This is a genomic window from Microbacterium sp. Y547, from assembly GCF_057669785.1.
Window position 1 is genome coordinate 55,768 of the sequence record NZ_JBYHFN010000002.1, and the last position, 57,527, is coordinate 113,294.

A 57,527-nucleotide genomic window follows, 5' to 3' on the forward strand; every position below is an offset into this window, starting at 1 on the left:
TCTTCCTGCTGTCGCCTGAGAACGTCGCCGTGTCGGGTGACGGCGCGGTTGCGCACGCCGACACGGAGTCCGTGCCCTTCTCCCAGCAGTAAGCCGTGGAGCTCGTCAGCCTCGCCGCGGCCATTCTGAACGGCGCGCTCGTCCTGTTCGTGCTCGTGCTGCTGGTGCGACTCGTCTTGGAATGGGTGCCGATCTTCAACCGCGAATGGCGCCCCAAGGGGCTCGGACTCGTCGCCGCGGAGCTCGTCTACACCGTGACCGATCCGCCCATCCGGTTCTTTCGACGCCTGATTCCTCCGCTGCGCGTCGGGGCCATCGCGATCGACTTCGGTTTCGCGATAACGATGCTGCTGTGTTTCGTGCTGCTCTCGATCACGAGAGCCTTCATGTCTGTTTGACCGATCACCGACCGACACCACACACGTCGACGCCGCGGCTATGCTTGGCAGGTACGGCTTGCCAGTCGGCGGGTCCGCCCCAGACCGTTGCCACCGACCTGAGCGCTCGAAAGAGGAATCACCATGGCATTGACCCCGGATGACGTCGTCACCAAGCAGTTCCAGCACGTCCGCTTCAAGGAGGGCTTCGACCCCGACGAGGTCGATGACTTCCTCGACGAGATCGTCGTCGAGTGGCGCAAGACGCTCGCTGAGAACGAAGAACTGAAGGCCAAGCTCGCCGCGTACGAGTCCGGCGAGGCCCAGGTCTCCGAGACCATCGAGTCGGTCGAGGTCATCGAAGAGGTCTCCGCCCCCGCTGCCGAAGCCGCACCGCAGGCCACGCCCGCGCCCGTGTCGGCGTCTGCCGGCCTCATCGAGCTCGCTCAGCGCGTGCACGACGAGCACGTCGCCGAGGGTGAAGCCCAGCGCGACAAGCTCATCGCCGACGCCAAGGCGCAGGCCGCAGCCATCATCTCGGATGCCGAGACCCGTGGTCGCGAAGAGATCGAGCGCCTCGACCGCGAGCGCGTCTCGCTCGAGGGTCGTATTTCGGATCTGCGTCAGTTCGAGCGCGACTACCGCACGCAGCTGCGCAGCTACATCGAGAGCCACCTCCGCGATCTGGAGACGACCGGCACGGCATCGGGTTCGGCCCCGGTCTCTGCAGTCGGCCTCTGAACCTCTCCTTTTGACACGCCCGCACAAGAGCGCGTCGAAGCTTCGTCCGGCGGCGGCCGGCATCACCATCGCAATCCTCGCGGGGCTGGTGCTGGCCGCTGACCAGTTCACGAAGTATCTCGCCCTCGAGAACCTGCCCCTGCAGCAGACGGTCCCCGTGCTCGGGGACTTCCTGAGCTTCTACCTCGTGAAGAACCCCGGAGCGGCCTTCTCGCTCGGCGAGGGGGTCACCTGGATCTTCACGATCGCTCTGGCGGTCGTCGCGGTCGTCATCGGATGGCTCGCTGTCACCCGCGTGCGTTCGCGCCTGTGGGCGGTCGTGCTCGGCCTGCTGCTCGGCGGCGTGCTGGGCAACCTGACCGATCGCATCTTCCGCGAGCCCGGCTTCGCGATCGGGCATGTGATCGACTTCATCAACACGCCCTGGATGTGGTTCTTCCCGGGTATGTCGCCGGCGATCTATAACGTCGCCGACATCTTCATCGTGTGCGACATGATCCTTGTCGCCCTGTTGATCATCCTGGGGGTTCACTTGGACGGAACACGGGACTCGCGGCGCGACGCCGAGAGCGAGACGATTCTCGGCGAGGGCGACGAAGTGCCGCCCGGTGGTGCGGTGTCGGGCTTCGGTGACGAGTTTCCCGTCGCCGATCCTGACGCCGGCGTGCCGGCCGACGAGCGCGGGCTGCCGCCTCTGACCGAGCGAGAGCAGCGCGAGGTCGAACGCGAGGCGGACCAGCAGGCGGACGAGCGCCGCCTCGACCGCTGACATGCCCGCGCGGATGCTGCCCGTCCCTGAAGGGCTCGAGGGCACGCGGGTCGATCAGGCTCTCGCGAAGATGCTCGGTTTCTCGCGGACCTTCGCGGCCGAGGTCGCCGAAGCCGGCGGCGTGCTGCTCGACGGACAGGTCGTGGGCAAGTCCGACCGCGTCTCGGCCGGAAGCGTGCTCGATATCACGTGGACCGATCGCCAGGAGCCGGTCGTCGTACCGCTCGCGGTGCCGGACCTCGGAATCGTGCATCAGGATGACGACATCGTCGTGGTCGACAAGCCCGTCGGCGTCGCTGCACACCCCTCGGTCGGTTGGGAGGGGCCTACGGTGCTCGGCGCCCTCGCGGCCGGCGGCATCGCCGTGGCGACGACGGGCGCGGCCGAGCGTCAGGGCATCGTCCACCGGCTCGACGTCGGAACGAGCGGCCTCATGGTCGTCGCGAAGTCCGAGCGCGCCTACACGGCACTCAAAAGCGCCTTCAAGGAGCGCGAGGTCGAGAAGATCTATCACGCGGTCGTGCAAGGGCATCCCGACCCCCTCGTCGGCACGATCGACGCGCCGATCGGGCGACACGCGACGCACTCCTGGAAGTTCGCGGTGACGCCCGACGGCAAGGACTCCGTGACGCACTACGAGACGATCGAAGCATTCCGCGGTGCCTCACTGCTCGAGATCCATCTTGAGACGGGCCGGACGCACCAGATCAGGGTGCACATGGCTGCCCACCGGCATCCGTGTGTCGGCGATCCGCTGTACGGCGCCGATCCGACCCTTTCCGCCAAGCTCGGGCTCACTCGCCAGTGGCTGCACGCGCACCAGCTCGCGTTCGCGCACCCCGCGACGGGAGAGTGGGCCACCTTCACCTCGGAGTATCCCGACGACCTCGCTCACGCGCTCGAGGTCCTGCGCGGAGACTGAGCCGGCGAAGAAGAGGTCGCGACGCCGGCACGGGATGACATCCCCCACGGACCTCCTCATGCCGGCGTCGCACGTCGACGTTAGGCGGGTGTGCGCCGCCGCGAGGGCGGATCGCGCGCGGTGCCGTGCTAGCCGTGCCGGTTGCCGTGGGGGGCACGTGCGCTTGCGTGCTGCCGGCGGCGGCTCTGCGTGCTCAATCGCGTCGATGGTGCGCGGCAGACGGGGCGGGTGCACCGGCTCGCACCCGAGGTCCGTGCCCCGATGTCCGAGCCCGCTCGTAGACTCGATGGGTGGCATCCGACTCCTTCGTACACCTGCACGTGCACAGCGAATACTCGATGCTCGACGGGGCGGCACGCATCGGGTCAATGGTGCAAGAGGCGGCCCGGCTCGAGATGCCGGCGATCGCCGTCACCGACCACGGCAACACCTTCGCGGCCTTCGAGTTCTACAAGACGGCGAAGGATGCCGGCATCAAGCCGATCATCGGGATCGAGGCCTACGTCACACCCGGGACGCACCGCGGTGACCGCTCGCGAGTGCGGTGGGGCACTCCCGAGCAGTCCGACGACGATGTGTCGGGCTCGGGTGCCTACACCCACATGACGCTGCTGTCCGAGACGACAGAGGGCATGCACAACCTGTTCCGGCTCTCGTCGCGGTCGAGCCTCGAGGGCTACTACTTCAAGCCCCGCATGGACCGCGAACTGCTGCAGACCTATTCGAAGGGTCTCATCGCCACGACAGGGTGCCCCTCTGGCGAGATCCAGACGCGTCTGCGGCTCGGCCAGTACGACGCGGCGCGTGCGGCCGCAGCCGAGTTCCAAGACATCTTCGGCAAAGACAACTACTTCACCGAGATCATGGACCACGGTCTGTCGATCGAGCGGCGCGTCATCGGCGACCTGCTGAAGATCTCGAAAGACCTCGACATCCCGCTGGTCGCGACGAACGACCTGCACTACACCCACCAGCACGATGCAAAGAGTCATGCGGCCCTGCTGTGCGTGCAGTCCGGCTCGACCCTCGACGATCCGAAGCGGTTCAAGTTCGACGGCGACGGGTACTACGTCAAGACGGCGGCCGAGATGCGCCAGGTCTTCCGCGAGCATCCCGAGGCGTGCGACACGACGCTGCTGATCGCCGAACGGTGCGACGTCGAGTTCAACACCTCGGCGAACTACATGCCCCGGTTCCCCGTGCCTGACGGCGAGACCGAAGAGTCGTGGTTCATCAAAGAGGTCGAACAGGGGCTGAACGTCCGGTATCCCGCCGGCATCCCCGATGATGTGCGCAAGCAGGCCGAGTACGAGACGGGCGTCATCGTCCAGATGGGCTTTCCCGGCTACTTCCTCGTCGTCGCCGACTTCATCAACTGGGCCAAGCGCAACGGCATTCGCGTCGGCCCGGGTCGCGGGTCGGGCGCCGGCTCGATGGCGGCGTACGCGATGGGCATCACCGACCTCGACCCGCTGCAGCACGGACTCATCTTCGAGCGGTTCCTCAACCCCGACCGTGTCTCAATGCCCGACTTCGACGTCGACTTCGACGACCGCCGCCGTGGCGAGGTCATCCAGTACGTCACCGAGAAGTACGGTGACGAGCGCGTCGCCCAGATCGTCACCTACGGAACCATCAAGGCGAAGCAGGCGCTGAAAGACGCCGGGCGTGTGCTCGGGTTCCCGTTCAGCATGGGCGAGAAGCTGACCAAGGCCATGCCCCCCGCCGTCATGGGCAAGGACATGCCGCTCGAGGGCATGTTCGACACGAAGCATCCGCGGTTCAAAGAGGCCTCTGAGTTCCGTGCTCTGATCGAGACCGATCCCGAGGCGAAGACGGTGTTCGACACCGCGGTCGGGCTCGAGAACCTCAAGCGTCAGTGGGGCGTGCACGCCGCCGGCGTCATCATGTCCAGCGAGCCGCTGATCGACATCATCCCGATCATGAAGCGCGAGCAGGACGGCCAGATCGTCACGCAGTTCGACTACCCCGCGTGCGAATCGCTCGGTCTCATCAAGATGGACTTCCTGGGGCTGCGCAACCTCACGATCATCAACGATGCGCTCGACAACATCGAGGCCAACCGCGGTCATCCGCTCGTGCTCGAAGACCTCACGCTCGACGACCCGGCGTCGTACGAACTGCTCTCGCGCGGTGACACGCTGGGGGTGTTCCAGCTCGACGGCGGGCCGATGCGCTCGCTGCTGAGGCTGCTCAAGCCCGACAACTTCGAGGACATCTCGGCCGTCATCGCGCTGTATCGCCCCGGGCCGATGGGGGCGAACTCGCATATCAACTACGCCCTGCGCAAGAACGGGCAGCAGGAGATCACGCCCATCCACGAGGAGTTCACCGACTCGCTGTCGGACATCCTCGACACGAGCTACGGCCTCATCATCTACCAGGAGCAGGTGATGGCGATCGCCCAGCGCGTCGCCGGGTTCAGCCTGGGTCAGGCCGACATCCTGCGTCGCGCGATGGGCAAGAAGAAGAAGTCCGAGCTCGACAAGCAGTTCGAGGGCTTCCAGGCCGGCATGCACGCCAACGGCTATACGGATCCGGCGATCCAGAAGCTGTGGGAGATCCTGCTGCCGTTCTCGGATTACGCCTTCAACAAGGCACACTCGGCCGCGTACGGACTGGTCTCGTATTGGACGGCGTACCTCAAGGCGCACTATCCGGCCGAGTACATGGCTGCCCTGCTCACGAGCGTCGGTGACGCGAAGGACAAGCTCGCGATCTACCTCAACGAGTGCCGCCGGATGGGCATCAAGGTGCTCCCGCCCGACGTCGGTCAGTCGATCCGCTACTTCGCCGCCGTCGGCGAAGACATCCGCTTCGGGCTCGGCGCCGTCCGCAACGTCGGCACGAACGTCGTCGACGCGATCGTCGCGGCCCGAGAAGAGCCGTTCACGTCGTTCCACGACTTCCTCGCGAAGGTGCCCGTGCACGTCGCGAACAAGCGCACCGTCGAGTCGCTCATCAAGGCGGGCGCGTTCGATTCGCTCGGCGACACCCGGCGCGCGCTGATGGAGATCCATGAGGACGCTGCCGAGGCGGCGGTGCTCGACAAGCGTCGCGAGGCCAACGGCGAGGTCGGGTTCGACTTCGATTCGCTGTGGGGCGACGACGAGCCGCAGAAGGCCGCGAAGGTGCCCGATCGCCCCGAGTGGACAAAGAAGGACAAGCTCGCGTTCGAACGCGAGATGCTCGGCCTGTATGTCTCCGACCACCCGCTCGCGGGCCTCGAGATACCGCTCGCGAAGCACGCGTCCATCAGCATCCACGATCTGCTCGCGAGCGAGGTGCTCGACGACGGCGACCAGGTCACGATCGCGGGGCTCGTGACGAGCGTGCAGCATCGCGTCGCGAAGCAGAGCGGCAATCCCTACGGCATGATCACCGTCGAGGACTTCAACGGTGAGATCACCGTCATGTTCATGGGCAAGACCTACACCGAGTTCTCGTCGATGCTGCAGGCCGATTCGATCCTCGTCGTGCGCGGCCGGGTGTCCCGCCGCGACGACGGAATGAATCTGCACGCGCAGGCCGTCTTCTCGCCGGATCTCGGCACGATGGATGCTGCGGGCCCACTCACCCTGACGATGCCTGAGCATCGCGCTACCGAAGGCACCATCGGCGACCTCGCTGGGGTGCTCGGACGTCATCGCGGCGACACCGAGGTGACCCTCAAGCTGCACAAGGGCGGCACCGCCAAAGTGTTCGAGGTTCCGCTGACCGTCACCGTGACCGCCGACCTGTTCGGCGAACTCAAAGGACTGCTCGGACCCCAGTGCCTCGGGTGATGCGCCGGTAGGATCAGGGGACCCCTTGCTCGGAACCGGAAGGACCATCGTGACCGACCACCAGGACGAGATCAACGTCGTCGAGACGGACATCACGGTCGACGAGACCGACAAGACGGTCAACGAACCCGCGGTCGCGGATGAGCGACCCCAGTACGGGGTCGGACCGTTCACCATCCGCGAGGTCGCGCTCACGGGGATCTGGCTCGCGGCGTTCGTCGTGTCGTTCTTCCCCGTCGCCGCGATCATCGGGGGCCCTCGCGAGAGCCTCCTGTTCGGCTTCGGCTCGGTATGGACCACGGGTCTGGGCTGGGTGCTCACGATCGGCCTGCCGACGATCGCCGTCTTCCTGCTGGTGCTGCGGCGGCTTTCGCCCGAGGGCATCCGTCGCTTCGGCTCTCTCGGCATCGACCAGTTCGCCTCGGTCGCCTTCTCGGTGTCGGCGATCATCTGGCTGCAGCTCGTCTGGGAGACCATCGCATTCTCGCTCGCGGGCGGCGCATGGTTCCGCTCGTGGGTGATCTGGGTCGAGCTGTTCCTCATGCTCGGTGGCGTGCTGCTGACGGTGTTCGCTCCGCTCGTCCCGCCGTTCTCCGAAGACTTCCAGGGTCGGCGTGAGGTCCCCGCGCACCGCAACGCACGGCCCGTCCGTGCCGTCTCGCCGCGTCCGGCCCGGCCCAAGCCGGAGCCGGCTCCGCACGCGTTCGCCGGAGAGGACTCGGCGCCCAGCCCGTACGCACCGGTCGCCGAGGGCAACGCCTACGAGGCCGGTCCGATCGACGAGCCGGCCTACGGCACCGAGCCCGCCGACGCTGACGTCGTCTGGGAATCCGATCACGCGAGCGAGGCCCACGAACCCGCCGCCCAGGCAGATGTCGCCGAAGCCGCACCCGTGCGCTACCAGGCCTTCTGGGCCCTCGTGCCCGAAGAGCGCGACGTCGTCGACGAGAACGGCGTGCCGCTGTTCCGCATCGGACCGACCGCATGGGCACTCGTCATCGAGGATCACGGCGACCGCTTCATCGTGCGCCACGAGGACGGCCGCGTCGGGCACCTGCACGACGTCACGGGCGTGACGCGCGGCTGATGCCCGCAGCCGCGCTAGCGTAGACGGATGCTTCGCACGATCGACCTTCGCGGACGCTCGCTTTCACCCGCCGAGCTCCTCTCCGCCGTTCCGCGCGCTGTGGCGGCCCGCGATGAGGCGCTTTCGGCCGCCGCGCAGATCGTCGCCGACGTCGCCGCGCGCGGCGAAGACGCGCTGCGTGAGCAGGCCGAGCGTTTCGACGGCGTTACCGGTCACGCCATCCGGGTGCCCGCCGATCATCTCGACGAGGCCCTCGCCGCCGTCGACCCGGCGGTGCGCGCGGCCCTGGAAGAGGCGATCGAACGCGTGCGCACGGCATCGGTCGCGCAGGTTCCGGCGCCCGTCGTCACCGAGCTCGCACCGGGCGCCCGTGTCGCCCAGCGCTGGCAGCCGGTTCGGCGCGTCGGGTTATACGTGCCCGGCGGCAAGGCGGTGTACCCGTCGAGCGTCGTCATGAACGTCGTGCCGGCGCAGGTCGCGGGTGTCCAGCGCATCGCCCTCGCCTCGCCTCCGCAGCGGGACGCCGACGGACGCGTGCACCCCGTCATCCTCGCCGCAGCCCGCCTGCTGGGGGTCGACGAGGTCTACGCAATGGGTGGCGCGGGCGCCATCGCGGCCTTCGCACATGGTGTCGCGTCCCTCGGACTCGGCCCCGTCGACGTCGTGACGGGGCCGGGCAACAACTTCGTCGCTGCCGCCAAGCGCGCCGTTGCCGGACGTGTGGGGACCGACTCCGAGGCGGGGGCAACCGAGATCCTCATCGTCGCCGACGAGACGGCCGACCCACGGCTCGTCTCGGCCGATCTCATCAGCCAGGCCGAGCACGACGAGCAGGCCTCGGCCGTGCTCGTGACGCACTCACCGACTCTCGCTGCCGAGGTGCTGGCCGACCTCGAAGAGCGCGCTCCCCGCACTCGGCACGCCGACCGCGTCGCGACGGCGCTGGCCGGGCCGCAGTCGGCCATCGTGCTCGTCGACGATCTCGCGGCGGCGACGGCGTTCAGCAACGCGTACGCGCCGGAGCACCTCGAACTGCACCTCGCCGATCCCCGCCCCGAAGAGTTCGTGCACGCCGGCGCCGTATTCGTCGGTCCCCACTCGCCCGTGAGTCTCGGTGACTACCTCGCCGGTTCCAACCACGTGCTGCCGACCGGGGGCCAGGCGCGTTACGCCGCCGGCCTGTCTGCGGCGACGTTCCTTCGCCCGCAGCAGGTCATCGAGTACGACCGGGATGCCCTGGCGGGCGTGCGCGAGGCGATCGTGACTCTTGCCCAAGCCGAGCACCTGCCCGCGCACGGAGAAGCCGTCGACGTGCGGTTCGACGCGTAGGCTGGGGCCCGACATGCACTGCCCGTTCTGCCGCCACTCCGATTCGCGCGTCATCGATTCGCGCACGAGCGATGACGGGCTCAGCATCCGCCGACGTCGCCAGTGCCCCGAGTGCGGCGGCCGCTTCACGACCGTCGAGACGGCGAGCCTGAGCGTCATCAAGCGATCCGGAGTCGTCGAGCCATTCAGCCGCGAGAAGGTCGTGTCCGGCGTACGCAAGGCATGTCAGGGTCGGCCCGTCACCGATGCGGATCTGGCGATGCTTGCGCAGAAGGTCGAGGAGTCGATCCGTCAGACCGGATCGTCGCAGCTCGACGCCAATGAGATCGGGCTGGCGATCCTCGGACCCCTGCGCGAACTCGACGAGGTGGCCTACCTGCGGTTCGCGAGCGTCTATCAGGCGTTCGAGTCGCTCGAGGATTTCGAATCGGCGATCGACCGGTTGCGTGCCGACCGGCAGCCGCAGGCCGCCGCCGTCGACGAGTGACCGCGCGCCGCCCGATAGCCTGAACCCTGATGTATCCGTTTTTCTTTCGCACCGTCCTGTCGCGCTTCGACCCCGAATCGGCCCACCACCTCGCGATGAGGGTGATCCGGGTGCTGGGGCATCCTGTGCTCGCCTGGGCTCCGCGTGCCGTCACCCGGCCGCACGATGAGCTCGCCACCGAAGCGCTCGGGCTGCGCTTCGATTCGCCGTTCGGCGTCGCGGCGGGCTTCGACAAAGACGTCATCGGTGCACGCGGGCTGTGGGCGCTCGGCTTCGGCCACGTCGAGGTGGGCACCGTCACAGCGATCCCGCAGCCGGGAAATCCTCGTCCGCGGCTGTTCCGGCTGGTTCCCGACCGCGCGGTGATCAACCGTATGGGCTTCAACAACGGGGGCGCCGCGGCCGCGTCGGTCCGGCTCGAGAAGCTGCGGCGACGCCGGCGGCGACCCGTCGTCGGGGTCAACATCGGAAAGAGCCGCGTGGTCGACGTCGCCGACGCGACCGCCGACTATGTCCGCAGCGCGACGCTGCTCGCCCCGCTGGCCGATTACCTCGTCGTCAACGTCTCCTCACCGAACACGCCGGGGCTGCGCAGCATGCAGGCGGTCGAAACGCTGCGTCCGCTGCTCGACGCCGTGCGGGCCGCCGCAGGCTCCACGCCGCTGCTCGTCAAGATCGCGCCCGACCTGTCCGATGACGAGGTCGAGGTGATCGCGCGCCTCGCCGTGGACGCCGACCTTGCGGGGATCATCGCCACCAACACCACGATCTCGCGCGAGGGGCTGCGCACGCCGGCCGCCGTCGTCGAGGCCGCGGGCGCGGGTGGCCTGTCCGGCGCGCCGCTGAAAGCACGGTCACTGGACGTGCTGCGCATCGTGCGCGCCGTCGTTCCGGCGCAGTTCTGCGTCATCTCGGTCGGGGGAGTCGAGACGGCCGCCGACGTGCAGGAGCGACTCGACGCCGGTGCGACCCTCGTGCAGGGCTATACGGCGTTTCTCTACCGCGGTCCGTTGTGGGCGCGCCAGATCAACAAGGGACTCAGACGGGGCGCCCGCCGCGCTTGACCTGAGGCTTGGGCAGACGCAGGAACCGCATCTGGATGGTGCGCATCGCGGCGTACCAGCCGAGGCCCTTCTCCATGCGGTCGCCCCATTTCGCCGCCGCGGCCTTCTTCACGCGGATCGACGTGATGATCATGTCGCCGATGACGAAGAGGATGAAGACCCACAGGGCGATGAACGAGTAGTACTGGATTCCGGCGACGGGGATGAACGTCGCGACGATGACGAGCACCATGGCGGGCATGACGGCCTCACCCAGGTGCCACCCGGCGTCGACGAAGTCGCGTACCCACCGGCGCTGCGGACCCTTGTCTCGCGGAGTCAGATAACGATCGTCGCCGGCGGCCATGCCGGCGCGCGCCTTCTCGCGCTGTGAGGCCATGTCGGCTTTCGCGCGAGCCTTCGCTTCTTTCGTGTCGGGCACGAGCGGGCGCTTGCGGGCTGCTTCGCGCTCAGCGCGCGTCGGGGTGGGGCGACCCTTCCCTGTGGGGGTGCCGTTGAGCACGGTGCCCTCGGACGGCGCGTCACTGGACGCGGAGGCTGCGGGGGTCTTGGCCACGATGGATCCTCGGTTCGGCGGGAACGGGTGCCGGTTAAGATTACCCGCATGACCTCAGAGCTCTCCCGCCAGAACGCCGTCGCGGATGCCGCGAGCGCCGGCATCCCGTCGGCACTTGCCGATCTCGGCACTCTCGTGCGCATTCCCTCGATCGCTTTTCCCGGTTTCGACCCTGCTGAAGTGCGTCGCAGCGCGGAAGCGGTGGCGTCCCTCGCCGAAGACCTCGGCATCTTCGACCGGGTCGAGATCCGCGACGCGCAGATCCCGGGGACCTCCGAGCGGGGGATGCCCGCCGTGCTGGCCACGCGCCCCGCGCGCAACGGCCGACCGACGATTCTGCTCTACGCGCACCATGACGTGCAGCCGGTCGGAGATGAGACTTTGTGGGAGTCGGCGCCGTTCGAGCCCACGGTGCGCGACGGACGCCTCTACGGTCGCGGCGCCGCCGACGACAAGGCCGGCGTCATGGTTCACATCGGCGCGCTGCGCGCACTCACAGAGGTCCTGGGAACGGATTTCGACCTCGGGGTGGCACTTTTCATCGAGGGCGAGGAAGAGGCGGGATCGCGCTCGTTCGCGCAGTTCCTCTCCGACAACGCCGACGCACTTCGCGCCGATGTCATCGTGGTCGCCGACTCGGGCAACTGGGATGACAAGACCCCGGCACTCACGGTGTCGCTGCGCGGCAACGCGCGCTTCACGATGTCGGTGCGCACGCTCGAGCACGCGTCGCACTCCGGCATGTTCGGCGGTGCCGTGCCCGACGCCATGATGGCCACGGTTACGCTGCTCGCGACGCTGTGGGACCAGAACGGCTCCGTCGCCGTCGAGGGTCTGCAGGCCCGGGATGCAGCCACGCCGGAGTACACCGAAGAGACCCTGCGGGCCGAGGCCGGGCTGCCCGCCGGCGTCAGCCCCATAGGCGACGGCACGATCTTGAGCCGCATCTGGAACAAGCCGTCGATCACCGTGACCGGGATCGACGCGCCGAGCGTCGTCAACGCGTCGAACACGCTCACGCCCGAGGTGTCGGTCGTCGTGAGCGCCCGCGTCGCCCCCGGCCAGTCCGCCCGCGATGCGTACGAGGCGATCGAAGCGCACCTGCGCGCGCACGCCCCGTTCGGTGCGCAGTTGACGTTCCGCGACGTCGATTTCGGTGACGGGTTCCTCGTGGACTCGTCCGGATGGGGCGTGGCGACGGCGCGTGAAGCGCTCAGCGAGGGCTACGGCGTGCCATCGGTCGATCTCGGTATCGGCGGCTCGATCCCGTTCATCTCCGACCTGATGCGCGAGTTCCCGGGCGCCCAGATCCTCGTGACGGGTGTCGAGGATCCGCACGCGCGGGCGCACAGCCCCAACGAGTCGCTGCACCTCGAGACATTCCGCAACGCGCTCGTGTCCGAAGCCCTTCTGCTCGCGAAACTCGACGCGCGCCAGAACTGAGCCGAAACGCCGCGCGCGGAGCCGTTATCGCCCGCGCGGCGTAGAATCGTGGCATCCGGCTGCACCGATCTCGGAGGATCACATGACCGACACCGCCCTGTCTACAGACCAGGAAGCCCGCGCGCACAACGTGTCCATCACCGATGCGGCCGCGCTCAAGGTCAAGAGCCTGCTAGACCAGGAGGGGCGCGACGATCTGCGTCTGCGGGTCGCGGTTCAGCCGGGCGGCTGCAGCGGCCTGATCTACCAGCTCTACTTCGATGAACGCTTCCTCGAGGGCGATCAGGCCGTCGAGTTCGAGGGCGTCGAGGTCATCGTCGACGAGATGAGCGTCCCGTATCTCGACGGCGCCACGATCGACTTCAAAGACACGATCTCGGAGCAGGGATTCACGATCGACAACCCCAACGCGGGCGGCAGCTGCGCCTGCGGAGACAGCTTCCACTGATCGAACGGCATTTTCACGAAACCCGGTGCGTCACGACGCGCCGGGTTTCGTCGTTTCCGGACCCAGATCGAACGCGGCAAGCTGGACAGATGGCCTGAAGTGCCTGAGCGGTTGCTCTAGACTGGCGGAAGTCACATTCGCGACTTGGAAAGGTGCACCGTGCCCTCGAAACGCCGCCTCCGCTGGGCCCTCCTCCCCGTTGGGATCGCAACGGCCGCCGTCTTGGCTGGATGCACCCCGACGGAGCTCAACGGATATCTGCCGGGCTTCGTCGAGGACGGTCCCGCTGCAACCAACCACACCGAGATGGTGTCCGGTCTCTGGGTCAACTCCTGGATCGTGCTGCTCGCCGTCGGTGTCATCACGTGGGGGCTGACGCTCTGGGCCGCCATCGTCTACCGGCGTCGCCGCGGACAGACCGCTCTGCCCGTGCAGCTTCGCTACAACATGCCGATCGAGATCTTCTACACGATCGTCCCGGTCATCCTCGTGCTCGGCTTCTTCGCCTTCACCGCGCGTGACCAGGCGATCCTCGAGGACTACGACGAGGACCCCGACATCTCGATCACGGCGATCGGCAAGCAGTGGGCCTGGGACTTCCAGTACAACGGCGACACCGAGGACGACACCGTCTGGTCGATGGGCGTTCAGGCGCAGACCGACGAAGCCGGCAACATCATCAACGATCTGCCGACGCTCTACCTGCCGGTCGACAAGTCCGTCACCATCAACCTGCAGTCGCGCGATGTCATCCACTCCTTCTGGATCATCGACTTCCTGTACAAGAAGGACATGTACATCGGCCGCGACAACCTGTGGTCGTTCACCCCGACCCGCGAGGGCGAGTACGCGGGCAAGTGCGCCGAGCTCTGCGGCGAATACCACTCGATGATGCTCTTCAACGTCAAGGTCGTCAGCGAGGCCGAGTACGAGGACTACCTCGACTCGCTGGAGGCCGCCGGTCAGACCGGTGACATCAACGACGAATACAACCGACTCCAGAACCTTCCGGGCACCGGCGGGATCGCACCGGAGGGACAAGACTGACCATGGCGACGACACTTCCCCTCAATGAACCGACGCAGGGGCGTCCGACGACCCTGCCTCCTCGCCAGGCCGCTCTGCTCAGCGCATCTCGCGTAGAGCAGAAGGGCAACATCATCGTCAAGTGGATCACCTCCACCGACCACAAGACGATCGGCTACATGTACCTGATCGCCTCGGTGATCTTCTTCATGCTGGGCGGCGTCATGGCGCTCATCATCCGCGCCGAGCTCTTCGAACCGGGCATGCAGATCGTCCCGACGAAGGAGCAGTACAACCAGCTGTTCACGATGCACGGCACGATCATGCTGCTGATGTTCGCGACGCCGCTGTTCGCGGGCTTCGCGAACGCGATCCTGCCGCTGCAGATCGGTGCCCCCGACGTCGCCTTCCCGCGTCTGAACGCTTTCGCCTTCTGGCTCTTCTCGTTCGGTTCGCTCATCGCCGTCGCCGGCTTCCTCACGCCTCAGGGTGCGGCATCCTTCGGATGGTTCGCCTATCAGCCACTGGCAAGCACGACGTTCTCACCAGGCGTCGGCGGAAACCTGTGGATGCTCGGACTCGGCATGAGCGGGTTCGGCACGATCCTCGGTGCCGTGAACTTCATCACCACGATCATCACCATGCGCGCTCCCGGCATGACGATGTGGCGCATGCCGATCTTCTCGTGGAACACGCTGGTCACCAGCATCCTGATCCTGATGGCGTTCCCGGTTCTCGCTGCGGCTATCCTCGCCGCCGCGGCCGACCGTGTTCTCGGCGCTCACATCTTCGATCCGCAGAACGGCGGCGTCCTGCTCTGGCAGCACCTGTTCTGGTTCTTCGGACACCCAGAGGTGTACATCATCGCACTGCCGTTCTTCGGCATCATCTCCGAGATCCTGCCGGTCTTCAGCCGTAAGCCGATCTTCGGGTACAAGACGCTCGTCTACGCCACGATCGCCATCGCTGCGCTTTCGATCGCGGTCTGGGCGCACCACATGTACGTCACGGGAGCCGTGCTCCTGCCCTTCTTCGCGCTCATGACGATGCTGATCGCGGTGCCGACGGGCGTGAAGATCTTCAACTGGATCGGAACGATGTGGCGAGGGTCGGTGACGTTCGAAACACCGATGGTGTTCTCGCTCGGGTTCCTCATCTCGTTCGTCTTCGGTGGCCTGACCGGTGTGATCCTCGCCTCGCCGCCGCTGGACTTCCACCTCTCCGACTCGTACTTCGTCGTCGCCCACTTCCACTACGTCGTCTTCGGAACCGTGGTCTTCGCGATGTTCGCCGGGTTCTACTTCTGGTGGCCCAAGTGGACCGGTCGCATGCTCAACGAGCGACTCGGCATGGTGCACTTCTGGCTGCTGTTCATCGGCTTCCACATGACGTTCCTCGTCCAGCACTGGCTGGGTGTCGATGGCATGGTCCGCCGCTATGCCGACTACTCGGCAGCTGACGGCTGGACATGGCAGAACCAGGTCTCGACGGTCGGTGCGATGCTCCTCGGAGCCTCGATGATCCCGTTCCTGTTCAACGTGTGGATCACGGCGCGCAAGGCACCCAAGGTCACGGTCAACGACCCGTGGGGTTACGGCGCTTCGCTCGAGTGGGCAACCTCCTGCCCGCCGCCGCGGCACAACTTCACGTCGATCCCGCGGATCCGCAGCGAGCGTCCCGCCTTCGATCTGAACCACCCCGAGGCCGGCGTCCCCGTCGGAGTCGGTCCAGCCAAGGATGCGCCCGACGCCCCGGTTGTCGATGCGGCCGAGAGAGAGGTCAAGTAGATGCGCACCAATACGGTCCTCTGGTGGATCCTCACCGTCTTCTTCGTCTTCGTCTTCGCCGTGTACACGGCGTGGAACCTGATCACGCACTGGGACACCAACTTCACCGGAAGCGAATCGGTGTGGGGAACGGTCACTCTGTCGATCGAGTGGGTCGGTAGCATCGCGCTGCTGTTCACCGCCTTCATGACCGCTCTCATCGGGTTCTACACCGGTCGCGTTCACAAGGCTCAGGGCGGCGAGCTGCCCGAGGACATCCTGACGTCCGACATCGATGACGGTGACCCCGAGGTCGGCGAGTTCAGCCCCTGGTCCTGGTGGCCCATCGTGCTGGCCGGCTCGGCCGCGGTCGCCATCCTCGGACTCGCGGTGGGTGTCTGGATGTTCCCGATCGGCATCGCACTGTTCGTCGTCGCCATTGTCGGCTGGGTCTTCGAGTACTACCGCGGTTACTTCGCCCGCTGAGCTTCGCCCGCGGCTTACAAGCGGCCGGGATCCTGGACTTCGGTCCGGATGCCGGCCGCTTTGCTTTATAGGCCCGTGCTGCGGCGTCTGTGCCAGTCTCGTGGGTTGCGCTGCGGTGAGGGCCCCCCTTGGGTCACCGTGGCCACTCGCCCGCAGGTAAGGCGTATGGCGCCGCCGCGAGGAACGTCGGGACCGGCGTGACGCCGGCTCGCTGGAAGACCCACCGGCTGCGCGCGATACGAGTCGCGCCCGGAGAGCAACGGTGCCACGGTCGGTACGTATGGGCCGTCGTCGGCTGCCGAGAGGGGGGCATCGTCGGCGCTGTGTGTCGTTGCTTCTGTGGCGCAAGGCCGTCGGCCAGGCGGCGATGACGAGGGTGCTCGCGGCGCTTCGCTCACGTCGTCAGTGGTGATCTCGAGCTCGTCGATCTGCAGCACTCGTGGTTGCCGTAGCCGCTCATCAATACAGACCCCAAGGCGGGTTTGCCGACGGGCGTTCTCGCGTGTGAGTGGGCCAGGGGTGAGGAGCACGGATGGCGCATAGACCAGAGCGCGTGATGGGTGCGCGGCTGCGTCGTGCTCGGTGTCAGACGCAACCTCCTCGTATGGTGAGGCCATGACTTTCGCGAATGTCGGCACCCTCGGAGTGAAGCCCGGCAAACGAGACGAGGTGGTCGCAATCTTGACGCGCCGCAACCGGCAGCTGGCAGGCGCCGGGTGCCTGATGTACGAGGTCGGCACCAACGACGATGAGCCGGATACGGTGTACGTCGCCGAACTCTGGACCTCAGCGCAAGCTCATCAGGCGTCGTTGACGCTGGACACGGTGCGCGCGGCTATCGCTGAGGCGATGCCTCTGCTGTCGGGACAGATGGGCGGCGACCGCTTCGTGGTCGCCGGTTCGCCCTTGCGTGATTGAGAAGGCTGGGTCGCGCCGCTACGGTTCGTGAGGCCGGTGCAGGAACGAAGAAGCCCCCGGCTGCGTGATGCAGCCCGGGGCTTCTTCAGTGACACGGGGCGCTACTTGTCGCGGGCCTCTTCGTCGGGGATGATCACGTTCGACGGGCGGTTTGCCGTCTCGGAGTTGTGTCCGTCGTCGATCGGCACGTGGGGGGCATCCGGGACTCCGGCGCGCTCGTGCGCACCCTGGATCTCAGCGTCTTCCTCTTCCGCGATGTGGTCGAGCTCGTGATGCTGGTGGGCATCGGCTGCATCGAGCTCGGTCTGCGTCATGGGGGAGAGGCGGTCCTCGAAGAACCAGCGCGAGATGCTCGCACGCAGGTTCTCGTGCCACGGGATGCGGCCCTGTGCATTGGGGCGCACGACGAGCGGCTCGTACGTCTCGAAATCGACGAGCTTGAAGCGCTCGTACTCGTCGACGGGCTGGTGCACCTCGATGTACTCGCCACCGGGGAGCCGCACGATGCGTCCGGACTCGTAGCCGTGCAGCACGATCTCGCGATCCTTGCGCTGCAGTGCGATGCAGATCCGCTTCGTGACGAAGTAGGCGATGATCGGACCCAGGATCAGCAAGGCCTGCAGACCGTGGATCACACCTTCCATCGTGAGCCAGAAGTGCGTCGCAATGATGTCGGACGAGGCCGCCGCCCAGAGCACGGCGTAGAACGTGACGCCGGCTGCACCGATGGCCGTGCGGGTCGCTGCGTTACGGGGACGCTGCGCGATGTGGTGCTCGCGCTTGTCACCCGTGACCCACGACTCGATGAACGGGTAGATCGCGACGAGCAGGATGAACACGGCGAGCACGCCGAGCGGGATCAGGATGTTCCACGACCACGTGCGGTCCAGGAACACGGTCTCCAGATGCGGCGGCACGAGGCGAAGCGCGCCGTCGGCGAAGCCGATGTACCAGTCAGGCTGGGTTCCCGCCGAGACGGGGGACGGGTCGTACGGCCCGTACGCCCAGATGGCGTTGATCGAGAACAACGAGGCGATCAGGACGATGAAGCCGAAGACCACGAAGAAGAAGCCGCCCATCTTCGACATGTACACCGGCATCATCGGGTAGCCCACGACATTGTCGTTCGTGCGGCCGGGGCCGGCGAACTGCGTGTGCTTGTTGATGATCATGAGCATGAGGTGCAGCGCGAGGAGCGCCACGAGGATCGCCGGCAGCAGAAGGATGTGCAGCGCGTACAGGCGTCCGACGATCTCGGTGCCGGGGAACTCGCCGCCGAAGAGCAGGAACGAGGTCCACGTGCCGATCAGCGGGATGCCCTTGATCATGCCGTCGATGATGCGCAGGCCGTTGCCCGAGAGCACGTCGTCAGGGAGCGAGTAGCCGGTGAAGCCTTCGCCCATCGCCAGGACGAACAGCACGAAGCCGATGACCCAGTTCAGCTCACGGGGCTTGCGGAACGCACCCGTGAAGAAGACGCGCAGCATGTGCACGCCGATGCCGGCCACGAAGACGAGAGCCGCCCAGTGGTGCATCTGGCGAACGAGCAGGCCGCCGCGGATGTCGAACGAGATCTCGAGCGTCGAGGCCATGGCCGCCGACATCTCGAGGCCTCGCATCGGCAGGTAAGCGCCGTGGTAGTGAACCGGCGACATCGACGCATCGAAGAAGAAGGTCAGGAATGTGCCCGAGAGGAGCACGACGACGAAGCTCCACAGCGCGATCTCGCCGAGCATGAACGACCAGTGGTCGGGGAAGACCTTGCGGCCCAGCTCTTTGACGATGCCCGAAATGCTCGTGCGCTCGTCGAGATAGTTCGCCGTGGCGCCGACGAAGCGGCCCCCGAGCGGCTTATCGCGCTCTTGGGTCTTCTCGGTGACGGTTGCGGTGCTCAATGACGCTCCCAGAAGCTCGGGCCGACGGGTTCGGTGAAGTCGCTGCGTGCGACGAGGTAGCCCTCGTCGTCGACCATGATCGGCAGCTGAGGCAGTGCGCGGGCGGCGGGGCCGAAGATGACCTTGGCCTCATCCGTCACGTCGAACTGCGACTGGTGGCACGGGCACAGCAGGTGGTGTGTCTGCTGTTCGTAGAGGGCGACGGGGCATCCGACGTGCGTGCAGACCTTGGAGTACGCGACGATGCCGTCATACGACCAGTCCTTGCGCTCCTCGGACTCGATGAGCTGCTCGGGGAGCAGACGCATCAGCAGCACGATGGCCTTTGCCTTCTCTTCGAGGTAGCCGTCGTGGTGAGAGAGATCAGCGAGCGGTTCGGGGATGACGTGCACGGCAGAACCGAGTGTCAGGTCCGAGGCGCGGATGGGTTCACCCGAGGGGTCGTGCGCAAGACGCATGCCCTTTTTCCACATGGTGTGCTCGAGCAGGTGAACCGGGTCGCCCGCGAAGGGGTGCTCTTCGGAGCTGTGCGGCGCGAGACCGCGGAACAGCACGATTCCCGGTGCCACCGAGGCGACGACCGCTGCGATCAGCGAGTTGCGGATCATCGTGCGGCGACCGAAACCGGACTCCTCGTTCGCGTCGGCGAAGACCTGAATGGCCGCTTCGCGCGTCTCGTCGCGTCCACGCGTGGCGTGACGAGGCTCGGTGAACTCCTTGTCGGACATGATCGCCTTGGACCAGTGGATCGCCGCGATGCCGATCGCCAGGAGTGCAAGCGCGATGCCCAGACCGATGAAGAGGTTGTTGTGCCGGATATCAATGAACCGGCCACTCTCGATCGGGAAGATCATGTACGCCGCGACCGCCCAGATGCTCGCGGCGACCGAGATGTAGAAGAGCGTGTACACCGTCCGTACCGCACGCTTCATCGCGGCGGGATCCTTGTCGGTCACCCGCGCGCGATGCGGCGGGAGCCCCGGGTTGCGCACCGGATCGGTGACCGCGACGGCGAGCCCGGGGGAGGGCTGCCAAGAAGCCCTCTCCAGCTCGAGCGGGTCGTCCTCGTGTGCCATGCTGCTCCTCGTTAGTGCCTGAATGTCGTCGTCTGGTCGATCAGTTGGACTTCGCCGTGATCCACACGGTTATGGCGATGAGGCCGCCGATCCCGAAGATCCAGATGAAGAGTCCCTCTGAGACGGGACCGAGTGAACCGAGCGTGAAGCCGCCGACCGACTCGCTCTGCTGCAGATACAGCAGGTACGAGATGACGTCGCGCTTCTCTTCGGCCGTAAGCGTCATGTCGTTGAAGACCGGCATCGCCTGCGGGCCGGTGACCATCGCCGCATACATGTTGAGCGCCGAGGTCCCGTGCAGAGCAGGTGCGTACTTGCCCTCGGTGAGGGCGCCGCCGGCGCCCGCGACGTTGTGGCACATGGCGCAGTTGATGCGGAACAGATCGCCGCCCTCGGACAGGTTGCCCTCGCCGTCGAGCACCCGGTCGCTCGGGAAGCCAGGTCCCGGTGCGATGGACTGGATGTAGGAGCCGATCGCTTCGATCTGGGCATCGGTGAACTGCACGGGCTTCTGCGGAGCCTGCGGCCCCTGCATCTGCAGCGGCATGCGACCGGTGCTCATCTGGAAGTGCACGGCGAGCTCGCCGACGCCGTACAGCGACGGTCCGTCGGACGTGCCCTGCACGTCGAGGCCGTGGCAGGTCGCGCAGTTGGCGTCGAACAGCTTCTTGCCGTCGTCGACGGTCAGGACGGTCGTGGTCTGCGTGTCATCGGTCGCGGCCATCGCCGCAGATGCACCCGCATACAGGCCACCGGTCAGCAGCAGTCCGATTCCGACGACTGCGGCCGCAGCCAAGGGGCTGCGACGACCGTTCGAGCGGCGCGTCTTGTCTCGTGCCATGGGGGATTCAGCTCCGCTCTATTTCAGGAAGTAGATGACGAGGAACAGGGCGATCCAGACGACGTCGACGAAGTGCCAGTAGTACGACACGACGATCGAGGTGGTCATCTCCTTGCGCCCGAAGTTCTTGACGGCGTAGGCGCGTCCGATGACGAGGAGGAATGCGATGAGTCCTCCCGTCACGTGCAGGGCGTGGAAGCCCGTCGTGAGGTAGAAGGCCGAAGCGTAGGCGTCGGAGGCGATCGGCATGCCTTCGTACACGAGCTGCGCGTACTCCCACACCTGACCTGACACGAAGATCGCGCCCAGGATGAAGGTCAGCCAGAACCACTCGACCATGCCCCAGCCGAGCCAGCCGCGCTTCTTGTTCGAGTAAGGCTGGAACCGCTCGGCAGCGAACACCCCCATCTGGCACGTGACCGATGAGAGCACGAGGATGATCGTGTTCACGGTCGCGTAGGGGATATTCAGCAGATCGGAGCGTTCGGCCCACAATTCGGGCGAAGTGCTGCGAAGGGTGAAGTAGATCGCGAAAAGGCCCGCGAAGAACATCACCTCGCTGCCGAGCCACACGATGGTGCCGACGGCGACCGGATCGGGTCGCTTAACGGACCTCATCGCCTGAGAGTACGTAGCTGGGGTGGTCGTCACGCTCCCCATTATTGCTGAAACTGCGCCGAGATTTTCCCACTCAGGTGGTTATCGCCACCCGAGTGCGGACTTAGGGGCGCCTAAGAGAACGCCGAGAGCGCGCTGTGAAGTGAATGAGGATGCGACCGGACGCCGCGCAGTCATGCGGCTGGCGCGGTGGGTAGGCTCTTTTCCCATGGTGGATCTGTACGCGTGGCCCGGCATTCTGACCTCGCTTCTCGAGCGACGTGACCTCAGCGTGTCGGAATCGACGTGGGCGATGCGACGCATCATGAACGGCGAGGCGACGCCGTCGCAGATCGCCGGCTTCCTGCTCGCGCTGCGAGCCAAGGGCGAGACGGTCGACGAGATCGTGGGCTTCCGCGACGCGATCCTCGAGGCCGCGCTGCCGCTCCCGGTCGACCCTGGCGTTCTGGACATCGTGGGCACGGGCGGCGACCGTTTCGGCACGGTGAACGTCTCGACGATGGCAGCGATCGTCGCCGCGGCATCCGGTGTTCCCGTGGTCAAGCACGGCAATCGTGCCGCGAGCTCGTCGTCGGGCTCCTCCGACGTGCTGGGTGCGCTGGGGATCGAGATCACCCTCAACCCCGACGCCGTCGCGCAGACGCTGGCGCGTGCCGGCATCGCGTTCGTGTACGCCTCGGCGTTTCACCCCGGCTTCCGGCACGCGGGAACGACGCGTGCCGAACTCGGTGTGCCGACGGTCTTCAACTTCTTGGGCCCCCTGTGCAACCCCGCGCGTGCCGAGGCCAACGCGGTGGGCGTCGCGCAGCTGGACCGGGTGCCGCTCATCACCGGCGTCTTCCGCACGCGCGGCGCGACGGCACTCGTCTTCCGCGGCGACGACGGACTGGATGAGCTGACCACGACCGGCCACAGCCGGTTGTGGGAGGTCAGCCGCGGCGACATTCACGAGCACGACGTCGACCCGCGCGACCTGGACATCCCCCTTGCCGAGATCGGCGATCTGCTCGGGGGCGATCCCGCGCACAACGCCGCGGTCGTGCGCCGCGTCATCGGCGGTGAGACGGGTGCGGTCCGTGACATCGTCCTGCTGAATGCGGCGGCGGGAATCGTCTCGTACCGGCTCTTCCGCGATCCCGCCCAGGTGCAGCGGTCCATGCTCGAGCGCCTCGCTGAGGCCCGCGACGAGGCGGCCGCGGCGATCGACAGCGGCGCCGCGCAGACGAAGCTCGACCAGTGGATCGAGGCGACACGCGCATTGGCCGCGGGCGCGAGTGCTCTTCCGCAGGGGGGCTGACCGGGGCTAGCGTGAAAGCGGCAGCAACGACCTGAGGAGAACGCAATGAGCGATGCACCAGCAGCAGTCGAAGCCCCCGCCCGGAACCTCGGTGCAGTGAAGGTGGTGGGCACGCTCGGGATCGTGGGCGGCATCGTCCTCATCGTCGTCGGTGTCATCGTGTGGATCATGGTGTCGTCGCAGCTCCGTGCCGAGAACATCACGATCCCCGACGATGCGGCGGCATTCCAGGGACAGATCGTGCAGGGGCCGTTGACGGCCTATGTGCAGGCCGACATCATCCAGCACCACGCCCTGGAGGCCTCGGGCGGCAAGACGTATGCCGAACTGCCGCAGGACGACCCCGTGCGCGCGACGATGATGAACGCCTCGTTCCTGCGTGCCTCGCTGTTCACCTCGGTCGTCTCGTTCGGCGTCGCGGCGTTCGCGATGGGGATGGGCGTGCTGTCGATCCTGTTCGGCTGGGGTCTCAACCGAATAGCCGCGGCTCCTGTCGTCGTCAAGACCTCGAGGTTCGCCGCCGGAGCGTGAGGGCGTGAGGCCACACGACGCCCTCGCCGAGATCGCGACCCTCCTCGAGCGCGAGCGGTCGTCGCGCTACAAATCCAAAGCCTTCCGCGCGGCAGCCGACACCATCGCGCCGCTCACCGAGGACGAGCTGCGGGATGCCGCATCCTTGCGGCGACGAAAAGGCATCGGGGAATCCACGTTCGCGGTCATCCGGCAGGCTCTCGCCGGCGAGGTGCCCGAGTACCTCGTCGAGCTCCGTGAGCGCGCGGGCATCGAGCGCTCCTCGGCGCTGCGTGCGCTCCTGCGCGGCGACCTGCACGCGCACAGCGACTGGTCCGACGGGCTCACCTCGATCGACCTGATGGTCGATGCGGCCCGCCGATTGGGGCACGAGTACCTCGCACTGACCGACCACTCGCCACGGCTTCGCGTCGCGAACGGCCTGTCGCCCGAGCGGCTGCGCGCGCAGCTCGAGATCGTCGCGGGATTGAGCGACAACGGCTTCACGCTGCTGTCGGGTATCGAGGTCGACATCCTCGACGACGGTGCCCTCGACCAGGAACCAGGCCTGCTCGACGAACTCGACATCGTCGTGGCATCCGTGCACTCGAAGCTGCGGATGCAGCGCCGCCCGATGACGCGGCGCATCGTCGCGGCCGTGTCGAATCCGCGGGTCGACGTGCTCGGCCATGTCACGGGTCGCCTGGTCGAAGGGTCGCGGGGCACGCGGCCGCCATCGGATCTCGACGCGCGCGCCGTGTTCGCCGCATGCGCCGAGCGCGGTGTCGCCGTCGAGATCAACTCGCGCCCGGAACGCCAGGACCCGCCCGACGAGCTGATCGCGGTCGCGCTCGACGAAGGCTGCCTGTTCTCGATCGACTCGGATGCTCACGCGCCCGGCCAGCTGTCCCTGCTCGACTACGGCGCCGAGAGGGCAGAGCGAGCCGGCGTGCCCCCGGAGCGGATCGTGACGACCTGGCCGCTCGAGCGTCTGCGCGCGTGGACGCAGCGTCGCCGGTGACCGGGGATAGGCTCGCCGGATGAGCTCGTTCCCCGTTGCCGGAGGCGCGCGGCGGGGCATCCCCTGGCTTGTCGTGGCCGGTGTGCTCGTCGCCGCGCTGAGCCTTCGCGGACCCATCATCGCGCCGACCCCCGTGCTGCGCGAGATCGAGCACGACTACGGCGTCGGGTCCGTCGCGGCCGGGCTGCTCACGTCGCTGCCCGTGCTGATGTTCGCCGTGCTCACCCCGGTCGCGGCGATCATCATCCGGCGCACGGGCGCCGAGATCGCCCTCTTCACGTCGCTCGCGGGTGTGCTCGTCGGCACGTTCGTGCGCGCCATCCCGGGGTTCGGGTGGATGCTCGCGGGCATGGTCGTGATCGGAGCCTCGATCACGATCGGCAACATCGTCATCCCCGTGATCATCCGGCGAGACGTTCCGCCCGAACGGGTCGCGACGGTCACCGCGGCGTACGCGGCGGCGACGAACGTCGGCTCACTCGTGACGGCGCTGTTCACGGTGCCGCTGGCTGACCTCGTGGGCTGGTCCTGGGCGCTGCTGATGTGGTCGGGTCTCACGCTCGGCGGGCTGGCGCTGTGGACCGTTCACGCGCGTCGGCAATGGCACGCAGGGGCAGAGGACCGTCTGTCGGGCGAACCGGCGGCGCATCGGGGCCCGCCGCGCTCGGCGGAAGAGCAGCGCACAGTGGAACTGGCCGAGACGATCACCGGCCCGCTGCCTGTCGTGGGGAGCCGCCGGGACGAACAAGGCATCCTGCGGCGGCCCATCGCGTGGCTGCTCGTGGGCGCGTTCGGTGCGCAATGCCTCATCTACTACGGGTTGACGACGTGGCTCCCGGCGCTCACGGCCGATGAGCTGGGCCTCGGTGCGTCGGCGGCCGGCGCGCTGTCGTCGCTCTACCAGGGAGCCGGCATCGCGGGCGCCTTCATCGTGCCGCTGCTGGCCCGCTACGCGCCGCGCTACGTGCCCGCCCTGACGATCTGCGCGTCCTGGCTCATTCTCACGGTGGGACTCGTCTTCGCGCCCGAGATGCTGTGGCTGTGGCTCATGATCGGCGCGGTCGGCCACGCGGGAGGCTTCGTCGTCGTCTTCACGGCGCTCATCGGCGTCTCGCGGTCCGACCGCGAAGCGGCGGGCATGTCGGCGTTCGTGCAGGGCGGTGGATATGCGCTCGGCGCCGCCGGCGGCCCGTTCATCGGATGGCTGCACGACGTCTCGGGCGGATGGAACACGCCGCTGGTCGTGTGCGTCGCACTGTCGGTGGTCTACTGCGGGCTGCTTCTGGCGGCGACGGCTCGCTCGACGCCGCTGCGCTGAGGATCAGACGCGGTCGAGCGCCAGGATGAGGCGGTTCATCGACGTGCCGAGACCGCGGCGTTCGGCCAGGGCCGTGGCATCCGTCTTCTGCTGATCGTCGAGCGGCCGCAGGCGGGCGTCGACATCGGGCAGGTCGAGGTCTCGCACGACGCCGACGACCGTGGGGGCGACCTCGAGGTACGGCAGAGCCGCCTCGATCTTGGCTCGGAGTCCCGCGGACATCCCCTCGCCCGCAGCGGCTGCGGCGATGACGCCGGCGATATCGCCGTGGGCCTGCAGCAGCTTCGCGGCGGTCTTGTCGCCGACGCCCGCGACGCCCGGCAGCCCGTCAGAGGCGTCGCCGCGCAGCGTCGCGAAGTCGGCGTACTGGTCGGGCCGCACGCCGTATCTGGTCATGACGACGTCGTCCGTCACGACGTCGAGATTGCTCATACCGCGCGCCGTGTAAATGACTCGCACGCCGCGCGCGTCGTCGACGACCTGAAAGAGATCGCGGTCGCCCGTCACGACATCGACGGGCATCTCGGCACGCGTTGCGAGTGTGCCGATGACGTCGTCGGCTTCGTGTTCGGCGGCCCCGACGACGACGATGCCGACCGCGGCGAGCGCTTCGCGGATCACCGGGACCTGCACTTCGAGCGGATCCGGGACCTCTTCGACATCGGGTGCGCCCGCGATGACCTCAGCGACGCGGTGGGTCTTGTACGAGGGGATGAGGTCCACGCGCCACTGCGGGCGCCAATCGTCGTCCCAGCAGGCGACGACGTGCGTCGGCTCGTACGTCGTCACGAGCTTCGTGATGATGTCGAGAAACCCGCGCACGGCGTTGACGGGCTGCCCATCGGGCGCCCGGACGGTGTCGGGTACGCCGAAGAACGCGCGGAAGTACAGCGACGCGGAGTCGAGCAGAAGCAGTTTCTGTGGACGGTGGGACACATCGACAGGGTACTGTCCGCCGAATCGCGAGGGGCAGTGGCGGTCGACGCGGTGGCTGTGGACGCGGTCGCCGTCGCGTCGACGCCGTCAGCAGCCGGGGCCGGGGGCTCCTTCACGGCACGTGCGGTCGACGAGGGCTGTCGACGCCTCGACGACGCGCACGCCGTAGCCCGCGCTCGTCGCGACGACGTGCCCGGGAACAGGGCGCCACGAGCCCGTGCCGAAGTCGATGGATGCCGCATAGCGAACCCTCGCGGTCACGGTGTGCTCGCCGCGCTCGCGGTAGACATGGCTCGTTTCAGTCGGCGCGAACTGTGACGCTCCGGTCGCCGCCCACGTCGTGCCGCCCGTCGTCGACGGATGCGATGTGCCGTCTCCGTAGTCGAAGACGAAGCCGACGGGCACGAACCGCACCGTGACATCCCACCCGAGGAGTTCACCTGCGATGCGCTGCTCGGATGCCGTCGCCACGAAGTTCGCCGGCAGCCCGGCGACCGCGAATCCGATCGGCTCACCCGCGAGCGAGGGTGCCGCCGGGCGGAACGACGCGAGATCGTCGATCGTGACGTCGGGGACCATGACGACGGAGTAGGTCGGGCGGCATCCCAGCGGCCCGCACGTCTCCGGGGCGGTGGGCAGGGCGGGTTCGGGAGCGGGCCGGTCGCTGCTGGGCGTGCTGGGCCCGGCGGAGCCGCCCGGCCGCATCGTGGATGCGCCGATCTCAACGGACGTGCCTGAGTTTGCGACAGACCCGCATAACCCGGTTGCGGCGAGGTCGGGGGTGCAAGGCGGATCGGTGGGCCCAGCGCCGAGTGCTAAACCAAGCGCGAACGTGACAAGCCAAGTGGTCAGCATCCGTCGCCATCCACGGTCGAGCTGTCCGAAATCAGGAGAGTTTCCCCAGAGGCCACCAGAGTGACTTCCATGAGCACGTGTGTCGCGCGACCGGGGGGAGTCACATCATCTCCCACCGAGTCCATCACCCGGGTCTCAGCGGAATTCAAACAAACCGAGATAACGACAGATGCGAAGTCGTCAGAAGCGCGGGTCGGCTCAATGCTCGTGACTCTGCTTGCACCGGTGATGGCTAAACCATCCTGTTCGAGCTCTCGCTTCGTAGCGAGGTCAACCTCAAGCGCATCGGCGATCAGGAATTCACGGGGATCCGCGTCCGCTTGCAAACCTTCCCTGGTTTGGTTCAGCGCATCGACGTATGCGCGGTAGGTCTCTTCTGCGGCGGCGAATGCGTCGGCCTCGGAAGAGAAGGCGGGTGAGGGCTCGGTGAGGTCGGAAGACGTGGCGCAGCCACCCAGCGCGAGCGCGAGGGCGCACGCGGCGGTGACGGAGCGAAGGCGGCTGAACACGCGACCACCGTAATCCGCAGCGCCGGTGCCGATGAGCACTTATCCACAGCCGGTGTTCCCGATCTCGCCCTGGCGCCGAGGCATCCGCACCGTCAGGCTGACCATATGAAGTTCACTCGCTTCGCCGCCGTCTGTGTGCTCGCCGTCTCGGCTCTCGCACTCACCTCGTGTTCCGGATCCGTCGAAGGAGACGTCATCGCTCCCGTCACGAAGGGGGCGGGCGAGCTCGAAGGCACGACGGTCGACCTCGTCGTCGGGCAGGTGCTCAACATCGACACGGGCGACCTCGCCGTCGACAGCTATACCGCGACGATCGCCGACCCCGCCGTCGCCGAGTTCGTGGAGGGATACGCAGACGCCACGGCGACGTTCAATCCCGGCATCACGGCGCTCGCCGAGGGCGAGACCGAAGTGACGCTCGAGAACTCCGACGGCGGCATCCCAGACGTCGTCTTCACGGTGCGCGTCACCGAGTAGGTTCCGCCGGCGCGCTCAACGTCTCATGGATGCGGCGGAGGTCCTCGAGCAGGGATCCGATCAGCATCCAGTGGGAGGAGTCCGGCATGTGCACCGTCAGCGGTGACGTGAGTGCCGGCTCGCGGTCGTCGACGGGCAGGTGCTCCGGATCGACGGCCACGAGCTGCACGTCGTGCGCTGCGCGCCGCAGTTGCTGCGCGATGTCGTGCACGACGGGCTCGTCGTGCACCGATGGGTCGTAGTGGTCCGCGAAGGCGCGCGTCATGCCGATCGTCTGCGTCACGATGGGCGCGAAGCGGTCCAGCTGCGCCTGCGCCTCGGCGAGGTCAGCGCGGTGCCGCGTGCCGCGCGGGTTGAGCGTAAGGGAGTCGCCGGCCTCGGCGAGCGCGGAGCTGGCCTTGTCGCGCATGGGGCGCATCAGTCGCGCGGTGAGGAGCAGTTCCTGCACCTGTTCCGGCGTCTGCGGCTGCTCGAGTGCGACCGCGAGGCGGTCGAGCGACGCGGCGAGCTCGGCGGCGAGCGCCTCGACGGCGTGACGGGCGGGCACGACGGCGACGGGCGGCACGAGGGCGAGGCTGATGATGATCCCGACGACGGCGCCCAGCAGCGTCTCGACGATCCGGTCGACGGCGTATCCTGGGCTGCTGCCGCCGAGCGCGAGCACGAGCAGAGCGCTGATGGCCACCTGGTTGGCCGTGCCCGCCGTCATCCGGAGCCCCCACGCCAACAGCAAGGCGATGACGGTCGCGAGCAGGATCACCCACGTCGAACCGCCGAGCAGGATCCCGAGCGCCAACGCGACGGCGACGCCGGCGATCACGCCGATAGACCGCTCGACCGCCTTGGCGAGCGACTGGTTGACGCTCGGCTGCACGACCAGGAGCGCGGCGATCGCGGCGAAGACCGGCGGCGGGCCGGGAACGAGCCAGCCCGCGATGAGCCACGCGGCGATGGTCGCCAGAGCAGACTTGGCCACCTGCAGGGCCGGCGTGCGCCGGGGAGCGCGGAAGGCGGCGGTCATGCGCATGGCCCGAGCGTAGGCCGCGGCACCCCGCCGCGAAACCCGGCGTAGCATCGTCCCCATGCGCGCCACTGTCATCCACGCTGCCCGCGACATCCGCGTCGAGGAGGTGCCCGACCCCGAACTCTCGACGGGACGCGATGCGATCGTGCGCGTCCTCGCTGCGTGCGTCTGCGGCTCCGACCTGTGGCCGTATCGCGGCGTCACGGCGACCGATGAACCGCGGCGGATCGGCCATGAGTTCGTCGGCGTCGTCGAGGCGGTCGGTCCCGAGGTCGAGAACGTGCGCCCCGGCGATTTCGTCATCGCACCGTTCTATGTGTGCGACGGCACGTGCGTGAACTGCCGCAACGGCGTGAGCACGTCGTGCCTCGCGGGCGGCTGGTGGGGTCGCGACGACCGCTTCGGCGGATTCGCCGACGGCGGCCAGGGTGAGCGCGTGCGCGTTCCCCTCGCCGACGGCACGCTCGCGGTCGTGCCCGGCCCGATCGCCGACGAAGAGATCCCGGGCCTCCTCGCCCTCAGCGACGTCATGGGCACGGGCCACCACGCCGCGGTGTCGGCAGGCGTCACCGCCGGCGACACCGTCGTCGTCGTGGGCGACGGCGCCGTCGGCCTGTGCGCCGTCATCGCGGCCAAGCGACTCGGCGCCGCCACGATCATCGCGATGTCGCGGCATCCGCGTCGTCAGGAGCTCGCGCGTGAATTCGGGGCCACCCACATCGTCGAGGAGCGCGGTGACGAAGGCGTTGCGGCCGTTCGCGAGCTGACCGACGGCATCGGCGCCGACCGTGTGCTCGAGTGCGTCGGCACGAAGGAGTCGATGGACCAGGCGCTTCGCTCCACGCGTCCGGGCGGCATGGTCGGGTACGTGGGAGTGCCCAACGGCGGGCCCGAGCTGCCGATCGGGCGCATGTTCGAGCGCAATGTCGGCGTCAACGGGGGAGTCGCGCCCGTGCGCGGCTACATCGAAGAGCTGCTGCCCGACGTGCGCTCCGGTCGCATCCAGCCGGGCCGCGTCTTCGACCTCACCCTGCCGCTGGCCGAGGCCCCCGAGGCGTATGCCGCGATGGACGAGCGCCGCGCCGTGAAGGTGCTGCTGCAGCCGTGACGACGGATGCCGCGACGCACGTGCGCGGAGCGCTCGAGACGCTGCGCGCCGAACTCGACGAACGCATCAGTCGTCTCGACGAGACGCTCGCTCAGTTGCGCGCCGACCGCGGGGCCGAGACCGCCGACGACGAGCACGACCCCGAGGGCGCGCCCCTTTCGGCGGAGTGGTCGCGGCTTGCGGGGCTGCGCGCCGACGCCGCCCGAGAACGCGACGAGACCGAGGCCGCACTCGCGCGGAGCGCCACCGACGGCTTCGGGATCTGCACGGATTGCGGCACCGCGATTCCGCTCGCCCGTCTCGTCGCGCGACCGACCGCGACACGCTGCGTTCCGTGCGCGACGAAGGCCGGTTCATGACCTCGCGGCCCTCGGCGCCGTTCTGATACCCTGGAATGTCACTTCTGTGGCTCTCCCGTCACGTCCCGGTATCGGGTGCGTGACATCGCACGAAAACAATCCGCTTCGCTTCGGCTGACAATTCGTTCGCGTCCGCGTGTACGAAGAAGCCGAGCCCGAGACCCCCAACCCACAAGGACAACCCACTACATGACTAGCGCAACGACCGCCCCGGCCACCAAGCAGATCGCAATCAACGACATCGGCTCTGCTGAGGACTTCCTGGCCGCGGTCGAACTGACCATCAAGTCCTTCAACGACGGCGACCTCATCGAAGGCACCGTCGTGAAGGTCGACCGCGACGAGGTCCTCCTCGATGTCGGCTTCAAGACCGAGGGTGTCATCCCTTCTCGCGAGCTCTCGATCAAGCACGACGTCGACCCCAACGAGGTCGTCAAGGTCGGCGATGAGGTCGAGGCCCTCGTTCTCCAGAAGGAGGACAAGGAAGGCCGCCTCATCCTGTCCAAGAAGCGCGCACAGTACGAGCGCGCGTGGGGCGACGTCGAGAAGATCAAGGAAGACGACGGCGTCGTCACCGGTTCTGTCATCGAGGTCGTCAAGGGCGGTCTCATCGTCGACATCGGCCTGCGTGGGTTCCTCCCCGCATCGCTCATCGAGCTGCGCCGTGTCCGCGATCTGACGCCGTACCTCGGCCAGGAGATCGAGGCCAAGATCCTCGAACTCGACAAGAACCGCAACAACGTCGTGCTCTCGCGCCGCGCTCTGCTCGAGCAGACGCAGTCCGAGTCGCGCTCGAACTTCCTCAACAACCTGCACAAGGGCCAGGTCCGCAAGGGCACGGTCTCGTCGATCGTCAACTTCGGTGCGTTCGTCGACCTGGGTGGCGTCGACGGTCTCGTCCACGTCTCCGAGCTGTCGTGGAAGCACATCGAGCACGCGTCTGAGGTCGTCGAGGTCGGTCAGGAAGTCACCGTCGAGATCCTCGAGGTCGACCTGGACCGCGAGCGCGTCTCGCTCTCCCTCAAGGCGACGCAGGAAGACCCGTGGCAGGTGTTCGCCCGCACACACGCGATCGGTCAGGTCGCTCCGGGCAAGGTCACCAAGCTCGTGCCGTTCGGTGCGTTCGTTCGGGTCGCCGACGGCATCGAGGGCCTCGTGCACATCTCGGAGCTCTCCGGCAAGCACGTCGAGCTCGCCGAGCAGGTCGTGTCGGTCGGCGAAGAGGTCTTCGTCAAGATCATCGACATCGACCTCGAGCGTCGCCGCATCTCGCTCTCGCTCAAGCAGGCGAACGAGTCGGTCGACCCCTTCGGTACCGAGTTCGACCCCGCCCTCTACGGCATGGCCACCGAGTACGACGACAACGGGGAGTACAAGTACCCCGAGGGCTTCGACTCGGAGACCAACCAGTGGAAGGAAGGCTTCGACGAGCAGCGCGAGAAGTGGGAGCAGGAGTACGCCGCTGCCCACTCGCGCTGGGAGGCGCACAAGGCCGCCGTCACGAAGGCAGCCGAGGCCGAGGCCAACGCCCCCGCCGACACGGGCGCTTCGTCGTCGAGCTTCACCTCCGAGGCCGGCGGCGGAACGCTCGCCGACGACGAGGCGCTCGCTGCGCTCCGCGAGAAGCTCTCGGGTCGCTGATCCGACACTGCTGATCGAGGACTAGCTCCTCGACACCGCCAAGAGGCCAGGACCTTCGGGTCTTGGCCTCTTCGGCGTATCCGGCACTCCGGGTGCGCACCCCGCGGCATCCGGAGTGCCGGGCAACGCCGCGCCCGCCCGCGCGGTAGCGTCGCATCATGTCTTGGCCGCCCGCCCTTCGCCGCGTCGGTCGCGCGCAGTTCGAGGACCGCACGCGCGCCCGGACGACGGTGCTCAACCAGCTGCTGCTGGGCGCTGTCGTGCTCATCATCACGCTCATCGCCATCATCGGCGACTTCCCCGGTAACACGCCCATGTTCTTCGCCGCGGTGCTCGTCGTGTTCATCGGAGCCGGCGTGGCGATCGCGGTGCCGTGGAACAGCCTCCCGCAGGGGGTGAGCGTCGTCCTGCCGCTCGTCGATGTCGCAGCGATCGCGGTCATGCGCGAATCCAGCCCGACGGCGGGTTTCGGAATCCTCTGGATCTTTCCCGCGATGTGGCTCGCATCGGGCTTCGGCTTGGTGGGCCTGTTCGTGTCGATCCTCACGATCTGCGCGGTCTACGGATTCCAGACATTCTTACCGGGTCGGCCGCTGACGTTCTCGGCGCTGCTGCTGCCGGTCGCCGTCGTCGCCCTGTCCACGACGAGTTACCTCACGGCGAGGCGCTCGCGCGTGCAGCGGATCCTGCTCGACAGCCAGACGCGGATCCTGGGCCAGGCTCTGGAAAACGCCCGCGAGCAGGAGCAGACCGTGACGAGCGTTTTGGATGCCGTCGACTTCGGCATCATCCGCGTGGCGGAGGACGGCCGCGTCGCGGTGCGCAACGACGCGCACGGGCGCCTGCAGCGCGCCAAGGACACGCGAGCCGAACAGGAGGCGACGACCCTCGTGCCCGCGTATGCCCGCGACGGGATCACGCTTCTGCCCTCCGAAGAGCAGCCCCTCGCCCGGGCGATGCGCGGTGAGACGTTCGACGACGAGGTCATCTGGTTCGGCGAGCCCGGTGAACAGCGCCGTGCGCTCAACGTGACCGCGCGACGCCTGAGCGACGATGACGGGCAGGCGACGGGAACAGTCATCGTCTCGCGCGACATCACGACGGAGCTCATCGCGGTGCGCGCCCGCGAAGACCTCGTGGCGTCGGTATCGCACGAACTGCGCACGCCACTCACCGCGATCGTCGGCTACCTCGACCTCGTGCTCGATGAAGACCTGTCGCCGTCGGCGCGCCGTGGGCTCGAAGTCGCCGAGCGCAACGCGCACCGGCTGCTCTCGATCGTGTCCGACATCCTCGCGGCATCCAGCTCCGACCGCACGACGGTCGAGCTCAGCATCCGCCCGCAGCAGACCGACATCGCCTCGATCGCGACGGCCGCGATCGAGCTGCAGGATCCTCGCGCCGCGGAGCGCGGCATCCGAATCGATTCCACGGGCGTCGAGAGCGCCGTCGCGTTCGTCGACGCGTCGCGCATCCGTCAGGTGCTCGACAATCTGCTCTCGAACGCTGTCAAGTACAACAAGGACGGCGGGACGATCGAAGTGGGCACGACGAGCGACGACGTGCACGCGTGGATCGTCGTGCGGGACTCGGGCCGCGGGATCTCCGACTCCGAGATGCCGCGGCTGTTCCACAGGTTCTTCCGCTCCGATGCCGTGCGCATGACTTCGACGCACGGCAGCGGACTGGGGCTCGCGATCAGCCGGGACATCGTCCGCTCTCACGGAGGCGAGATCACGGTGCAGAGCGAACTGGGGTCGGGAACGACATTCGTGGTGCGGCTGCCCCTGGGCGCGCACCGCGTCGAACCATCGGAAGGAACCGAATGACCCTCGACCTTTTCTCCGTCGCGGTGATGACAGCTGTCGTCGTCGTCGCCAGTAGCGTCGTGTTCATCACGGGATCGATTCTGCGGCGCGACGACGGCGCGGGTCGCATGTGGGGCCTGGCGTTCCTCGCCGCCGTGCTGACCTCGGTCAGCTATCTGATCTGGACGACGGCTCCGGATGCCTGGTGGGCGATCGCGATCGGCAATGGGGCCTTCGTGGTGATCCCGGGCTGCATCTGGCTCGGATGCCGCGCCTACAACGCGCGACGGCTGCTCGTGGCGGGTCTCATCGTTGCCGCCGCCGCGGTCGCGGCCGTCATCGCTGTTCTCATCGCGGGGCCAGGGGGCGGAGCGTGGGCCGGCGCGCCTGTCCTGTTCGTCGGTATCCTCGTCTTCGCAGCCCTCGGCGCCGCCGAGAGCCTTCGCGATGAGATGGGGAGCAACCGCAACGCGTGGAGCCTCGTCGCGGTGCTGGGGTTCCAGTCCGCGTACTACCTCGTGCGCACCGTCGTGTTCCTCGTCGCCGGCCCGGACAGCGAGATCTTCCGCACGTGGCTGGACACGATCGCCACGAGCTTCGTCACGATCCTGACCACGATCGTCGCGGTCGTCGTCGCCTCGGTGCTGCTGTCGGACCGCGCCGGATCCGTCGGGGTGGTTGCCTCGCGCGGTCTCACCCTCACCGATGACGACGTGCTGCCCGAGATGTCCTTCGCCTACGTGCTGCTCGGGATGAGCGGTCGCGCGCGACGCCGGGGCGAACTCGTCGGCGTCATCTCGGTGCGCATCGACGACCTGCCGGCGATCTCGACGGCGTTCGGGACCGAGGCGGCGTCGAGCGTCGCCGACGCCTTCCGCACGGTCGTGCGGCGCTTCGCTCCCACGAGCGCGTTCGTCGGCCACGACGGGGCGACGGGCCTCTTCGTCGGCATCCAGCCAGGGTCGGCAGCCGACGCGCGGCGCACGGCGGAGCGCATACGTCGGGGGCTCTTCGACGAGCTGAGCGGCGTCGTCGGCGCTGTGATCCCGGTCGTAGGCGTCAGCGTCGCGCTCAGTGACACGACCGGCTACGAGCCCGCCACGCTCATGAGCGCGGCACGCCGCGCGGCGATGGACGCCGCGCGCGGCTCGGATGCTTCTGTCGTCGTGGTCAGCGTGTGAGGCGGTAGCCCACGCCGCGGACGGTCTCGATCCACCGGGGCTGCGTCGGCCGTTCGCCGAGCTTTCGGCGCACGTTGGCCATGTGCACCTCGATCGCGCGGGCGTCCGCGTCGCTCACGAACTCACTCGCCCCGTGGTGGTCACCGCGCAGCATGAGAGCCAGCTCGCTCTTGCTGACGACGCGGCCACGCGCGGTGAGCAGGCCGGCGACGATGTCGAACTCGCTGCGCGTCAGGTCGAGGTTCTGCCCGTCGCGCACCGCGATCCGCATGCCGGGGTGCACGCGCAGTCCCCGATGCCCGAGCCATCCGTCGTCCGGATCCTCCGCAAGGGCAGGGGAGGGCAGCGGGGTGTCGATCGCCGCGTCACCCGAGGCGGTGTGCACGCGGGGGCGGCGCAGCATTGCTTCGATGCGCGCGCGAAGCTCACGGGGCCGGAACGGCTTGGTGATGTAATCGTCCGCGCCGGATTCGAGCCCCTGCAGGGCATCGATCTCTTCGCTGCGCGCCGTGAGCATGACGATGTAGGTGTTGCTGATGGCGCGGATCCGCTTTGCGGTCTCGAACCCGTCGATGCCGGGCATGCTGACATCCAATGTCGTCACGACGGGTTGCGTGGTCCGCACGAGCTCGATCCCATCGAGTCCGGACCCGGCCGCGTGCACCGTGAAGCCCGCGGATTCGAGCACGTCAGTCAGGAGCTGCCGGATGTCGGCTTCGTCCTCGATCACGACGGCGACACGGCTGTCCGGCACCTGCACACCTCCGGTATCAGACGGGTCGCTCTCGGTCGGCGAATCGACAACGGTGATGATATCCCAGAAGCGGTGCCGGAACGCGTTGGCTGGAGTGGGCGAGTTCACCGTCAGGTGACCGGATTCGTGGACGGCGCGGCGCCCGCCCCGACCCCCAGGATCAGAGCGAGCGCCGCGGACAGCGCCGCGATGCCGGAGCGCGCACGGCCCTGCGCGCCAGCGGACCCACCGGCCGACGCCCCCGCGTCGGCCGGAGTCGCGGCCCCCACCGCAACGTGGTCCACGGTGGTCGCACGGCTCATCGCGCAACCTCCGGCAGAAGTGCTCCCGAGTCCCCGGCTTTTCGGGTTCCGCGGGACTCGGGAGCGGGGATCAGTCTGGTCGGCCCGAGGAGAGCGACGAGACTGATCAGCATGGGCATCGTGTCGCCCTTCGTCGTGGTAACCCCGCCGTCCCCCGCGGCGGTGATCGTCACGACGCGGTGCGCCACGAGTGTGCTCGTGAGCTCGCTGGGCAAGCTCACGATGTCGCGGAACCCCAGATCCGCAACGGGCTTCTTCGTAGTGAGGACCGGGTCGTCCGTCGTGGTCTCCGGCTCCAGGGAACCCGAGATCACGACGGACGCCCTGATCACGCCGGCGGCGGTGGACCCCAGGCGACACCGCTTGCGCCTCCCAGGACGGCGAGCGCCCACGGGGGAGACCGGTGCGAGGCTGCGTGGTGCCAGCATGTCGGTCTCCTGTCGGTCTCGTGTCGTTCGGAAGCAGAGGTACGTCACGCCGGGGCTTCGCCCGCGGCGGTGACGATGATCCTGCCGGTCTTGCCCTTCCCCCGTGGTGCGGGACCGGCGAGGTGTTTCGGCGATGAATCGAACGTATGGCGGCTACCGCAAGGGCGCCTTGAGTAAGCCTCAGCACCGCCCAAAGATCCACTCCTTGAGCAAAACCTGAGGTTCATGCAGATGAATACGCATGCGTCCGGTGATGCCGGCGCGCGTGGCATGCTCGTGCCATGCCGCTCATCGCTCTCACCGGCGGGATCGCGTCGGGCAAGTCCACGATCGCCGCGCGTCTTGCCGAACTCGGTGCCGTGATCGTCGATGCGGACCAGATCGTCCGCGACGTACAGCGCCCGGGCTCTCCGGTCCTCGCGGAGATCGCCGAGCAGTTCGGCGATGACGTGGTTCTTCCCGACGGGTCCCTCGACCGCCCCGCTCTCGCGGCGCGGGCTTTCGGCAACCCTGCCGACGTCGCCCGCCTCAACGCCATCGTGCATCCTGCCGTGGCGACGGCGTCGCAGCGCCGCTTCGCTGCGGCCTTCGCCGACCGTGCCGACGCCGTCGTCGTGTACGACGTGCCGCTGCTCGTCGAGGCTCGCGTCGGCGACCCCTGGGACCTGATCGTCGTCGCCCACGCGCCGGTCCACGTGCGCCGAGCACGGATGGTCGACCTGCGGGGAATGACCGAGACGGATGCCGACGCCCGGCTCGCGTCTCAGGTCTCGGATGCCGCACGCCTGGCGATCGCGGATGTCGTCATCGACACAGCAGGGACGGTGGGGGAGACCCTGCGGCAGGTCGATGCGCTGTGGGACGCGCTCCCACAGCACATCGCGGCGCGCGCCGCCGGCTGACGTTTCGAGGCCGAGCCCGCCCGGATGTCTGAGCCCGCGCCTACGCTGGAAGGGTGCAGACGACGCGATCCGTGCGGCCCTTCGAAGTCATCAGCGACTTTTCCCCGTCCGGCGATCAGCCTCAGGCGATCGCCGAGCTCGCGGCGCGCATCAATGCGGGTGAGACCGATGTCGTCCTGCTGGGCGCCACCGGAACCGGAAAGTCGGCGACGACAGCCTGGCTCATCGAAGCAGTCCAGCGCCCCACCCTCGTGCTCGCGCACAACAAGACCCTCGCGGCGCAGCTCGCCAACGAGTTCCGTGAGCTCTTGCCCAACAACGCCGTCGAGTACTTCGTGTCGTACTACGACTACTACCAGCCCGAGGCGTACGTGCCGCAGACCGATACCTTCATCGAGAAGGACTCGTCGATCAACTCCGAGGTCGAGCGGTTGCGTCACTCGACGACGAATTCGCTGCTGAGCCGCCGCGACGTCGTCGTGGTGTCCACGGTGTCGTGCATCTACGGTCTCGGTTCGCCCGAAGAGTATCTGCGGGCGATGGTCGCACTGCAGCGGGGCGAGCGGTACGACCGCGACGCTCTCATCCGCAAGTTCATCGCGATGCAGTACAACCGCAACGACGTCGACTTCTCGCGCGGCAACTTCCGCGTTCGCGGCGACACGATCGAGATCATCCCGGTGTACGAGGAGTACGCCGTGCGCATCGAGATGTTCGGTGACGAGATCGAGGGGCTGTACATGCTGCACCCCCTCACGGGTGAGGTGGTGCAGAAGCTCGACTCTGTGCCGATCTTCCCCGCGACGCACTACGCGGCCGGGACCGACACCGTTCAGCGCGCGATCGGCACGATCGAGCACGAGCTGAGCGAGCGGCTGCGTGAGCTCGAGTCGCAGAACAAGCTGCTCGAGGCGCAGCGGCTGCGCATGCGCACGACGTTCGATCTCGAGATGCTGCAGCAGCTGGGCTTCTGCTCGGGCATCGAGAACTACTCGCGCCACCTCGACGGCCGCTCCCCGGGCGAGCCGCCGCACACGCTGCTGGACTTCTTCCCCGATGACTTCCTCATGGTCATCGACGAATCGCACGTCGCGGTGCCCCAGATCGGTGCCATGTACGAAGGCGACGCGTCACGCAAGCGCACTCTCGTCGAGCACGGCTTCCGCCTTCCCAGCGCCCTCGACAACCGGCCGCTGCGCTGGGACGAGTTCAAGAACCGTGTCGGGCAGACCGTCTACCTCTCGGCGACGCCGGGCCGTTACGAGATGGGCATCGCCGACGGCGTCGTCGAGCAGATCATCCGCCCGACCGGACTGGTCGACCCTCAGATCGTCGTCAAGCCGTCCAAGGGGCAGATCGACGACCTGCTCGAAGAGATCCGCCTGCGCGTCGAGCGCAATGAGCGTGTGCTCGTGACGACGCTGACGAAGAAGATGGCCGAAGAGCTCACCGACTTCCTCGGCGAGCACGGCGTGCGGGTGCGCTATCTGCACTCCGACGTCGACACGCTGCGGCGTGTCGAGCTGCTCAGCGAACTGCGCGCCGGGGTCTACGACGTGCTCGTGGGGATCAACCTGCTGCGCGAAGGGCTCGACCTGCCCGAGGTCTCGCTCGTGGCGATCCTCGACGCCGACAAAGAGGGGTTCCTGCGCAGCGGCACCTCGCTCATCCAGACGATCGGCCGCGCGGCGCGCAACGTCTCGGGTGAAGTGCACATGTACGCCGATCGGATGACCGATTCGATGCGCAACGCAATCGAAGAGACCGACCGACGTCGTGACAAGCAGCTCGCGTACAACAAAGAGCACGGTATCGATCCGCAGCCCCTGCGCAAGCGCATCGCAGACATCACCGACGCCCTGGCGCGCGAGGCATCCGACACCGACCGGATGCTATCGCGCCGAGACTCGTCGCGCGTCGCGTCGGGCAAGGGCAAGGCACCGACCCCACGGTCACTCAGTTCGAAGGGCCGGCGCGAGGGGATCGCGGCCGAGGGTGCCGAGCAGCTCGAGGCGACGATCGCCGACCTCAGCGCGCAGATGCTCGTCGCGGCCGAAGAGCTCAAGTTCGAGCTTGCGGCGCGACTCCGCGACGAAGTGCAGGACCTCAAGCGCGACCTGCGCGCCATGGAGCGCGCGGGGCACGCGTAGCCGTCGCCTGCATGCATCGCACAGAACCGGCCGGTGTCGGCGGAGGCGGTGTGTGAGCACCCTCTCATATTGCTATCGCGTCGCGGTGCGCAGATTTAGGCTCGGCATCCGGAGCGTCACGTCGTGGTGATCACGCGCGAACGTGTCTGCCCGATTCCACCCCCAGAGGAAGCAGTCACATGCCACACATGTCACAACCCCGGCGCGCTGCGGCACGCCGACGCCTTGCGGTCGGAGCGGCATTCGCCACCGCAGCGCTCGCCGCCGGCACCCTCGTCGCCGCCCCGGCTCAAGCCGCCGATCCCGTCACGGTCAACCTCGTGACGATGAACGACTTCCACGGCCGTATCGGGGCCGCCGCACCCGCCGGCGGCGCTGCCGCGCTGGCGACGGCCGTGAAGTCGTTCCGCGACGCCAACGACAACACGATCTTCGCTGCGGCGGGCGACTTGATCGGTGCGTCGACGTTCGAGTCCTTCATCCAGCAGGATCTGCCGACGATCGAGGCGCTCAACGCCGCGGGACTTGACGTCAGCGCGGCCGGAAACCACGAGTTCGACGGCGGGTGGGCCGACCTGCGTGATCGCGTGCAGAACGCCGCGGACTGGGAGTACATCAGCGCGAACGTCTGGGACACCGAGACCGATGACCATGCGCTGGCGCCGTACTGGGTGCGCACCGTCGACGGTGTGTCGGTCGGCTTCATCGGAGCGGTGACGGAAGACCTGCCGTCACTGGTCAACCCCGCAGGCATCGCGACGCTCGATGTGCGCCCGATCGTCTCGAGCGTCAACGCCGTCGCCGCCGATCTCAGCGATGGCGACGCCTCGAACGGGGAGGCCGATGTCGTCGTGCTGCTCGTGCACGAGGGTGCGGAGGACACCTCCTACGCGACGGCGACCGACCCGGCGACGGGCTTCGGCGCGATCGTGAACGGCGTGGGTCCCGAGGTCAACGCGATCGTCTCCGGGCACACCCACCTGGCGTATTCGCACGAAGTGCCCTACGCGGGGGACACGGGACTGCGGCCCGTCATCTCGTCGGGGCAGTACGGCGAGAAGTTCAGCAACATGGTCATCACGATCGACCCCGAGACGAAGACCGTGCAGTCGATGGACAACACCGTCTACAGCATGTACGACGCGGGGGGCGCGGCCGCCTACGTGCCCGACCCGACCGTGACGGCCATCGTCGATCAGGCGGTCGCCGACGCGGCTCAGCTCGGAGCCGCCCCGCTCGGCACTCTCTCGGCAGACATCAACCGCGCCAAGCTTCGCAACGGCACGACCGAGAACCGCGGCGCCGAATCGACGCTCGGCAACTTCGTCGCCGACGCGCAGCTGTGGGCCGTGCAGCGCACCGATCCGACGGCGCAGATCGCGTTCATGAACCCGGGGGGTCTGCGCACCGACATGACGTACGCTCCCGACGGTGTGCTCACGTACCGTGAGGCCGCGAACGTCCAGCCGTTCGCCAACACCCTCGTCGCATTGACCCTGACGGGGAGGCAGATCACCGCGCTGCTCGAGCAGCAGTGGCAGCCGGCCGGAGCCGCGCGACCCTTCCTCAAGCTCGGCATCTCGTCAGGGTTGACGTACACCTTCGACCCCGCGGCGCCCGAGGGCAGCCGCGTCGCGAACGTGCAGTTCGAGGGCGCTCCGATCGATCCCACGGCCGGATACCGCGTGGTGGCGAACTCGTTCCTGGCCTCGGGTGGGGACAACTTCGCCGTGTTCCCGGAGGGAACCGCGCGAGCAGACACCGGCCAGGCTGACCTCGCGGCGATGGTCGACTACATGGCCTTCGTCGGCACGGCCTCGCCCGACTACGCGCAGCGTTCGATCGGGCTCGCGCTGTCGGCACCGCCCGCGGGCGGCTACACCGCCGGCTCGACGATCGACGTCTCGCTCTCGTCACTGGACTTCTCGACGACCGAGCCGAAAGCCGACACGGTGTCGGTGGCGATCGGCGGCACCGTCGTCGGCACAGCGCCCGTGGATTCCACGGTGAGTGACGCGGTGCTCGACGTCACAGGAACCGCGAACCTGTCGGTCATCGTGCCGACCGGTGTGAGCGGCACGGTGCCGCTGACGATCACGACGCTGGCGGGAACGGCGATCGAGGTGCCGATCACGGTCGCCGAACCGGTCGCCAAGAGCGCGACGATCACGCTCGGAGTGCCGAGTCGGATCCTCGCCAAATACGGCGCGGCGATTCAGTACAACGTCGCCGTCATCGCCGGGAAAGGCGTTCCCGCGGGCGAGGTCGTGATCTTCGACGGCAACCGCCGCATTGCGACGGCGACCCTGACGGCGAAGGACCGCGGAGTCGTCTCGGTGAAGCTGCCCACCCTGAGTCGCGGGGTGCACCTGCTCTCGGCGACGTACGCCGGAAGCGACGCGCACGACACGTCGCAGAGCTTCCGTCTGCCCGTCATCGTGTGGTGACGAACGGTCGGTGACCGAATGGATGCCGCAGGCCCAGGCCGGCGGCATCCATTCGTCGTCCGTGCGGATTCGCGCGAGGCGAACACGCTTTCGATCCCATGTCCGAGGCCCCGCCTAAACTTGTCGGGTGCCCATCGTCCCCGTCGTCACGCCCGATCACACGCCCGGAGGCTCCGGTTCGAGCCACGTCGTCGCGCGTCCCTTCCCCGCGTCCGGACACGGGAGCGGCACGCTCAGCGTGCGCGGTGCTCGCGTGCACAACCTCAAGAACGTCGACCTCGACATCCCGCGCGATTCGCTCGTCGTCTTCACGGGTCTGTCCGGCTCGGGCAAGTCGAGCCTCGCGTTCGACACGATCTTCGCCGAGGGGCAGCGTCGCTACGTCGAATCACTGAGCGCCTACGCGCGGCAGTTCCTCGGACAGGTCGACCGCCCCGACGTCGACTTCATTGAAGGGCTCAGCCCTGCCGTGTCGATCGACCAGAAATCGACCAACCGCAACCCGCGCTCCACGGTCGGCACGATCACCGAGATCCACGACTACATGCGTCTGCTGTGGGCGCGCATCGGCGTGCCCCACTGCCCCGAGTGCGGCGAGCGCATCCAGCGGCAGACGGTGCAGCAGATCGCCGACCAGCTGATGGAGCTCCCCGAGCGCACGCGCTACCAGGTCGTCGCCCCCGTCGTATCCCAGAAGAAGGGCGAATTCGTCGACCTCTTCGCAGAGCTCGGCGCGAAGGGGTACGCCCGGGCGATCGTCGACGGCGAGCTCATCCAGCTCGCCGAGCCGCCGAAGCTCAAGAAGAGCTACAAGCACGACATCGCCGTCGTCGTCGACCGGCTCGTCGCGGGCCCGGACATCCTCAGCCGGGTCACCGATTCCGTCGAGACGGCACTGGGTCTGGCCGGCGGCATCGTGCAGGTCAATTTCGTCGACGAAGAGGGCGACGACGCGTGGCAGTCGTTCTCCGAGAAGCTCGCGTGCCCGAACGGCCACGCGCTGCAGCTGACCGAGATCGAGCCGCGCACCTTCTCGTTCAACGCGCCGTTCGGCGCCTGTCCCGCCTGCTCCGGGCTGGGTACCCGCATGTCGGTCGACGTCGAGCTCATGCTCGGTGATGAGGAGCTCTCGATCAGCGAGGGTGTCCTGGTGCCGTGGACGACGCAGGGCAAGGGGCTCTACCAGTACTACGAGCGGCTGCTCGAAGGCCTCGCACGCGACCTCGATTTCTCGCTCGATACGCCGTGGAAAGACCTGCCCGAATCGGTGCGCGAAGCCGTGCTGCGAGGCGAGGACTACAAAGTCTCCGTCAAATGGCGCAACCGCTACGGCCGTGAGATGCGTTACACGTCGGGGTTCGAGGGCGTCGTCCCATACATCGAACGGCAGTACCTGCAGGCCGAGTCCGACACGCAGCGGCAGCGGTGGTCCGAGTACCTGCGCGAAGTGCCGTGTCCGGTCTGCAACGGTGATCGACTCAAGCCCGAAGTCCTCGCGGTGCTCGTGCACGGCCACTCCATCGCCGATGCGTCGCGGTTGAGCCTCGCCGAGTCGCGGGAGTTCTTCGCGACGCTCGAACTGACCGAGCGCGAAGCGCAGATCGCTGCTGCCGTGCTGCGCGAGATCCGCGCACGCCTCGACTTCCTCCTCCAAGTGGGGCTCAACTATCTGAGTCTCGGCCGGTCGGCCGGCTCGCTGTCAGGCGGCGAAGCGCAGCGCATCCGCCTCGCGACGCAGATCGGCTCGGGGCTGACGGGCGTGCTGTACGTGCTCGATGAGCCCTCGATCGGCCTGCACCAGCGTGATAACCGACGGCTCATCGAGACCCTGGTCACTCTGCGCGACCTCGGCAACACCCTCATCGTCGTCGAGCACGACGAAGAGACGATCCACGCGGCCGACTGGGTCGTCGACATCGGGCCGCGTGCCGGTGTCGACGGCGGCGAGGTGGTGCACTCGGGTCCGCTCGCTTCGCTCCTCGAGGACTCCGCCTCGATCACGGGCGACTACCTCGCCGGGCGCCGCGAGATCCCGATCCCGGCGAAGCGGCGCAAGATCGACAAGAAGCGTCAGATCACGGTCGTCGGGGCGCGAGAGAACAACCTCAAGAACATCACGGTCGACTTCCCGCTCGGCGTGCTGACGGCCGTGACGGGTGTCAGCGGCTCGGGCAAGTCGACGCTGGTCAACGGCATCCTCTACGAAGTCCTCGCGAGCCGTCTCAACGGCGCACGCCGCGTCGCGGGCAAGCACACGCGCGTGACGGGGCTCGACAACCTCGACAAGGTCGTGCACGTCGACCAGGCGCCGATCGGACGCACACCCCGATCCAACCCCGCGACCTACACGGGCGTGTTCGACCGCGTCCGCTCGCTGTTCAGCGACACGCCCGAAGCAAAGGCTCGGGGCTACCAGCCCGGCCGGTTCAGCTTCAACGTGAAAGGCGGCCGGTGCGAGGCGTGCTCGGGCGACGGCACGATCAAGATCGAGATGAACTTCCTGCCCGATGTGTACGTCGATTGCGAGGTGTGCCATGGCAAGCGGTACAACCGCGACACGCTGTCGGTGCACTACAAGGGCAAGAACATCGCCGAAGTGCTCGAGATGCCGATCGCCGAGGCCGCCGAGTTCTTCGAGCCGATCCAGGCGATCCACCGCTACCTCAAGACCCTCGTCGATGTGGGTCTCGGCTACGTTCGACTCGGCCAGTCCGCCACGACGCTGTCCGGCGGTGAGGCGCAGCGCGTCAAGCTCGCGACAGAGCTGCAGCGCCGGTCGAACGGCCGCTCGATCTATGTGCTCGACGAGCCGACGACGGGTCTGCACTTCGAAGACGTCGCCCGCCTGCTCGAAGTGCTCAACAGCTTGGTCGACAAGGGCAACACCGTCATCGTGATCGAGCACAACCTCGACGTCATCAAGTCGGCCGACTGGGTCATCGACCTCGGTCCCGAGGGTGGCGCCGGCGGCGGCGAGGTCATCGCGACGGGCACGCCCGAGCGCGTCGCCCGTGCCGAGGGCAGCCACACCGGCGTCTTCCTCGCCGAAGTGCTCGAGGGTCAAGGACCGGGTATCCAGCGCAAGGCGGGCTGACGCATGACCCGATCCGTTCCCACGGTCGCGTACAAGCCGAAGCCGGGGGAGATCCCGACGAACCCCGGCGTCTACCGATTCCGTGACCGCGACGGACGGGTGCTCTACGTCGGCAAGGCGAAGAACCTGCGCGCACGGCTGTCGAACTACTTCGCTCCGTTGCACACGCTCCACGAGCGCACGCGGCGGATGGTCACGACCGCGGCCTCCGTCGAATGGACCGTCGTCGCGACCGACGTCGATTCGCTGCAGCTCGAATACCAGTGGATCAAGGAGTTCGATCCGCCGTTCAACGTTCGCTACCGCGACGACAAGTCGTACCCGTTCATGGCCGTCACCCTCGCCGACGAGGCGCCGCGCGTCCTCGTGACGCGCAATCGCCGGATCGCGGGGGCGAAGTACTTCGGGCCGTACCCGAAGGTGTGGGCCGTCCATGACACGATCGACCAACTCATCAAGGTCTTCCCGATCCGTACCTGCAGCGATGCGTCGTACAAGAAGGCGATGTCGACGGGGCGGCCGTGCTTCCCCGGTCAGATCGGCCGCTGCGGCGGCCCGTGCTCGATGCGCGTCACGATCGAGGAGCACCGCGCGGTCGTCGATGACTTCGTCGCGTTCATGGCTGGCGGCGACCAGCGGTTCACGCGCGACTTGACCGCCCGCATGCGCGAGGCCGCCGCAGCGATGGACTACGAAGCGGCCGCCGTCTACCGCGACCGGCTGCAGGCGATCGACGCCGTCTTGAACAAGAGCGCCCTCGTGCTGGCCGAAGACACCGACGCCGACCTGTTCGGCATCGCCGAAGACGAACTCGCCGCCGCCGTGCAGCATTTCGTCATCCGGGGCGGGCGCGTGCGCGGCGTGCGAGCGACGACCCTCGAGAAAGAGCTCGACATCTCGGGCGGGGACCTCGTCGACCAGGTCCTGCAGCGCGCCTACGGCGACGCCGCCGGTGCTGACATCCCGCGGCAGGTGCTCGTGCCTTCGATGCCCGAGGACGCGACCGAGCTCGAGACCTGGCTGCGTGAGCGACGCGGTCGGAACGTGTCGATCCAGATCGCGCAGCGCGGACGCAAAGCCGAGCTGATGAAGACCGCGACGCTCAACGCCCAGCAGGCCCTCATGCTGCACAAGACCCGGCGCACGAGCGACTACGTCGCCCGCACGCAGGCGCTCACCGATCTGCAGGAGGCGCTCGGAATCGCCGAGGCCCCCCTTCGGATCGAGTGCTTCGATGTGTCGCACCTGAGCGGGACGAACGTCGTCGCCTCGATGGTCGTGTTCGAAGACGGCCTGCCCCGCAAGGACCAGTACCGGTCGTTCGGCATTCCCGAGACGACGGATGACACCGACTCGCTCTACCAGGTGCTGACGCGACGTCTGGCGTATCTCGATCGGCCCGAGGCGCGCGACCCTTCACCGGGCTCCGGCAACGACGACGCGGGATCAGCGGCCGAGGGCGCAGACGCAGCGGCAGGGGAGCGGAAGCGGCCTCGGTTCGCGTACCGTCCGCAGCTGCTCGTCGTCGACGGCGGCAAGCCCCAGGTCGAGGCGGCTGCCCGTGCGCTGCACGATGCCGGGCGTGCCGAGATCGCGCTGTGCGGTATCGCCAAGCGGCTCGAAGAGGTGTGGCTTCCGGGTGAGGATTTCCCGGTGATCCTGCCGCGCACGAGCGAGGCGCTCTACCTCCTGCAGCGGCTTCGCGACGAAGCCCACCGTTTCGCGATCTCGCACCAGCGCAAGCGACGTCGACGCGACATCCAGAGCGTACTGGCCGAGGTCCCGGGCCTCGGCGAGACGAGGATCAAAGCGCTTCTGCGCCACTTCGGCTCGGTCACGGCGTTGAAGGCGGCGAGCCCCGAAGAGATCTCGGAGCTGCCGGGCATCGGCCCCAAGCTCGCCGGGACGATCCACGCCCACCTCGCGACTCGATAGGCTGAGTTCCTGGACGGGGGGCTTATGAGCGACGATTCCCGGCGTGACGCCGGTGAAGTGCTGATCGTGACGGGGCTGTCCGGTGCCGGTCGGTCCACGGCTGCGAACGCGCTCGAAGACCTCGACTGGTACGTCGTCGACAACCTCCCGCCGCAGATGTTCAAGCCCCTGCTCGATCTGACCGAGATCGCGGGTGAGGCGCTGCCCAAGGTCGCCGTCGTCGTCGACGCGCGCGGCCGCGACATCTTCTCCGAGCTTCCCGAGGTGATGCGGACGCTGCGCGAGCGCCGCCCCGTCCGGTCGATCTTCCTCGATGCATCCGACGACGTGCTCGTGCGACGCTTCGAGGCGGTGCGCCGCCCGCACCCGCTGCAGGGCGACGGCACCATCCTCGACGGCATCCGGCAGGAGCGCGAACGACTCGCGCCCGTGCGCGAGCGGGCGGACATCATCGTCGACACGTCGCTGCTCAACGTGCATCAGCTGTCGACGCGCGTCGTCGATCTCTTCTCCGAAGAAGGCGCGGCGCGGCACACGCTCACGATCATGAGCTTCGGTTTCAAGTACGGTCTGCCTCCTGACGCCGACATCGTCGCCGACATGCGATTCCTCCCGAACCCGTTCTGGCAAGAGGACCTGCGCGCCCTCACGGGCGAAGACCCACGGGTGCGCGACTACGTGCTGAGCCAGCAGGGCGCCGAGCAGTTCATCGACTCCTACGCCGAGTCGCTCGTGCCCGTGCTCGAGGGGTATCAGCGCGAGAACAAGCGGCACTCCGTCGTCGCGATCGGATGCACGGGAGGCAAGCACCGCTCGGTCGTGATGTCGCGTGAGCTCGCGAGCCGGCTGTCGAAGGTTTCCGGCGTCGCCGTGCGCATCAAGCACCGCGACCTCGGGAGGGAGTGAGCGGCGGTCGACGACTCCGCGCGAGAGTAAGCTGGACGATCGTCCCCGTTCCCATCTGTGAGGAGAGACGTGTCGCTGACCGCCGACGTGAAGGCCGAACTGATCACCGTGAGGGATCCGCGCCCGTCGGCCCGTGTCGCCGAGCTGACCGCGCTCCTGCGGTTCTCGGGCGGGCTCCACTCGATCGCCAACCGCGTGGCTGTCGAGGCTGAACTCGACTCCGACCGTCTCGCACGTCGCGTCGCCCGTGAGTTGATGGAGATCTACGGCGTGCGGCCCGAACTCGTGCACGTGCAGGGCTCCGGCGGACGCTCCGGCAACAACTTCGCCGTGCGGGTCATCGACGGCGGTGAGACGCTCGCGCGCCAGACGGGTCTGCTCGATCAGCGCCGCCGACCCGTGCGCGGCCTGCCGAACAAGCTCACGACCGGCGCGCGACCCGACCTGGCCGCCATCTGGCGGGGCGCCTTCCTCGCAGCAGGCTCGCTGAGCGACCCCGGCCGCTCGGCCGCGCTCGAGATCACGTGTCCCGCGCCCGAAGCGGCCATGGCGCTCGTCGGTGCCGCGCACCGTCTCGGCATCCCCGCCAAGGCGCGCGAAGTGCGCGGCGTGCCGCGCGTCGTCGTCCGCGAGGGCGAAGCCATCCGGCTCGCGCTGGCCGAGATGGGCGCTGTCCGGGCGGCCGCGGACTGGGATCAGATGCGTCAGCGTCGCGAGGTGCGCGCCGGGGTCAACCGTCTCGTCAACTTCGACGACGCGAACCTGCGGCGGTCCGCCCAGGCAGCCGTCGCTGCGTGCGCGCGAGTCGAGCGAGCGCTCGAGATCCTGGGCGACGAGGTGCCTGATCACCTGCGTGAGGCAGGGGAGCTGCGTCTCGCACACCGCGATGCCAGCCTCGACGAACTCGGGCACCACGCCGATCCGCCGCTCACGAAAGACGCCGTCGCCGGCCGCATCCGCAGACTCCTCGCGATGGCCGACAAGAAGGCCGAACAGGACGAGATCCCCGGCACCGAATCGGCCGTTCCGCTCGGCGGCGAGGACTGACGCGCTCCGGTTCACCAGAGCGCATGCGCCGCAAGCCCCCGCCGGGTCTGCTGTGGCTCAGTAGGATGAAACGGTCACCCCCGCCGCAGGACGCCTTCGCGTTCACGGTGCCGACAGGAAGAAGAGAACATGGCGACCTACACGCTTCCCGACCTCCCGTACGACTACGCAGCGCTTGAGCCGCACATCAGTGCGACGATCATGCAGCTGCACCACGACAAGCACCACCAGGCCTACGTGACCGGCGCGAACACTGCTCTCGAGCAGCTCGCCGAGGCGCGTGACAAGGGCGACTTCTCGAACGTGAACAAGCTCGAGAAGGACCTCGCGTTCAACCTCGGCGGCCACACGAACCACTCGATCTTCTGGAAGAACCTCTCGCCGAACGGCGGAGACAAGCCCACGGGTGACCTCGAGTCCGCGATCGACGATCACTTCGGGTCGTTCGACAAGTTCCAGGCTCACTTCGGCGCAGCCGCGCTCGGCGTGCAGGGATCGGGCTGGGCAGGCCTGTTCTGGGACTCGATCGGCGAGAACCTCATCATCCAGCAGTTCTTCGACCAGCAGTCGCAGTTCGCGGCGGGCACCGTGCCGCTTCTGCTCCTGGATGTGTGGGAGCACGCGTACTACCTCGACTACAAGAACGTGCGTGCCGACTACGTCAAGGCGTTCTGGAACATCGCCAACTGGGACGACGTGCAGCGTCGCTTCGCGACGGCGCGCGAGAAGACCGCAGGTCTGCTCGTCTGAGCTTTTCTGTAACCGCCCGGCGCCACCGCGCCGGGCGGTTTTTTCTGTCCGGCCCTACTCGCGGGGTGCACCCTGCGCTAGGGTCGGAGGCGGCGAGGATGCCCCGGTGGCCCCGTCATGCGGGCTGGTGGGAACATCCTTCCGTTCAAGGGAGATCGCGTGACAGGGACGCCGATCCGGGCCCCGGCGCGACGAGAAAACGGGAGATACCGTGACCGTCAAGATCGGCATCAACGGCTTCGGCCGCATCGGACGCAACTACCTCCGCGCAGCGCTCGCTCAGGGCGCGGACGTGGACATCGTCGCGGTGAACGACCTCACTGACAACAAGACGCTTGCCCACCTGCTCAAATACGACTCGATCCTCGGTCGACTCGACGCGGACGTGTCGCACAGCGCAGACTCGATCACGGTCGGCGACAAGACGATCAAGGTCTTCGAAGAGCGCGACCCGGCGAACCTGCCGTGGGGCGACCTCGGGGTCGACATCGTGATCGAGTCGACGGGTCGCTTCACGAACGCGGACGACGCGCGAAAGCACATCGAGGGCGGCGCCAAGAAGGTGCTCATCTCGGCACCCGCGAAGGGCGAGGACGGCACGTTCGTCATGGGCGTGAACGAGCAGGACTACGACCCCGCGACCATGAACATCATCTCGAACGCGTCGTGCACCACGAACTGCCTCGCGCCGATGGCGAAGGTGTTCAACGACGAGTTCGGCATCAAGCGCGGCCTCATGACGACGGTGCACGCGTACACGGCCGACCAGAACCTGCAGGACGGCCCGCACCGGGACCTGCGCCGCGCGCGTGCTGCGGCCCTCAACATCGTCCCCACCTCCACCGGCGCAGCCAAGGCGATCGGCCTCGTGCTGCCCGAGCTCAAGGGCAAGCTCGACGGCTTCGCGCTGCGCGTGCCGGTGCCGACGGGCTCGGCCACCGATTTGACGATCGAGACGCGTGACGGCGTCACGGTCGAACAGATCAAGGCGGCGTACAAGGCAGCCGCAGAGGGACCGCTCAAGGGCATCCTGAAGTACACCGAAGACGAGATCGTCTCGAGCGACATCGTGACCGATCCGCACTCGTGCATCTTCGACGCGGGCCTCATCCGCATCATGGGCAACCAGGTGAAGATCGTCGGCTGGTACGACAACGAGTGGGGATACGCGAACCGTCTCGTCGACCTCACCGAGTACGTCGCCGATCGTCTCTAGGATCGTCCTATGACCCTGCGCACCATTGATTCGCTCGGGACGCTCGCTGGCAAGCGCGTCATCGTTCGCTGCGACCTGAACGTGCCCCTCAAGGGCGGCGTGATCGGCGACGACGGCCGCGTGCGAGCCTCGCTGCCCACGCTCAACGCCCTCATCAACCAGGGTGCCCGGGTGGTGGTCTGCTCGCACCTCGGCCGGCCCGGCGGCAAGCCCGACCCCGCGTACAGCCTCGAGCCGGTCGCACAGCGGCTGTCCGAACTGCTCGGCAAGCCCGTCGCGTTCGCGCGCGACACCGTGGGCGATTCCGCCCACGAGGCCGTCGCGGCCCTCGAAGAGGGCGACGTCGCCGTGATCGAGAATCTGCGGTTCGAGCCGGGTGAGACATCGAAGGATGCCGCCGAGCGCCGCGCCTTCGCGGAACAGCTGGCGAGCCTGGGCGACGCGCTCGTCTCGGACGGGTTCGGCGTCGTGCACCGCAAGCAGGCTTCGGTCTACGAGCTCGCCGAGCTGCTGCCCAGCGCTGCGGGGCTGCTGATCGAGAACGAGGTGGATGTGCTCGATCGCCTCACTGAGAACCCGCAGCGGCCGTACACGGTCGTGCTCGGCGGATCCAAGGTGAGCGACAAGCTCGGCGTCATCGAGCACCTGCTGCCGCGCGTGGACCGGCTGCTCGTCGGCGGCGGCATGATGTACACGTTCCTTGCCGCCGAGGGCTACTCCGTCGGGGCCAGCCTGCTCGAAGCGGACCAGCTCGAGACAGTGAAGAACTACATCGCCGCAGCGAAGCAGCACGGTGTTCAGCTCGTGCTGCCCGTCGACGTCGTCATGGCCGAGTCGTTCGCCGCGGATGCGGCGCACGTCGTCGCCGACGTGGCGCACCTCGAGGACACCCCCTACGGCTCTTCGGGCATGGGGCTCGACATCGGTCCGCGTACCGCGGTCACGTTCGCCGACGTCATCCGCGAATCCGCGACGGTGTTCTGGAACGGCCCCATGGGGGTCTTCGAGATGCCGGCGTTCGCTGCCGGAACCAAGGCCGTCGCGAAGGCGCTCACCGAGGTCGACGGTCTGTCCGTCGTCGGAGGCGGGGACTCCGCAGCGGCCGTGCGGCAGCTGGGCTTCACCGACGAGGAGTTCGGCCACATCTCGACCGGGGGCGGGGCGAGCCTCGAGTTCCTCGAAGGCAAGAAACTTCCCGGACTGGAGGTCCTCGGATGGCAGTGACGACACGCACTCCGCTCATTGCGGGCAACTGGAAGATGAACCTCGACCATCTGCAGGCGGTCGCGTTCGTTCAGAAGCTGCACTGGGCGCTCAAGGACGCCAAGCACGAAGACGGGTCGGTCGAGGTGGCGGTGTTCCCGCCGTTCACCGACATCCGCACGGTGCAGACCCTCATCGACGCCGACAAGATCCCGTTCGCCCTCGGTGCCCAGGATCTGTCCGCGCACGATTCGGGCGCGTACACGGGCGAGATCTCGGGGGCGTTCCTTGCCAAGCTCGACAACGCGTACGTCATCATCGGCCACTCCGAGCGGCGTCAGTACCACGACGAGACCGACGAGATCGTGGCTGCCAAGGTGAAGGCGGCCCTGCGTCACGGCATCGCCCCGGTCATCTGCGTCGGCGAGACGTCCGAAGACCTCGAAAAGTTCGGCGCGAGCGCCGTGCCCGTCGGCCAGCTCGAGGTGGCCCTCGAGGGCGTCGCACCCGAGGCTGACATCGTCGTGGCGTACGAGCCGGTCTGGGCGATCGGCTCGGGACAGGCTGCGACGCCCGAGCAGGCTCAGGAGGTCTGCGCCCAGCTCCGTCAGGTCGTGGCCGCGAAGCTGGGCGCCGAGGCCGCCGCCCGCACACGCATCCTCTACGGCGGGTCGGTCAAAGCCGCCAACATCGCGAGCTTCATGCGCGAACCCGATGTCGACGGGGCTCTCGTCGGTGGAGCGAGTCTCGTCGTCGACGAGTTCGCCGCAATCATCCGATTCCAGAAGCACGTCGGTGTCTGAATGATGTGACAGGCGCCGTCGGCGATCCGACTTTGCCGACGCGCCTGTCGATACCTGGGCGCCCGCCCCCTATACTTGACCCTTGTGCGATCGCTGGGAGATCGCGGCGAAAGGCTTCAACGACTGTGCAGATCCTCGAGTTCGTCCTCCAGGTGCTTCTCGGCATCACGAGCCTCCTGTTGACCCTCCTCATCCTGCTCCACAAGGGGCGCGGCGGCGGTCTCTCCGACATGTTCGGCGGTGGTATGACGTCGTCGATGGGCTCGTCGGGCCTCGCCGAACGCAACCTCAACCGGTTCACGGTGATCCTCGCCTTCGCGTGGTTCCTGTCGATCGTGGCGCTGGGCCTCCTGAACAAGTTCCAGGGCCTCGTCTGATGGCCTCCGGAGGAAACGCGATCCGCGGCACCCGCGTAGGTGCCGGCCCCATGGGCGAGCAGGACCACGGCTTCCACGCCGACCGCGTCGCCGTGTCGTATTGGGATGCCCTCGGCAATGAGACCGTCCGCTACTTCGCGGCGGGCATCGCCGACGAAGAGATTCCCGAGACGATCGACTCTCCGCACTCGGGCCTTCCGGCCGGCCGCGACAAGGCGAATCCGCCGGCGCTGGCCAAGACCGAGCCCTACAAGACTCACCTGGCCTACGTGAAGGAACGCCGTACCGAAGAAGAGGCCGATGCCCTTCTCGGTGACGCGCTTTCGCAGCTTCGCGAGCGCCGCGGTCAGTAGTCGCGGTCGATGAGCTCGGGGGGAACCTGTCCCGCCGCTGCGTCATCGACGAAGAAGACCGTGCGCTTGCGGCCTTTGGCGCCCCCCGCGGGCACACTTTCGTAGCTCGCCCCCGCGAGAGCGAGTCCGAGTGCTGCTGCCTTGTCGGCGCCGGCGAGGACCAGCCACACGCGCTGCGAGGCGTTGATGACGGGTCGCGTCATCGTGATGCGCTCGGGCGGAGGCTTGGGCGAGTCGCGCACGCCGAGTACTGCGCGGTCGGTCACCTGGATCTCGGCGCGGTCGGGGAACAGGGACGCGATGTGAGCGTCGGGTCCGACGCCGAGCAAGCACACGTCGAACGACGGCCACGGCTGCTCGGGGGTGCCGAAGCGCGCAAGCTCTGCAGCGTAGCGCTCGGCCGCCGCGTCGAGGTCGATACCCTCGTCGCTGCCGGCGGCAGCGTGGATGTTCTCGGCGGGGATGTCGAGCGCGGTCAGAAGCGCGCGCCGTGACTGCACGTCGTTGCGTTCGTCATGCCCGTTCGGCACGAAACGCTCGTCGCTCCACCAGAAGTGCACGAGCGACCAGTCGATGTCGGCCATGCGGTCATCCTGACCCGCTGTGCTCAGCACCCGGCCGCCCATCGAGCCACCGGTCAGCGAGACGTGCACGGTCTTGCCGCGCGCGGTCCGCTTGAGGATCAGGGTGACCAGTCGCGTTGCGACGGCGGTCGCGAGTTCCTCGGGGTCGGCCGCGATGACGACCCGCTTCTCACCCTCGAACTCAGCCATGGATCTCCTGCGTCGCACCGGTGTCCAAGAGCGCCCAGCCCTCAGTGATCACTCGACCATACAGGACGTCCGGACCGAGCCTGCGGAGCTCTTCCGCGAGGCATTCGCGCAGCGTTCGCCGGGGCAGCACGAGGTCGTGCTGCGGCTGGCCGGGCTGCGTCAGGCAGGCGACCGCCGGGCTCGAACGCTCGAGCAGGATGTCGCCGTCAGCCCGTGCGAGACGCACGGATTTGATGCCCTCGGCCCATTCGTCCTCGGGCAGGTACTGCCAGTTCACGGGGACATCGAGCGCAAGGCGCAGCCAGGCCGCGAGCAGTGCGGTCGATGGGGATGTGGCCGCGCCGCGCACCTCGACCGCGGTGACGGGCTGGTACGGAGGCTGGTCGAGGACGGCGGCGAGCTGTTCGCGCCAGTGCGTGAGACGCGTCCATGCGAGGTCGGTGTCGCCGGGCGCGTGCGTCTGCCCCAGATGGGCGACGAAGCTCGACGGGTCGGTCTTGGTCGCTGCATCGGTGATGCGTCGCTGCGCGATGCGGCCGATCGAGGTCTGCGAGGGGGACTCGGGCGTCGCGTTCGGCCACCACGCGACGACGGGCGCATCCGGCAGCAGCAGCCCCGTCACGAGGCTCTCGCGGTTCGACGAGCCGGCTTCGCCGAACACGCGGAGCGTGATGACCTCGCTCGCTCCGGCGTCGCCGCCGACACGGATCTGCGCGTCGAGCCGAGCCTCGGAGGCATCCTCATCGAACATCAGCACGATGACGCGCATCGGATGCTCGCGCGACGCATCGTTGGCGGCTTCGATGGCTTCTTCCATCTCATGCTCGTTCGTGAGGATGATGAGGGTGAGCACGCGCCCGAGGGCCACGGCACCGCCCTCTTCTCGCACGTTGACGAGCGAGCGGGAGATCTTGCTGACAGTCGTGTCGGGCAGATCGACGATCACGGGCGCCTCCAGGCTCGTCCGTCGCGGCTGAGCATGGCGTCCGCGGATGGCGGGCCCCACGACCCGGGGGAGTACTGCTCCACGGGGCCGCTCTGCTGCGCCCAGAACTCCTCGATCGGGTCGAGGATCTTCCACGAGAGCTCAACCTCTTCGTGACGCGGAAAAAGCGGCGGGTCGCCTAGGAGCACATCGAGGATGAGCCGCTCGTAGGCTTCGGGACTCGCCTCGGTGAAGGCGTGGCCATAGCCGAAGTCCATCGTGACGTCGCGCACCTGCACGCCGGCGCCGGGCACCTTCGAGCCGAAGCGGATCGTGACGCCCTCGTCTGGCTGCACGCGGATGACGAGCGCGTTCTGCCCTTGACCAGAGGTCTGGTTCGACGGGAAGAGCAGTTCGGGAGCGCGCTTGAACACGACGGCGATCTCGGTGACGCGTCGTCCGAGGCGCTTGCCCGTGCGCAGGTAGAACGGCACGCCCGCCCAGCGGCGCGTGTTGATCTCGAGCGTGATGGCGGCATACGTCTCGGTCGTGGACTGCGGGTTCATGCCGTCTTCCTCGAGGAAGCCGAGCACCTTCTCACCGCCCTGCCAGCCACCCGCGTACTGTCCTCGCGCCGTCGAGCGCGAGAGGTCTTCGGGCAGCGTGACGGCGGCGAGCACCTTCTCTTTCTCAGCCCGCAGATCCCGCGCGTCGAACGAGTTGGGTTCCTCCATCGCTGTCAGGGCGAGCAGCTGCAACAGGTGGTTCTGGATGACGTCGCGTGCCGCGCCGATGCCGTCGTAGTAGCCCGCCCGGCCGCCCACACCGATGTCCTCGGCCATCGTGATCTGCACGTGATCGACGTAGTTGCGGTTCCAGATGGGCTCGTAGAGCTCGTTCGCGAACCGCAGCGCGAGGATGTTCTGCACCGTCTCTTTGCCGAGATAGTGGTCGATCCGGAAGATCGAATCGGTCGGGAACGCCGCGCGCAGCGCGTCGTTCAGTGCCCGCGCCGAGTCGAGGTCGTGCCCGAACGGCTTCTCGATCACGACGCGTCGCCAGCGCTCCGGCTGGTCGGCGGTGTCATCGACGAGCCCGGAGGACTTCAGCTGCTCGGCGACGACGGGGAAGTCCTTCGGCGGGATGGACAGGTAGAACGCGTGGTTGCCCATCGTGCCGCGTTCGACGTCGAGGCGGTCGACGGTCTCACGCAGGCGCTCGAAGGCCTTCGGATCATCGAACTCGCCCTGCACGAAGCGGATGCCCTGCATGAGCTGCTGCCAGGTCTCTTCACGGAACTCGGTGCGTGCATGCTGGCGCACGGCCTCGTACACGACCTCGGCGAAGTCCTGGTCGGCCCAGTCGCGGCGAGCGAACCCCACGAGGGCGAAGCCCGGAGGAAGGAGCCCGCGGTTGGCGAGGTCATACACCGCCGGCATGAGCTTCTTGCGCGACAGATCGCC

At 67.7% G+C, this 57,527-nt stretch carries 54 protein-coding genes (2 of these 54 only partly in view); 39 read left to right on the forward strand and 15 right to left on the reverse strand.

What is annotated here, in order from left to right:
* From AC25Y0_RS03245 to AC25Y0_RS03290, 10 genes are all read left to right on the forward strand, one after another.
* Positions 1-92, forward strand: the end of a protein-coding gene (locus tag AC25Y0_RS03245) for a cell division protein SepF (protein WP_488122951.1). The gene continues 370 nt to the left of window position 1, outside the view; only the last 92 of its 462 coding nucleotides appear in the window; the start codon falls outside the window, past its left edge; the stop codon is at positions 90-92.
* A 3-nt stretch (positions 93-95) separates the two neighbouring features.
* On the forward strand, positions 96-398 hold the full coding sequence (locus AC25Y0_RS03250; RefSeq protein ID WP_488122952.1) for a YggT family protein: 303 nt from the start codon (positions 96-98) through the stop codon (positions 396-398).
* Between the two features lie 123 nt (positions 399-521).
* On the forward strand, positions 522-1,118 hold the full coding sequence (locus AC25Y0_RS03255) for a DivIVA domain-containing protein (RefSeq protein WP_488122953.1): 597 nt from the start codon (positions 522-524) through the stop codon (positions 1,116-1,118).
* A gap of 61 nt (positions 1,119-1,179) precedes the next feature.
* Positions 1,180-1,887 (forward strand): signal peptidase II, encoded by a 708-nt coding sequence (locus AC25Y0_RS03260; protein WP_488134342.1) that lies wholly within the window; start codon positions 1,180-1,182, stop codon positions 1,885-1,887.
* Between the two features lies 1 nt (position 1,888).
* The gene (locus AC25Y0_RS03265) at positions 1,889-2,809 is read left to right on the forward strand and encodes an RluA family pseudouridine synthase (RefSeq protein ID WP_488122954.1); all 921 of its coding nucleotides are present in this window, start codon (positions 1,889-1,891) and stop codon (positions 2,807-2,809) included.
* A 290-nt stretch (positions 2,810-3,099) separates the two neighbouring features.
* On the forward strand, positions 3,100-6,615 hold the full coding sequence (gene dnaE, locus AC25Y0_RS03270; protein WP_488122955.1) for a DNA polymerase III subunit alpha: 3,516 nt from the start codon (positions 3,100-3,102) through the stop codon (positions 6,613-6,615).
* 49 nt (positions 6,616-6,664) lie between these two features.
* Positions 6,665-7,702, forward strand: a complete 1,038-nt coding sequence (locus AC25Y0_RS03275; RefSeq protein WP_488134184.1) for a hypothetical protein — start codon at positions 6,665-6,667, stop codon at positions 7,700-7,702.
* Between the two features lie 27 nt (positions 7,703-7,729).
* Positions 7,730-9,031 carry a histidinol dehydrogenase gene (gene hisD / locus AC25Y0_RS03280; protein ID WP_488122957.1) on the forward strand — a complete coding sequence of 434 codons (1,302 nt, stop codon included), beginning with the start codon at positions 7,730-7,732 and terminating at the stop codon, positions 9,029-9,031.
* A gap of 13 nt (positions 9,032-9,044) precedes the next feature.
* Positions 9,045-9,518, forward strand: a complete 474-nt coding sequence (gene nrdR, locus AC25Y0_RS03285) for a transcriptional regulator NrdR (RefSeq protein WP_488122958.1) — start codon at positions 9,045-9,047, stop codon at positions 9,516-9,518.
* 29 nt (positions 9,519-9,547) lie between these two features.
* The gene (locus AC25Y0_RS03290; protein ID WP_488134185.1) at positions 9,548-10,582 is read left to right on the forward strand and encodes a quinone-dependent dihydroorotate dehydrogenase; all 1,035 of its coding nucleotides are present in this window, start codon (positions 9,548-9,550) and stop codon (positions 10,580-10,582) included.
* On the opposite strand, the gene AC25Y0_RS03295 is transcribed toward AC25Y0_RS03290, so the two are convergent.
* Positions 10,557-11,138, reverse strand: a complete 582-nt coding sequence (locus tag AC25Y0_RS03295; RefSeq protein WP_488122960.1) for a DUF3043 domain-containing protein — start codon at positions 11,136-11,138, stop codon at positions 10,557-10,559. The two genes, AC25Y0_RS03290 and AC25Y0_RS03295, sit on opposite strands and share 26 nt — an antisense overlap.
* Positions 11,139-11,186: 48 nt before the next feature.
* On the opposite strand from AC25Y0_RS03295, the gene AC25Y0_RS03300 reads away from it, so the two are divergent.
* The 6 genes from AC25Y0_RS03300 (at position 11,187) to AC25Y0_RS03325 (ending at position 17,225) form a co-directional block, all read left to right on the forward strand.
* Positions 11,187-12,581: a M20/M25/M40 family metallo-hydrolase gene (locus AC25Y0_RS03300; RefSeq protein ID WP_488134186.1), complete on the forward strand. Its 1,395-nt coding sequence runs from the start codon at positions 11,187-11,189 to the stop codon at positions 12,579-12,581.
* Between the two features lie 82 nt (positions 12,582-12,663).
* A complete protein-coding gene (erpA, locus tag AC25Y0_RS03305) occupies positions 12,664-13,029 on the forward strand; it encodes an iron-sulfur cluster insertion protein ErpA (RefSeq protein WP_488122962.1) in 366 nt (121 codons plus the stop codon).
* Positions 13,030-13,188: 159 nt separating this feature from the next.
* Complete coding sequence (gene ctaC, locus AC25Y0_RS03310; RefSeq protein WP_488122963.1) at positions 13,189-14,076, forward strand: aa3-type cytochrome oxidase subunit II; 888 nt, start codon at positions 13,189-13,191, stop codon at positions 14,074-14,076.
* A 2-nt stretch (positions 14,077-14,078) separates the two neighbouring features.
* Entirely contained in the window at positions 14,079-15,842 is a 1,764-nt protein-coding gene (gene ctaD / locus AC25Y0_RS03315; protein ID WP_488134187.1) for an aa3-type cytochrome oxidase subunit I, read from the forward strand.
* Positions 15,843-16,307, forward strand: a complete 465-nt coding sequence (gene ctaF, locus AC25Y0_RS03320; RefSeq protein WP_488122965.1) for an aa3-type cytochrome oxidase subunit IV — start codon at positions 15,843-15,845, stop codon at positions 16,305-16,307.
* A gap of 615 nt (positions 16,308-16,922) precedes the next feature.
* Positions 16,923-17,225, forward strand: coding sequence for a putative quinol monooxygenase (locus tag AC25Y0_RS03325; protein ID WP_488134188.1), 303 nt, complete (start codon positions 16,923-16,925; stop codon positions 17,223-17,225).
* Between the two features lie 101 nt (positions 17,226-17,326).
* Here AC25Y0_RS03325 and qcrB read toward each other — a convergent pair whose 3' ends face one another.
* Genes qcrB through ctaE form a run of 4 tightly spaced genes read right to left on the reverse strand, consistent with a single transcriptional unit; the run spans position 17,327 to position 21,697 of the window.
* On the reverse strand, positions 17,327-19,120 hold the full coding sequence (gene qcrB, locus AC25Y0_RS03330; protein WP_488122967.1) for a cytochrome bc1 complex cytochrome b subunit: 1,794 nt from the start codon (positions 19,118-19,120) through the stop codon (positions 17,327-17,329).
* Entirely contained in the window at positions 19,117-20,196 is a 1,080-nt protein-coding gene (gene qcrA / locus AC25Y0_RS03335) for a cytochrome bc1 complex Rieske iron-sulfur subunit (RefSeq protein ID WP_488122968.1), read from the reverse strand. Before qcrA ends, qcrB begins: the two co-directional genes overlap by 4 nt.
* 40 nt (positions 20,197-20,236) lie before the next feature.
* Positions 20,237-21,037 carry a cytochrome bc1 complex diheme cytochrome c subunit gene (gene qcrC / locus AC25Y0_RS03340; protein ID WP_488122969.1) on the reverse strand — a complete coding sequence of 267 codons (801 nt, stop codon included), beginning with the start codon at positions 21,035-21,037 and terminating at the stop codon, positions 20,237-20,239.
* An 18-nt stretch (positions 21,038-21,055) separates the two neighbouring features.
* The gene (gene ctaE, locus AC25Y0_RS03345; protein ID WP_488122970.1) at positions 21,056-21,697 is read right to left on the reverse strand and encodes an aa3-type cytochrome oxidase subunit III; all 642 of its coding nucleotides are present in this window, start codon (positions 21,695-21,697) and stop codon (positions 21,056-21,058) included.
* 166 nt (positions 21,698-21,863) lie between these two features.
* Here ctaE and trpD point away from each other — a divergent pair, with 166 nt between their 5' ends.
* The 4 genes from trpD to AC25Y0_RS03365 are packed head-to-tail and all read left to right on the forward strand — an operon-like array spanning position 21,864 to position 25,801.
* Positions 21,864-22,952, forward strand: a complete 1,089-nt coding sequence (trpD, locus tag AC25Y0_RS03350; protein WP_488122971.1) for an anthranilate phosphoribosyltransferase — start codon at positions 21,864-21,866, stop codon at positions 22,950-22,952.
* A 45-nt stretch (positions 22,953-22,997) separates the two neighbouring features.
* Complete coding sequence (locus tag AC25Y0_RS03355; protein WP_488134189.1) at positions 22,998-23,483, forward strand: aromatic ring-opening dioxygenase LigA; 486 nt, start codon at positions 22,998-23,000, stop codon at positions 23,481-23,483.
* A 4-nt stretch (positions 23,484-23,487) separates the two neighbouring features.
* Positions 23,488-24,483, forward strand: a complete 996-nt coding sequence (locus tag AC25Y0_RS03360) for a PHP domain-containing protein (protein ID WP_488122973.1) — start codon at positions 23,488-23,490, stop codon at positions 24,481-24,483.
* Between the two features lie 19 nt (positions 24,484-24,502).
* Positions 24,503-25,801 (forward strand): MFS transporter, encoded by a 1,299-nt coding sequence (locus tag AC25Y0_RS03365; protein ID WP_488122974.1) that lies wholly within the window; start codon positions 24,503-24,505, stop codon positions 25,799-25,801.
* A 3-nt stretch (positions 25,802-25,804) separates the two neighbouring features.
* On the opposite strand, the gene AC25Y0_RS03370 is transcribed toward AC25Y0_RS03365, so the two are convergent.
* From AC25Y0_RS03370 to AC25Y0_RS03380, 3 genes are all read right to left on the reverse strand, one after another.
* Positions 25,805-26,737 carry a 5'-3' exonuclease gene (locus AC25Y0_RS03370; protein WP_488134190.1) on the reverse strand — a complete coding sequence of 311 codons (933 nt, stop codon included), beginning with the start codon at positions 26,735-26,737 and terminating at the stop codon, positions 25,805-25,807.
* An 87-nt stretch (positions 26,738-26,824) separates the two neighbouring features.
* A complete protein-coding gene (locus tag AC25Y0_RS03375; RefSeq protein WP_488134191.1) occupies positions 26,825-27,316 on the reverse strand; it encodes a hypothetical protein in 492 nt (163 codons plus the stop codon).
* Between the two features lie 269 nt (positions 27,317-27,585).
* Positions 27,586-28,101 carry a hypothetical protein gene (locus tag AC25Y0_RS03380; protein ID WP_488134192.1) on the reverse strand — a complete coding sequence of 172 codons (516 nt, stop codon included), beginning with the start codon at positions 28,099-28,101 and terminating at the stop codon, positions 27,586-27,588.
* Between the two features lie 105 nt (positions 28,102-28,206).
* Here AC25Y0_RS03380 and AC25Y0_RS03385 point away from each other — a divergent pair, with 105 nt between their 5' ends.
* On the forward strand, positions 28,207-28,578 hold the full coding sequence (locus AC25Y0_RS03385) for a hypothetical protein (protein WP_488122978.1): 372 nt from the start codon (positions 28,207-28,209) through the stop codon (positions 28,576-28,578).
* Here the strand turns inward: AC25Y0_RS03385 and AC25Y0_RS03390 are convergent.
* Positions 28,568-29,605, reverse strand: coding sequence for an FUSC family protein (locus AC25Y0_RS03390; protein ID WP_488122979.1), 1,038 nt, complete (start codon positions 29,603-29,605; stop codon positions 28,568-28,570). The genes AC25Y0_RS03385 and AC25Y0_RS03390 overlap by 11 nt on opposite strands.
* Before the next feature lie 55 nt (positions 29,606-29,660).
* Between AC25Y0_RS03390 and AC25Y0_RS03395 the strand changes: the two genes are divergently transcribed.
* The 5 genes from AC25Y0_RS03395 (at position 29,661) to AC25Y0_RS03415 (ending at position 35,699) form a co-directional block, all read left to right on the forward strand.
* Entirely contained in the window at positions 29,661-30,710 is a 1,050-nt protein-coding gene (locus AC25Y0_RS03395; RefSeq protein ID WP_488122980.1) for a zinc-dependent alcohol dehydrogenase family protein, read from the forward strand.
* A complete protein-coding gene (locus AC25Y0_RS03400) occupies positions 30,707-31,069 on the forward strand; it encodes a TraR/DksA family transcriptional regulator (RefSeq protein WP_488122981.1) in 363 nt (120 codons plus the stop codon). Before AC25Y0_RS03395 ends, AC25Y0_RS03400 begins: the two co-directional genes overlap by 4 nt.
* Before the next feature lie 189 nt (positions 31,070-31,258).
* Positions 31,259-32,710 (forward strand): 30S ribosomal protein S1, encoded by a 1,452-nt coding sequence (gene rpsA, locus AC25Y0_RS03405; RefSeq protein ID WP_488122982.1) that lies wholly within the window; start codon positions 31,259-31,261, stop codon positions 32,708-32,710.
* A 158-nt stretch (positions 32,711-32,868) separates the two neighbouring features.
* On the forward strand, positions 32,869-34,539 hold the full coding sequence (locus AC25Y0_RS03410) for a sensor histidine kinase (protein WP_488122983.1): 1,671 nt from the start codon (positions 32,869-32,871) through the stop codon (positions 34,537-34,539).
* Positions 34,536-35,699: a hypothetical protein gene (locus AC25Y0_RS03415; RefSeq protein ID WP_488122984.1), complete on the forward strand. Its 1,164-nt coding sequence runs from the start codon at positions 34,536-34,538 to the stop codon at positions 35,697-35,699. Before AC25Y0_RS03410 ends, AC25Y0_RS03415 begins: the two co-directional genes overlap by 4 nt.
* Here the strand turns inward: AC25Y0_RS03415 and AC25Y0_RS03420 are convergent.
* From AC25Y0_RS03420 to AC25Y0_RS03430, 3 genes are all read right to left on the reverse strand, one after another.
* Positions 35,689-36,453 (reverse strand): response regulator transcription factor, encoded by a 765-nt coding sequence (locus tag AC25Y0_RS03420; RefSeq protein ID WP_488122985.1) that lies wholly within the window; start codon positions 36,451-36,453, stop codon positions 35,689-35,691. The two genes, AC25Y0_RS03415 and AC25Y0_RS03420, sit on opposite strands and share 11 nt — an antisense overlap.
* 110 nt (positions 36,454-36,563) lie before the next feature.
* Positions 36,564-36,755, reverse strand: a complete 192-nt coding sequence (locus AC25Y0_RS03425) for a hypothetical protein (RefSeq protein ID WP_488122986.1) — start codon at positions 36,753-36,755, stop codon at positions 36,564-36,566.
* Positions 36,752-37,069 carry a S24/S26 family peptidase gene (locus tag AC25Y0_RS03430; protein WP_488122987.1) on the reverse strand — a complete coding sequence of 106 codons (318 nt, stop codon included), beginning with the start codon at positions 37,067-37,069 and terminating at the stop codon, positions 36,752-36,754. The genes AC25Y0_RS03425 and AC25Y0_RS03430 overlap by 4 nt, the downstream gene beginning before the upstream one ends.
* Positions 37,070-37,464: 395 nt before the next feature.
* Here AC25Y0_RS03430 and coaE point away from each other — a divergent pair, with 395 nt between their 5' ends.
* The 13 genes from coaE (at position 37,465) to AC25Y0_RS03495 (ending at position 54,366) form a co-directional block, all read left to right on the forward strand.
* The gene (coaE, locus tag AC25Y0_RS03435; RefSeq protein WP_488122988.1) at positions 37,465-38,085 is read left to right on the forward strand and encodes a dephospho-CoA kinase; all 621 of its coding nucleotides are present in this window, start codon (positions 37,465-37,467) and stop codon (positions 38,083-38,085) included.
* 53 nt (positions 38,086-38,138) lie between these two features.
* A complete protein-coding gene (gene uvrB, locus AC25Y0_RS03440; protein WP_488122989.1) occupies positions 38,139-40,235 on the forward strand; it encodes an excinuclease ABC subunit UvrB in 2,097 nt (698 codons plus the stop codon).
* Positions 40,236-40,423: 188 nt separating this feature from the next.
* On the forward strand, positions 40,424-42,682 hold the full coding sequence (locus tag AC25Y0_RS03445; protein WP_488122990.1) for a 5'-nucleotidase C-terminal domain-containing protein: 2,259 nt from the start codon (positions 40,424-40,426) through the stop codon (positions 42,680-42,682).
* 238 nt (positions 42,683-42,920) lie between these two features.
* Entirely contained in the window at positions 42,921-45,776 is a 2,856-nt protein-coding gene (uvrA, locus tag AC25Y0_RS03450) for an excinuclease ABC subunit UvrA (protein ID WP_488123424.1), read from the forward strand.
* 3 nt (positions 45,777-45,779) lie between these two features.
* Positions 45,780-47,711, forward strand: a complete 1,932-nt coding sequence (uvrC, locus tag AC25Y0_RS03455; RefSeq protein WP_488122991.1) for an excinuclease ABC subunit UvrC — start codon at positions 45,780-45,782, stop codon at positions 47,709-47,711.
* A gap of 24 nt (positions 47,712-47,735) precedes the next feature.
* A complete protein-coding gene (gene rapZ, locus AC25Y0_RS03460; protein ID WP_488122992.1) occupies positions 47,736-48,617 on the forward strand; it encodes an RNase adapter RapZ in 882 nt (293 codons plus the stop codon).
* Positions 48,618-48,686: 69 nt separating this feature from the next.
* On the forward strand, positions 48,687-49,664 hold the full coding sequence (gene whiA / locus AC25Y0_RS03465; RefSeq protein WP_488122993.1) for a DNA-binding protein WhiA: 978 nt from the start codon (positions 48,687-48,689) through the stop codon (positions 49,662-49,664).
* Positions 49,665-49,793: 129 nt separating this feature from the next.
* Positions 49,794-50,414, forward strand: coding sequence for a superoxide dismutase (locus AC25Y0_RS03470; protein ID WP_488122994.1), 621 nt, complete (start codon positions 49,794-49,796; stop codon positions 50,412-50,414).
* A 211-nt stretch (positions 50,415-50,625) separates the two neighbouring features.
* A complete protein-coding gene (gene gap, locus AC25Y0_RS03475; RefSeq protein WP_488122995.1) occupies positions 50,626-51,630 on the forward strand; it encodes a type I glyceraldehyde-3-phosphate dehydrogenase in 1,005 nt (334 codons plus the stop codon).
* A 9-nt stretch (positions 51,631-51,639) separates the two neighbouring features.
* Complete coding sequence (locus AC25Y0_RS03480) at positions 51,640-52,854, forward strand: phosphoglycerate kinase (protein WP_488122996.1); 1,215 nt, start codon at positions 51,640-51,642, stop codon at positions 52,852-52,854.
* The gene (gene tpiA, locus AC25Y0_RS03485; RefSeq protein WP_488122997.1) at positions 52,845-53,636 is read left to right on the forward strand and encodes a triose-phosphate isomerase; all 792 of its coding nucleotides are present in this window, start codon (positions 52,845-52,847) and stop codon (positions 53,634-53,636) included. The genes AC25Y0_RS03480 and tpiA overlap by 10 nt, the downstream gene beginning before the upstream one ends.
* A 125-nt stretch (positions 53,637-53,761) precedes the next feature.
* Positions 53,762-54,013, forward strand: a complete 252-nt coding sequence (gene secG, locus AC25Y0_RS03490) for a preprotein translocase subunit SecG (RefSeq protein ID WP_488122998.1) — start codon at positions 53,762-53,764, stop codon at positions 54,011-54,013.
* Complete coding sequence (locus AC25Y0_RS03495) at positions 54,013-54,366, forward strand: RNA polymerase-binding protein RbpA (protein ID WP_488122999.1); 354 nt, start codon at positions 54,013-54,015, stop codon at positions 54,364-54,366. Before secG ends, AC25Y0_RS03495 begins: the two co-directional genes overlap by 1 nt.
* Here AC25Y0_RS03495 and pgl read toward each other — a convergent pair.
* The 3 genes in view from pgl to zwf are tightly spaced (each overlapping or abutting the next) and all read right to left on the reverse strand, a layout consistent with a single transcriptional unit that may run on beyond the window.
* Positions 54,360-55,139 (reverse strand): 6-phosphogluconolactonase, encoded by a 780-nt coding sequence (pgl, locus tag AC25Y0_RS03500; protein ID WP_488123000.1) that lies wholly within the window; start codon positions 55,137-55,139, stop codon positions 54,360-54,362. The genes AC25Y0_RS03495 and pgl overlap by 7 nt on opposite strands.
* Complete coding sequence (locus AC25Y0_RS03505; RefSeq protein ID WP_488123001.1) at positions 55,132-56,085, reverse strand: glucose-6-phosphate dehydrogenase assembly protein OpcA; 954 nt, start codon at positions 56,083-56,085, stop codon at positions 55,132-55,134. Before AC25Y0_RS03505 ends, pgl begins: the two co-directional genes overlap by 8 nt.
* On the reverse strand, positions 56,082-57,527 hold the 3' portion of the coding sequence (gene zwf / locus AC25Y0_RS03510; RefSeq protein WP_488134193.1) for a glucose-6-phosphate dehydrogenase. 105 nt of this gene lie beyond the right edge of the window; 1,446 of the gene's 1,551 nt are visible here — the last part of the coding sequence; its start codon lies off the right edge, out of view; it ends in the stop codon at positions 56,082-56,084. The genes AC25Y0_RS03505 and zwf overlap by 4 nt, the downstream gene beginning before the upstream one ends.

Bases quoted from the DNA above. Each gene is read 5' to 3' on its own strand.
- AC25Y0_RS03480 (WP_488122996.1), top strand. From the start codon at position 51,640: ATGACCCTGCGCACCATTGATTCGCTCGGGACGCTCGCTGGCAAGCGC.
- AC25Y0_RS03445 (WP_488122990.1), top strand. From the start codon at position 40,424: ATGTCACAACCCCGGCGCGCTGCGGCACGCCGACGCCTTGCGGTCGGA.
- qcrC (WP_488122969.1), bottom strand. From the start codon at position 21,037: ATGGCACGAGACAAGACGCGCCGCTCGAACGGTCGTCGCAGCCCCTTG.
- AC25Y0_RS03290 (WP_488134185.1), top strand. From the start codon at position 9,548: ATGTATCCGTTTTTCTTTCGCACCGTCCTGTCGCGCTTCGACCCCGAA.
- AC25Y0_RS03255 (WP_488122953.1), top strand. From the start codon at position 522: ATGGCATTGACCCCGGATGACGTCGTCACCAAGCAGTTCCAGCACGTC.
- pgl (WP_488123000.1), bottom strand. From the start codon at position 55,139: ATGGCTGAGTTCGAGGGTGAGAAGCGGGTCGTCATCGCGGCCGACCCC.
- trpD (WP_488122971.1), top strand. From the start codon at position 21,864: ATGGTGGATCTGTACGCGTGGCCCGGCATTCTGACCTCGCTTCTCGAG.
- AC25Y0_RS03300 (WP_488134186.1), top strand. From the start codon at position 11,187: ATGACCTCAGAGCTCTCCCGCCAGAACGCCGTCGCGGATGCCGCGAGC.
- tpiA (WP_488122997.1), top strand. From the start codon at position 52,845: ATGGCAGTGACGACACGCACTCCGCTCATTGCGGGCAACTGGAAGATG.
- AC25Y0_RS03410 (WP_488122983.1), top strand. From the start codon at position 32,869: ATGTCTTGGCCGCCCGCCCTTCGCCGCGTCGGTCGCGCGCAGTTCGAG.
- AC25Y0_RS03325 (WP_488134188.1), top strand. From the start codon at position 16,923: ATGACTTTCGCGAATGTCGGCACCCTCGGAGTGAAGCCCGGCAAACGA.
- AC25Y0_RS03375 (WP_488134191.1), bottom strand. From the start codon at position 27,316: ATGGTCCCCGACGTCACGATCGACGATCTCGCGTCGTTCCGCCCGGCG.
- AC25Y0_RS03470 (WP_488122994.1), top strand. From the start codon at position 49,794: ATGGCGACCTACACGCTTCCCGACCTCCCGTACGACTACGCAGCGCTT.
- nrdR (WP_488122958.1), top strand. From the start codon at position 9,045: ATGCACTGCCCGTTCTGCCGCCACTCCGATTCGCGCGTCATCGATTCG.
- AC25Y0_RS03495 (WP_488122999.1), top strand. From the start codon at position 54,013: ATGGCCTCCGGAGGAAACGCGATCCGCGGCACCCGCGTAGGTGCCGGC.
- erpA (WP_488122962.1), top strand. From the start codon at position 12,664: ATGACCGACACCGCCCTGTCTACAGACCAGGAAGCCCGCGCGCACAAC.
- qcrA (WP_488122968.1), bottom strand. From the start codon at position 20,196: ATGGCACACGAGGACGACCCGCTCGAGCTGGAGAGGGCTTCTTGGCAG.
- uvrC (WP_488122991.1), top strand. From the start codon at position 45,780: ATGACCCGATCCGTTCCCACGGTCGCGTACAAGCCGAAGCCGGGGGAG.
- AC25Y0_RS03355 (WP_488134189.1), top strand. From the start codon at position 22,998: ATGAGCGATGCACCAGCAGCAGTCGAAGCCCCCGCCCGGAACCTCGGT.
- AC25Y0_RS03265 (WP_488122954.1), top strand. From the start codon at position 1,889: ATGCCCGCGCGGATGCTGCCCGTCCCTGAAGGGCTCGAGGGCACGCGG.
- AC25Y0_RS03425 (WP_488122986.1), bottom strand. From the start codon at position 36,755: ATGAGCCGTGCGACCACCGTGGACCACGTTGCGGTGGGGGCCGCGACT.
- ctaD (WP_488134187.1), top strand. From the start codon at position 14,079: ATGGCGACGACACTTCCCCTCAATGAACCGACGCAGGGGCGTCCGACG.
- rapZ (WP_488122992.1), top strand. From the start codon at position 47,736: ATGAGCGACGATTCCCGGCGTGACGCCGGTGAAGTGCTGATCGTGACG.
- AC25Y0_RS03365 (WP_488122974.1), top strand. From the start codon at position 24,503: ATGAGCTCGTTCCCCGTTGCCGGAGGCGCGCGGCGGGGCATCCCCTGG.
- AC25Y0_RS03415 (WP_488122984.1), top strand. From the start codon at position 34,536: ATGACCCTCGACCTTTTCTCCGTCGCGGTGATGACAGCTGTCGTCGTC.
- AC25Y0_RS03395 (WP_488122980.1), top strand. From the start codon at position 29,661: ATGCGCGCCACTGTCATCCACGCTGCCCGCGACATCCGCGTCGAGGAG.
- AC25Y0_RS03385 (WP_488122978.1), top strand. From the start codon at position 28,207: ATGAAGTTCACTCGCTTCGCCGCCGTCTGTGTGCTCGCCGTCTCGGCT.
- ctaE (WP_488122970.1), bottom strand. From the start codon at position 21,697: ATGGGGAGCGTGACGACCACCCCAGCTACGTACTCTCAGGCGATGAGG.
- rpsA (WP_488122982.1), top strand. From the start codon at position 31,259: ATGACTAGCGCAACGACCGCCCCGGCCACCAAGCAGATCGCAATCAAC.
- AC25Y0_RS03390 (WP_488122979.1), bottom strand. From the start codon at position 29,605: ATGCGCATGACCGCCGCCTTCCGCGCTCCCCGGCGCACGCCGGCCCTG.
- ctaF (WP_488122965.1), top strand. From the start codon at position 15,843: ATGCGCACCAATACGGTCCTCTGGTGGATCCTCACCGTCTTCTTCGTC.
- hisD (WP_488122957.1), top strand. From the start codon at position 7,730: ATGCTTCGCACGATCGACCTTCGCGGACGCTCGCTTTCACCCGCCGAG.
- coaE (WP_488122988.1), top strand. From the start codon at position 37,465: ATGCCGCTCATCGCTCTCACCGGCGGGATCGCGTCGGGCAAGTCCACG.